Genomic DNA, 57671 nt, shown 5'->3' with positions numbered 1-57671 from the left:
CGCGGCGGGCCACCGTCTCGGCCATCCGCCGGCCGCTGATCGCCGTCATGTTGGCGACGACGACCGGGATCGTGGTGCCCACCCGGTCAGGCGTGGTCAGGTCGACCTCCAGCCGGGAGCCCACGGTGCTGTGGTTGGGCACCATGAAGACGTCGGCGTAGGTGAGGTCGGTGGCCGGGCGGTTGCCGCCGAGGAAGCGCATGGGTCCGAGTGTCCCAGGACCGGCCCCGCCGCGGTGCCGGCCCCGGGCTCGGCGCCGGCGCGGCCGACACCTCCCCCGCGGCTGCCCTGCACGGCACCCGGCCGGACCCCGGCGCCCGGCCGGTGCGGGTCCTCCCGCGCCGCCGGCCGTCGCTGCTGCCGGTCGCCGGAGCCGGTTCCGGTGGCTCTCTACGATCGAGGGGTGATCGACCTGCGCCTGGTGCGCGAGCACCCCGACGTCGTCCGTGCCAGCCAGCGTGCCCGCGGCGCCGACGAGTCCCGGGTCGACGCCCTGCTGGCCGCCGACGAGGCCCGCCGCGCCGCGGTCAAGCGGGCCGACGACCTGCGCGCGGAGCAGAAGGCCGCCTCCCAGGCGGTGAAGAGGGCCACGCCCGAGGAGCGCCCCGCCGTGCTGGAGCGGGCCCGGGCGCTGGCTGCGCAGGTCAAGGAGGCCGAGGAGGCCCAGCGGGCGGCCGACGCGGCGCTGCGCGAGGCGCACCTGGCCATCGCCAACGTCGTCCACGACGGGGTCCCGCCCGGCGGGGAGGACGACGCGGTGACGCTGCGCACGGTGGGGGAGGTGCCCACCTACGACTTCGAGGTGCGCGACCACCTGCAGCTCGGCGAGGCGCTCGGCGCGATCGACACCGAGCGCGGCGCGAAGGTCTCCGGCGCCCGCTTCTACTTCCTCACCGGCCCCGGCGCGCTGCTGGAGTTCGCGCTCGCCCAGCTGGCGATCTCCCGCGCGGTGGCCGCCGGGTTCACCCCCGTCGTGGCCCCGGCCCTGGTCAAGCCCGAGGCCATGGAGGGCACCGGCTTCCTCGGCGAGCACGACGAGGAGGTCTACAAGGTCGAGCGCGACGACCTCTACCTCGTCGGCACCTCCGAGGTCGCGCTGGCCGGGATGCGGATGAACGAGGTCCTCGACCTCTCCGCCGGGCCGCTGCGCTACGCCGGCTGGTCGTCCTGCTTCCGCCGCGAGGCCGGCTCGTACGGCAAGGACACCCGCGGCATCATCCGGGTGCACTGGTTCGACAAGGTCGAGATGTTCAGCTTCTGCCGGCCCGAGGAGGCCGCCGCGGAGCACCTGCGGCTGCTGGCCTGGGAGGAGGAGTTCCTCCAGGCCCTCGAGCTGCCCTACCGGGTGGTCGACATCGCCGCCGGCGACCTGGGCACCAGTGCCGCCCGCAAGTACGACATCGAGGCGTGGTTCCCGTCGCAGGGCACCTACCGCGAGCTGACGTCGACGTCGGACTGCACCACGTTCCAGGCGAGGCGGCTGGCCGTCCGCTACCGCGACGAGGACGGGAAGCCGCAGACCGCGGCCACCCTCAACGGCACGCTGTGCGCGATCGCCCGCACCATCGCCTGCCTGCTCGAGGTGCACCAGCGCGCCGACGGCTCGGTGCACGTCCCGGCGGCGCTGCGGCCCTGGCTGGGCGGCCACGAGGTGCTCACCCCCGGCATGACGCTGGCCGCGCCGGTGCCCGCGTGAGCGAGCTCGCGAGCGGGTCCGCGCCGCGGGCGGTCATCTCCGGGCACGTCCCCTCGCCGGAGTCCGAGCGGGTGGTCGACCTCGGCGACCTCGGCAGCTGGCGGCCGAGGCTGGTGGCCAGCGACCTCGACGGCACCCTGCTCACCTCCGAGGGCGTGGTCAGCCCGCGCACCCGGACGGCGCTGGAGGCCTGCTGGGCCGCCGGCATCCCGGTCGTCGGGGTCACCGGGCGGGGCCCGCGGCTGCTCGACAGCGTCCGCGCCGCGCTGGACGGGCGCGGCATCGCCGTCCTGGCGCAGGGCGGGTTCGTCGTCGACCTCGAGCGCGACCAGGTGCTGCGCACGGTCGGGCTGCCCCGCGAGCAGGCGACGGCGGTCATCGAGCGCATCGAGGAGGTCGCCGGGGAGCTGATCGTGGCGGTCGAGGACGCCGCCGAGCAGGCCGAGGCGTACGCCCCGCTGCGCGTGCAGCACGGCTTCGACTGGCCCTACCCCGAGCCCGCGCACCTGCTGCCGCGCCACCAGGTGCTGCCCCAGGGGGCGGTGCTCAAGGTCTTCCTGCGCTCCCCCGCGCTCGGCCAGGACGAGCTGCTCGCCCGCGCCCGGCGCGTCGTCGACCCCGCCGAGGCCGAGGTGACCCACGCGGGCCTCGGCTTCATCGAGGTGCTGCCGCCCGGCGTCACCAAGGCCACCGGCCTGGCCGTGGCGCTCGAGCGCTACGGCGTCGGGTTCGGCGACGTGCTGGTCTTCGGCGACATGCCCAACGACCTGCCGATGATCGGCGCGGTCACCGAGGCCGGCGGCCGCGCCGTCGCGGTGGCCAACGCCCACCCGACCGTCCGGGCCGCGGCCGGCGGACTCACCGGAGGGCACGACGCCGACGGCGTGGCCCGCTACCTCGAGGCGGTGCTGGCCGGTGTCTGACTGGCGTCCGCGGCTGATCGCCAGCGACATGGACGGCACGCTGCTGCGCTCCGACGACACCGTCAGCGACGAGACGGTGGCCGAGCTGCGGCGCTGGGCGGACGACGGGGTGCCGCTCGTCCTGGCCACCGGCCGGCCCCCGCGCTGGATGCGCCGGATCCGCGAGGTGGTGCGCACCGGCACCGCCGTCTGCTGCAACGGCGCGGTGCTGTTGGACCTGGAGCGCTTCGAGGTGCTCGAGGAGGACGCGCTGCCGCCCGACGTCCTGGCGGCGATCACCGGGGGCCTGCGCGCCGAGCAGCCGGGCACCTGGTTCGCCGTCGAGTACGGGCTGGAGTTCCGCCACGAGCCGGTCTACCGGCCGCGGTGGGACGTGGACGCCCCCGGCGTCGCGGAGGCCCCGCTCGAGGAGATCGTCGCGGCCCCCGCGGCCAAGCTGCTGGCCCGCCACGAGGACCTGGACCGCGACTCCTTCGTCGCGCTGGTGCAGCGGGTGGTCGGCGACCTCGCCACGGTGACGACGTCGTCGTCGGACGCGCTGGCCGAGATCTCCGCGCGCGGCGTGACCAAGGCCACCGGCCTGTCGCGGGTCGCCGCCCGGCACGGGGTGGGCCCGGAGGACGTCGTCGTGTTCGGCGACATGCCCAACGACATCGCGGCCTTCGACTGGGTGCGCGAGGGCGGGGGCCGGGCCGTGGCGATGGCGCACGCCCACCCGGAGCTGCTCGCGGCGGCCACCGACGTCACCACCGGCAACGACGACGACGGCGTCGCCGCCTTCCTGTCCTCCCTCTGAGGGGGACGCCGCGATGATCGGGTCACCTGATCATCGCGGGGCGTCCCCTACAGGTACTGGCCGCCGCCCGGGCGGGGTTCGACCGCGGGACCGGGCAGTGCGCGCCGGCGGATCTCCTCCAGCTGCGCCCGGGCGGCCATCTGCTGGGCGAACAGCGCCGTCTGGATGCCCTGGAAGACGCCCTCCAGCCAGCCGACCAGCTGGGCCTGGGCGATGCGCAGCTCGGCGTCGGAGGGGGTCACGCCCTCGCTGAACGGCGAGGTGATCCGCCGCAGCTCCTCCGACAGCTCGGGCGCCAGACCCTGCTCCAGCTCGCGGATCGAGGAGGCGTGGATGTCGCGCAGCCGCGCGCGGCTGGCGTCGTCGAGGGGCGCGGCGCGCACCTCCTCGAGGAGCTGCTTGATCATCGTGCCGATCCGCATGACCTTCGCAGGCTGCTCGACCATCTCGCCCATGCCGTGCGCGCCGTCGTCGTCGCCACCGGCGGCCGGCACGGGCATCGCGCCGACCGGCCGGCCGTCGGGACCGACGACGACGACCTGCTGCGGACGCTCGCTGCCGTTCTGCGGTGCCGTCATGCCCTCCATCCTGCCCCGCGCTCGCGGGACGGCGAACGCGGGGAGCCGGGTCCGGCGGCAACCGGTCCCGTCTAGGGTCGCCCGCATGGGACCGGGGGAGCCGCGGCTGGACGTCGCGCGCGTCCGCGGCCTGTTCCCCGGCCTCTCCGACGGCTTCGTGCACACCGACGCCCCGGCCGGGACGCTGGTCCCCGAGAGCGTCGCGCACGCCGTCTCCTCGGCCATGCGCGTGCCGGTGGGCAACCGCGGCGGCGTCTTCCCGTCCTCGGCCCGCACCGAGGGCCTGGTGGCCAGCGCCCGCGCCGCCGTCGCCGACCTCGTCGGGGGCGTCTCCACCGGCGTCGTCCTCGGCCCCAACACGACCACGCTGACGTATGCGGTGGCCCGGGCGCTGGCCCGCACCTGGCGCTACGGCGACGAGGTGGTGGTCAGCCGCCTCGACCACGACGCCAACATCCGCCCGTGGGTGCAGCTGGCCGAGCAGGTCGGCGTCGCCGTCCGGTGGGCCGAGGTCGACATCGAGACCGGCGAGCTGCCCGCCTGGCAGTACGACGAGCTCATCACCCCGCGGACCCGTCTGGTGGCGGTGACGGCGGCGAGCAACGCCATCGGCACCCGGCCCGACGTCGCGGCGATCGCCGCCCGGGCGCACGCGGTCGGCGCCCTGGTCTACGTCGACGCCGTCCAGGCCGCGCCGCACGTCCTCCTCGACCGGGCGGCACTCGGCGCGGACTTCCTCGCGGTGTCGGCCTACACCTTCTGCGGCCCGCACGTCGGCGCGGTGGTGGCCGACCCGGCGCTGCTGGCCGAGCTGGTGCCCGACCGGCTGCTGCCCGCACCCGACCGGGTGCCCGACCGCTTCGAGTCCGGCACGCCGCCCTTCGAGCTCTACGCCGGCGTCACCGCCGCCGTCGACCACCTGGCCGGCCTCTGCGAGGACGCCGTGGGCAGCCGCCGCGACCGGCTTCGGGTGTCCATGGCCGCGGTCGCCGCGTACGAGGGCGGGCTGTTCGACTGGCTGGACCAGGCGCTGCGGGCCATGCGGCACGTGCAGGTGGTCGGCTTCCCGGAGCACACCACGCCCACGCTGTCGTTCACCGTCCCGGGCATGCGCCCGCGGCAGGTGGCCGCCGAGCTCTCCCGCCGTGCCATCTGCGCGTGGGACGGCGACTTCTACGCCCGCGAGCTGTTCGACGCGCTCGGCGTCAACGAGCTCGGGGGCGCCGTCCGCCTGGGACTGGCCCACTACAACACCGCCGAGGAGGTCGGCTACGTGATCGACTCGGTGGCGGCGCTGCGCAGCACGCTCTAGTCAGGCGTCCGGGAGCAGCAGCACCTTGCCCACGTGCTCGCTGGCCTCCACGACCCGGTGCGCCTCGGCCGCGCGCGACATCGGCAGCCGGCGGTCGACGATCGGGCGCACCACGCCGCGCTCGACGTCGGGCCACACGTGCGCGCGCACCGCCGCGACGATCTCCGCCTTGCCGCCCGGGCCGGTGACCGGCCGCGACCGCAGCGCGGTGGCGTGCACGGACGCGCGCTTGGCCAGGAGCCTGCCGAGGTCGAGCTCGGCCCTCGTCCCGCCCTGCATGCCGATGACGACCAGCCGCCCGCCGACGGCGAGCACGTCGACGTTGCGGGCCAGGTAGGCGGCGCCCATGTTGTCCAGGACGACGTCGACCCCGGCGCCGTCGGTCTCCTCGCGGACCCGCGCGACGAAGTCCTCGTCGCGGTAGTCGATCGTCACGTCGGCGCCCAGCTCGCGGCAGACGTCGAGCTTGGCCCGGCTGCCCGCGGTGGTGAAGACGCGGGCGCCGGCGCGGGCGGCGAGCTGGATCGCCATCGTGCCGATGCCGCTGGAGCCGCCGTGCACGAGGAAGCGGTCGCCGCGGCGCAGCCCGGCGAGGGAGAAGACGTTCGACCAGACGGTGCAGGTGACCTCGGGCAGCGCGGACGCGGTGGCCAGCTCCACGCCGGCCGGGCGGGGCAGCAGCTGCACCGCGGGGACGGCGACCCGCTCGGCGTAGCCCCCGCCGGCCAGCAGGGCGCACACCTCGTCGCCGACCGACCAGCCGGTCACGCCCTCCCCGACCTCGCTGACGACCCCGCTGCACTCCAGGCCCAGGACCTGGCTGGCGCCCTTCGGCGGCGGGTAGTTCCCGGCCCGCTGCAGCAGGTCGGCCCGGTTGACCGCCGTGGCGACGACGTCGACGACGACCTCGCCGGGTCCGGCCACCGGGTCGGGGACCTCGCCCCAGCCGAGCACCTCGGGTCCGCCGGAGCCGTCCGTGGTGACCGCGCGCATGGCCTCGACCCTAGGAGGGCCCTCCCCGGCGTGCCCGTGCCGGTCCGGGCAGGGCACGCCGGGAGGGCGCCTAGACGCGGGCCTTGAGGTCCTTGCGCAGGATCTTGCCGGCCGCGGACTTGGGCACCTGCTCGATGAACTCGACCGCGCGGATCTTCTTGTGCGGGGCGAGCCGGCTGCCGGCGTAGTCCATGACCTCCTGCTCGGTGAGCTCGGCGCCGGGCGCCTTCACCACGAAGGCCTTGGGCAGCTCCTCGCCGCTCTCCTCGTCCTTGACCCCGATGACCGCGGCGTCGGCGATGGCCGGGTTGCCCAGGAGCACGGCCTCCAGCTCGGCCGGGGCGACCTGGTAGCCCTTGTACTTGATCAGCTCCTTGACGCGGTCGACGACGGTGTAGCAGCCGTTCTCGTCGACGATCGCCACGTCGCCGGTGTGCAGCCAGCCCTCGGCGTCCAGCGTCTCGTCGGTGGCCTCCTGGTTGTTCAGGTAGCCCTTCATCACCTGCGGGCCCCGGACCCACAGCTCGCCGCGCTCGCCGGCCGCGGCGTCCTGCCCGGTCGCGGGGTCCACCAGGCGGCACTCGGTGTTGGGCAGCGCCAGGCCCACCGAGCCCTTGGGCACCGCGGGCACGCCCTCGGGCAGCCGGTCGGCGTCGGGGGTGGTGTGCGAGACCGGCGACAGCTCGGTCATGCCGTAGCCCTGGGCGACGACGACGCCGTCGTCCGCGCCCTTGCGCAGCCGGTCCTGGGCGGCCTGGGCCAGCGCCTCGTCCAGCGGCGCGGCCCCGGAGGTGATGCTGCGCAGCGAGGACAGGTCGAACTGGTCGACCATCGGGTGCTTGGCCAGCGCCAGCACGATGGGCGGCGCGACGAAGGCCCGGGTGATCTTCTGGTCCTGGATGGTCCGCAGGAACTGCTCGAGGTCGAACCGCGGCAGGGTGACCACGGTGCCGCCCCACTGCAGGCCCTGGTTCATCAGCACGGTCAGGCCGTAGATGTGGAAGAACGGCAGGACGGCGATGATCCGCTCGTCGCCCTCGTGCAGCGACACCAGGGGCCGGGACTGGCTGACGTTGGCCACCAGGTTGCGGTGGGTGAGCATGACGCCCTTGGGCAGGCCGGTCGTGCCGCTGGAGTAGGGGAGCGTGACCAGGTCGTTCGCGGGGTCGATGTCGACCTGCGCCGACGGCGCGTCGCTGGTGATCAGGTCGAGCAGCGAGGCGTGGCCCTCGGCGCCGTCCATGACGATCACCTCGTCGACCGGCGTCTGCTCGACGGCCTCGAGCGCCCGGTCGAGGAACGGCGAGACGGTGACGAGCACCTTCGCGCCGGAGTCCTTCAGCTGGAAGGCGACCTCGTGCGCGGTGTAGAGCGAGTTGATCGGGCTCATCACGCAGCCGGCGCGGGCGATGCCGTGGAACACCACCGGGTACCACATGGTGTTCGGGCACAGGACGGCGACGACGTCGCCCTTGCGCAGCCCGCGGGCGGCGAGCGCGGCGGCGACCCGGTCGACGTAGGTGGCCAGCTGGCCGTGGCTGATGGAGTCGCCGGTGAGTCCGTCGACCAGTGCCGGGGAGTCGGGACGCGACGCGCCTCCGGCGAGGACGAACTCGGGGACCGACAGGTCGGGGATCTCGACGTCGGGGTAACGACTGGCCAGTGCCACGGGGTGCTCCTCCTGGGGGACGGGTGACGCCAGTCTCACACCCCGGGTGTGTCGTGGGACACGGGGGTTACTCGCGAGTCACCTCATCGGGGCCACAGCACCGACTGGGTGCAGCGGAACAGCGCGAGCGTCTTCCCGGCGCCCGAGGAGACGACCGCGTCCCACACCTGGGTGCTGCGTCCGGCGTGCGCGTTGGTGGCGACGGTCTGCACGCGGCCCTCGCGGACGGTGCCCAGGAAGTTGCTCTTCAGCTCGATGGTGGTGAAACCGGCCGCCCCCTCGGGCAGCAGCGCGCGGGTGGCCAGCCCGCAGGCGGTGTCGGCGAGGGCGACGACGGTGGCGGCGTGCAGGTAGCCGTTGGGCGCCAGCAGGTCCGGGCGGACGTCGAGGGCGGCCTCGAGCCGGCCGGGTTCGTGCGCGGTGATGGTCAGGCCGATGAGTCCCGGCAGCGTGCCGGGCAGCAGCGCGTTGAGCTCGTCGGCGGTGTGGAACCCGGTGGCGGCCATGCGCGGCAACGTAGCGAGCCGGGCCGCCACGATGATCAGGTCACCTGATCGTGGCGCGTCCCACCCGACGTCCCACGGTGCGGTCGGACGCGCGGCGGTGGGGGAGGACGTCCTCCGGTGCGGGAGGACGCACCGTGATCGGCCCGGCCGTCGCGGGCCCCGTCACGGACCGCTGAACTCCGCGGCGGCCCCGCGGAAGCGCCGGCGGTGCGCCCGCACCCGCCCGCCACCGCTGCGCCGGCGCAGGTGCAGCCGCTCCCGGTGCGCCTCCGCCGAGTGGACGACGGTGACCGGGCACGGCGCGTGCAGCACGCACTGCATCGTCGTCGACCCGAGCAGCATCGTGGAGAACCCGCCGTGGCCCCGGCTGCCGACCACCAGCAGGTCCGCGCCGGCCGACTCCCGGATGAGCGCGTCCGCCGCCGCGCCGAGGACGGCCGTCACGTGCACCACCGGGTGCGGCCCGGGCACCTCGCGGAGCACGTCCGCGAGGACGGCCTCGGTGGCCTCCACCGCGGCCCGCTCGGCGGCCGCGTACTGCACCTCGCCGACCGCGTCGAAGTCCATCCACGCCTCGGGCGGGCGGTGCGCGACGACGGCCTCCACGGGCAGGTCCCGGCGGACGGCGTCCTCGACGGCGAACCGCACCGCGGCCCGCGCGCCCGCCGACCCGTCCACGCCGACGACGACCCGGTGCCCCCGGGCCTGCGACTCCTCGACCCCTGCGGCCTGCTCGGTCATGACGGCCTCCTCGACGCCGCCTCCGTGGGGTCCGGCGCCGCCACGGGCCACCCGATCGTCGTCCCGCCGGCCACCCGGCGACAAGGACCTCGCGCCCGCTCCGGGGTCCCGCCCCGGGGTGTGGTGCCCGGCCTCGCGCTGCAGGGTGAGGGCGGGCACCGCGGGGTGGGGGCGGCGGCCGTCGGGTGCGGGACCCGGTCTCCTCAGGCCAGGCCGCGGACGGTGCGCGCGGGCGGGCGGTCGCCCCGGATCGAGGCGACCATGTCCAGGGTCTGGCGGGTCGCGGCGACGTCGTGCGCGCGGAACACCCGGGCGCCCAGCCACGCGCTGACCGCCGTCGCCGCGAGCGTGCCGGTCAGCCGCTCGTCGAGCACGACGTCGAGGGTCTCGCCGACGAAGTCCTTGTTCGACAGCGCCACCAGCACCGGCCAGCCGGTGGCGACCAGCTCGTCGAGCCGCCGGGTGGCCTCCAGCGAGTGCCGGGTGTTCTTGCCGAAGTCGTGGCCCGGGTCGACCAGCACCCGGTCGCGGTCCACGCCCGCGGCGACCGCCGCCTCGGCCAGCGCCGTCGTCCGGGCGACGACGTCGGCGACCACGTCGTCGTAGCGCACGCGGTGCGGCCGGGTGCGCGGCGGCAGCCCGCCGGCGTGCGTGCACACGATGCCCGCGCCGGCCTCCGCGGCCACGGCGGCCAGCTCCGGGTCGACCCCGCCCCACGCGTCGTTGACGACGTCGGCCCCGGCCGCCAGCGCCTCGCGCGCCACCTCGGCCCGCCACGTGTCGATCGAGATCGGCAGCCGCGGGTGCGCGGCGCGGATGGCGGCGACCAGGTCCACGGTCCGGCGGATCTCCTCGGCGGCGTCGACCTCCTCGCCCGGCGCGGCCTTCACCCCGCCGACGTCGACCACGTCCGCGCCCTCGGCCACCACCCGGTCCACCCGCTCGACGGCGGCGGCCAGCTCGTAGGTGGCGCCGCGGTCGTAGAACGAGTCCGGCGTGCGGTTGACGATCGCCATGACGACCAGCGCGCCGTCGGGGACGTCGAGCCGGCCCAGTCGCAGCACCCGTTCCTCCGTCCTGCAGCCGGTGTGGTGGAGTCAGCCAACCAGACCACCGTGAGGGAGGACGTGCGATGGCGCAGACCACCGTGGACGGCGTCGAGGGCGTGCAGGGGCTCGTCGGGCAGCACCTGGGCCACAGCGACTGGGTGGAGGTCACCCAGCAGCAGGTCGACCGGTTCGCCGAGGCGACCGGTGACCACCAGTGGATCCACGTCGACCCCGAGCGGGCCAAGCGGGAGAGCCCCTTCGGCGGCCCGATCGCCCACGGCTACCTGACGCTGTCGCTCCTCCCGGCGCTGCTGCCGCAGATCATCGACATCACCGGCTTCCGCATGGGCGTCAACTACGGCACGGAGAAGGTGCGCTTCCCGTCCCCGGTGCCGGTCGGCAGCCGCGTGCGCGCCGGCGCGACGCTCGCCTCCGCGACACCCTTCGACGGCGGGATCACGATGAACATGGACGTCACCGTCGAGGTCGAGGGCGGGTCCAAGCCGGCGATGGTCGCCACCGTCGTCTACCGCCGCTACCTGTAGGACGCGCACTTCCGCGGATGTGCCCCGGGCACATCCGCGGAAGTGCACGATCAGGCGACGATGGCCTGGTTGACCAGGGCGCGCAGGTAGGCGCGGATCGGCAGCGTCGACGAGGGCAGCAGCTGCGTGAAGAACGTGACGACGACGTCCTCGACCGGGTCGACGTAGAACGCCGTGGACGCCGCCCCGCCCCAGCTGTAGTCGCCCTCGCTGGCCACGCCGCCGTAGCGCACCGGGTCGATCACCATGGAGAAGCCCAGGCCGAAGCCCACCCCGCGCAGCGGCGTCTCGGCGAACAACGGCCGGCCGAAGGTCTCCAGGTCCGCGCCGCCGGGCAGGTGGTTGCGGGTCATGTGCGCGATCGTGCGGGGGCCGAGCAGCCGGCCGCCGTCGAACGACCCGCCGCGGCGGAGCATCTCGGCGAAGCGCACGTAGTCGCCGGCGGTGCCCACCAGCCCGCCGCCGCCGGAGAGGAACGCCGGCTTCGACAGCGCGGCGGCGCCCATGGTGTCCAGCGGGGCGAACCCGGTGGCCGCCCCGCCGGGCTGCCCGGGGACGGCGGCGTAGAGGCGGGCCAGCGACGCGGGGTCGTCGTCCTCCCGCAGGCCGAAGGAGGTGTCGGTCATACCGAGGGGACCGAAGACCCGCTCCTGGAAGAAGACGTCGAGCGTCTGCCCGGACACCACCTCGACCAGCCGGCCGAGGACGTCGGTGGAGACGCCGTAGTTCCACTCCGAGCCGGGCTGGAAGACCAGGGGCGCCGACGCCCACTGCCGGCAGACCTCGGCGGAGTCCGCGCCGGGCGGGGTGCCCCACTCATGGCCCATCGCGCGGTACACGGCGTCGACCGGGTGGGCGTGGTGGAAGCCGTAGGTCAGGCCCGAGGTGTGGGTGAGCAGGTGCCGGATGCGGATCGGCTCGACCTGCGGCTGGGTGACCGGCTTCAGCGCCGACCCGGCCACGTAGACCCGGGTCTCGGCGAACTCGGGCAGCCACCTCGCGATCGGGTCGCCGAGCTCGAAGGCGCCCTCCTCGTACAGCATCATCGCCGCCACCGAGGTCACCGGCTTGGTCATCGAGAAGATCCGCCAGCGGGTGTTCTCCTCCACCGGCAGGCCGCTCTCGACGTCGCGCATCCCGGCGCGGCCGACGTGCGCCAGCCGCCCCTTGCGGGACACCGTGACGAGGAAGCCGGGCAGCTGCCCGTCGTCCACCCAGCGGGCCAACCGCCGGTCGAGGCGCTGCAGCCGGGCGGGGTCGAGCCCCACCTCGGCCGGGTCGGTGTCCAGGGCCAGTCCGCTGCTCACGCGCTCCTCCGTCCCGCGCCGTCCGCCCGTCGGGCGGCGCCTGCCCGGGCATCCTCACCCACGCGGAGGTGGGCGCGGTCACAGGGGGCAGGCGCCGCCCCGGCGGCGGGAGGTCGCACCGGTGCGTCGCCGGGGACCCCGGCGGGTCACACCGGCACGTTGCTGGCGGCCTTCTTCAGGTTCGAGCCGGCGGTCACCTTGACGGTGTTGGCCGCGGGGATGTCGATCGACTCGCCGGTCTGCGGGTTGCGGCCGGTGCGCGCCGAGCGCTGGGTCCGCTCGACGGTCAGCAGACCGGAGACGGCGACCTTCTCACCGCGGGTGATCGCCTCGACGAGCTCCTCCTGGAGGCCGTTGAGGACGGCGTCCACGGTGGAGCTCGGCACGTCGGCGCGCTTGGCGATGGCGGAGACGAGTTCGGCCTTGTTCACGGGGATCCTCTCGTGGGTGTCGCGACCGCGCGGTCTCGGCGGGCCGCGTCCGGTGTGCCGCCGCGCTGCGCGGCGGCCGCCCCGGGCGGGCGCCCGGGGGACGGACCGGTCCCCTTCGCGGTGGTCCGGCCCGGGGCACCGTGTCACGTCCGCGGGGGATCTGGCCAGTCCAGGGCCTCGTCGCCACCCGGCCGGGCACCCAGCAGACCCGCTCTCCCCACCTGCCCCAGCCGCCGTCCGGGCGGCCCGGCAGCGGTCCCGGGGAGGGCCGCCTAGCGTGGGGGAGTGCCACAGCTGCCCGGGACCGACCTGACCGTCAGCGACCTGTGCCTCGGCGGCAACGTCTTCGGCTGGACCGCCGACGAGGCGACGTCGCACGCCGTCCTCGACCGGTTCGTCGACGCCGTCCCCGGCACCCTGCGCCCGTTCGTCGACACCGCGGAGATGTACGGCGACGGCCGCTCGGAGCAGATCCTCGGCGGCTGGATGGCCGAGCGCGGCCTGCGCGACCGGGTGGTGGTGGCGACCAAGGCCTCGCCCCAGCAGAAGGCGCACCCGCTGGCGGCCGGGGAGATCCGCGAGGCCGCCGAGCGCTCGCTGCGCAACCTGCGGACCGACCGCATCGACCTCTACTACGCGCACTACGACGACGAGACGACGCCGCTGGAGGAGACGCTCACCGCCTTCGACGAGCTGGTGCGCTCGGGCAAGGTGCTGCACGTCGCGGCGTCGAACTACTCGCCGCAGCGGCTGACGGAGGCGCTCGACACCTCCGAGCGGCTGGGCCTGACCCGCTACGTGGCGCTGCAGCCGCACTACAACCTGGTGGAGCGGCCGGTCTACGAGGACGGCCTGCGCGACGTCGTCGCCGACCGCGGGCTGGGCTGCCTGCCCTACTTCGCCCTGGCCAAGGGCTTCCTCACCGGCAAGTACCGGGCCGGCGAGCGGGTCGACTCCCCGCGCGCCCGGGGTGCGGCCGCCTACGTCGGCGAGCGCGGGGACCGGGTGCTGGCGGCGCTCTCGGAGGTGGCCTCCGCGCACGGGGTGACGCCGGCCGCGGTGGCGCTGCGCTGGCTGGCCGACCGGCCGACCGTCACCGCGCCCATCGCCAGCGGCCGCGACGTCGACCAGTTGGCCGACCTGCTGCCGATGCAGGACCTGGTGCTCACCGACGACGAGCACGCCGCCCTGACCGCCGCCAGCGCCTGACGCGGGCGGCGAACGGGTCCTCCTAGTGCGCCGCGGCGGCGCCGGCGAGGTCCTCGACGCGCACCAGCCCGAGCACGGCCCCGGCGGTGTCGGTGCAGACGACCGGGTCGAAGCGCTGGGCGGGAGGCCGGCTCAGCGCCCGGTGCAGGGTCACGGCGACGCCGTCGCCGTGGTGCGCCCGCAGCGACACCGCAGCGGTGTACACCGCGCCGGTGCGCGGGTCGGCCAGCCGCAGCGCCAGCGGCGCGCCCGACGGGTCGACCAGGACCACCGGCGGCACGCCCGGTGTCGGCTCGGCCGCCTCCACCTGGCGCACCGGGCGCAGCAGGCCGGCGACGGTGTCGGCTCCCCGGGTGCGGGCGGTCTGCGCCCGCACCAGCGCGGCCACCTCGGGGTGCAGCGGCGTGAAGCCGGACGTCGGACGGCCGAGCAGCCAGCCCTGCGCCAGCGGGACGCCCAGGCGGCAGACGGTGGCCAGCTCCCCGCGGGTCTCGACGCCCTGGGCGAGCAGCCAGGAGTCGGTCCGGCCGGTCAGCCCGGACAGCACCTCGGCGATGGCCTGGCGCACCGGGTCGGCGTCGACCCCGGCGACCAGCGACCGGTCCAGCGCCACCAGGTTCGGCCGCAGGGCGGCGATCCGGCCCAGTCCCGACCAGCCGCCGCCGGTGTCGTCGAGGGCCACCAGGGCACCGCGGGCCCGCAGCGCGGCCACCTGCACGCGCACCGCGGCGGGGTCGGCCACGACGTCGTGCCCGGTCAGGCCCAGGACGACGCCGCGCAGGTCCGGCCGGCCGGCCAGCACGGCCTGCACCGGCCGGCTGTCGAGCAGGTGCGGCGCGACGTTGACGACCAGGAAGGTGTCCCGGGGCAGGTGCGCGACGGCGGTCAGTGCCCGGTGCAGCGCGAGGGCCTGCAGCTCGCCGGCCACCCCGGCGTCGGCGGCCGCGGCGAACCAGACCTCGGGCCCGGCGGTGCCGGGGAAGCGGGACAGCGCCTCGTAGCCGGCCACGCGGGCCCGGGCGAGGTCGACGATCGGCTGGAAGACGACGCCCAGGTCGGCGGGGTCGGCCAGCAGCGGCCGGCAGTCCGGCAGGCGCGAGGTGAGGGTGCCCGGCATGCCCGGGTGGTCGTCGGCCCCGGCGTCGCGCTTGACCGGCGGCAGGCGGAGGATCACCCCGTCGGGGGACCACGCCAGCGGACTCAGTCGTCCGTATCCCGGGCACCGCGTGGCACCATGACCGGTCGCGGCCGCTCGGGCCGCCCGCGCACGAGGAGGGGTCGTGTCCGTCCCCGTGCCGTTGCAGGGTCCTGACCTGCTGCACGACGCCCACCGCGTCGCCGCGGCCCGCCGCCTGCTGGTCGAGGTGCCCGGCCCGGCGGCCTTCGACCGGCTCTCCGGCCTGGCCGCCCGGCTGCTCGGCGCCGGCCACGCCAAGGTCACCATCTTCACCGACCAGGACACCGTCGTGGGGGGCCACGGGCTGCCGCCCGGCGTCGTCGGCGGTCCGGCGCTGCTCACCGGGCAACTGTCCGCGCGGGTGGTCCGGGACGGGCGGGTCCTCGTCGTGCCGGACGGCCGCTGCGACGAGCGCGTCGCGGACCTCCCGGCCGTCACCTCGGGTGCGGTCGTCGCCTACCTGGGCGCGCCCCTGGTCTCGGCGTCGGGCCGGGTGGTCGGCGCGCTCGCCGTCTACGACACCACCCCCCGGGCGTGGCACGACGACGACGCCGCCCTGCTCGAGCACCTGGCCGCCTCCGTGGTCGCCGAGCTCGAGCTGTCGGCGGCCCGCTCGGCGATCGGCGCCTCGCTGGCCCGCCTCGACGTCGCCCTGGAGGCCAGCTCGGTCGGCATCTGGGAGCACGACCCGCGCACCGGCGTGGTGTCGTGGGACGAGCGCTGTGCGGCGGTGCACGGCCTCGAGGGCGCCCAGGAGTTCACCGACGTCGACCGGATGCTCGCCGAGCGGATCCACCCCGACGACCACGCCGCCGTCCGGGCGGCGATGGCCGAGGCGTTCGCCGGGACGGGCGAGTACGTCGTCGAGTGCCGGGCGCTGCACGCCGACGGCGGGACCCGCTGGACGGTGTCCCGCGGGCGCGTGGTGCGCGACGTCCGCGGCGAGGCGGTGCGGGTGCTCGGCACCGTCGTCGACGTCACCGAGGCCCGGGAGCAGGCCGACCGCCGGATGGCCGCGGTGCAGCGCGCCGCCGCGGTGGCCCAGGTGGCCGCGGAGCTCGCCAACGCCACGGCGCTGTCCCAGCTGGCCGAGATCGCGCTGCGCGGCGCGCGGGTCCTGGGCGCGTCGTCGTCCGCGCTGGCCGCCTTCGACCGCGACGGCACCCTGCGGCTGCACCTCGGGCAGCGGCTGGCCGACACCGTGGCCGCGGCCGCCGCCGAGGCCGACGTCGAGGTGGACCTGGGCGAGCGGGGCGTGGTCGTCGAGCTCGACGACGAGCTGCCCACCCAGTACGCCGCCCACCACGGCGAGCGGTTCCTGTTCGCCGACCTCGAGGAGGCGGTCGCGCGCTTCCCGCGGATGGCCGAGGTCGGCCCGGCGCTGGGCGTGCGGGCGATGGCCGCGCTCCCGCTGCGCGTCGAGGGCCGGCTGCTGGGCAGCTTCGTCGTCGTCTGGGACACCGAGCACGCCTTCGCCGACACCGACGCCGAGCTGCTCGACGCGCTGACCGCGCAGATCGCCACCAGCGTCTCCCGCATGCGCTCCCGCGCCGAGCGGGCCGCCGCCGAGGCGGAGCTGCTGGCGGCCAACCGGCGGCTGCAGCTGCTCGCCGAGGCCGGGCAGGTGCTCTCGGGCAGCCTCGACATCACCGAGCAGCTCGACCGCCTCGCCGGCCTGGTCGTGCCGGCGCTGGCGGACTGGTGCTGGATCGTGGTCACCGAGGAGCAGGGCCGGCTGCAGGAGGTGGCCTGGGCGCACCGCGACCCGGCCCGCCGCGAGGACGTCGCCGCCTACGTGCGCGCGATGGTGCCCGGGATGAGCGACGAGCACGCCGCCCGCGTGGTCACCCGCACCGGCCGGCCGCTGGTCGTGCCCGACCTGGACCCCGAGCGGATCGCCCGCTCGCTGCCCGACCCCGCCGCCCGGGAGACGCTGCTGCGGCTGGAGCCGCGGTCGGCGCTGATCGTGCCGCTGGTCGCCCGCGGGCACGTCATCGGCGCCCTCGGCACGGCCAACGGCGCCGAGCGTGGCCCGCACACCCCCGAGGAGCTGGAGACGGCGGTCGAGGTGGGCCGCCGCGCCGGGCTGGCGCTGCAGTCGGCCCGCCTGTACGCCCAGCAGCGCGACCTGGCCGAGGTGCTGCAGCACAGCATGCTCACCGCGCCGCCCCGGCCCCCGGGCTGCGAGATCGTCGTCCGCTACCGCCCGGCGTCCGAGGGCGCCGAGATCGGCGGCGACTGGTACGACGCCTTCGTCGAGGCCGGCGGGCACACGGTGCTGGCCATCGGCGACGTCGTCGGCCACGACCGGCACGCCGCCGCGGTCATGGGTCAGCTGCGCGGGCTGCTGCGCGGGATCGCCTACGCCGGCGACCCCTCGCCGGCCGAGGCGCTCACCCGGCTGGACCGGGCGGCGGTGGGACTGGACCTGGGCGCCATGGCGACGGCGGTGGTGGCGCGGCTCGAGCGGCAGCCCGGGCAGCCGGCGCTGCTGCGCTGGTCGAGCGCCGGCCACCCGCCCCCGGTCGTCGTCGACCCCGACGGCGGCGTCCGCGCGCTCGACCCCGGGCACGCCGACCTGCTGCTCGGCGTCGACCCCGACCGGCCGCGCACCGACTGCACCGACGTCCTGCCGGTGGGCAGCACGGTGCTGCTGCACACCGACGGGCTGGTCGAGCGGCGCGACCGCGACCTCGACGCGGGCACCGCCGAGCTGGTCGCGGTGCTGCGCGACGCGGCCGGCCTGCCGCTGGAGGAGCTGTGCGACCGGGTGCTCGCGCGGCTGTTCCTGCCCGACGCCGAGGACGACGTCGCGCTGCTCGCCGTCCGGGTGCGCTGACACCGCGGTCGTCCGGACCGCACTGCAGCGCGTCCGACCGCACCGCAGCGCGTCCGACCCGACGTCCCACCGTCAGGTGGGACGCGCGACGATCAGGTCACCTGATCATCGCCCGCCCCGCCCTCAGATCTCGGTGACCTCGTAGGAGTGGCCCGCGGCGCGCAGCCGCTCGACGAGCACGCCGTCCAGCGCGGTCGCCGGGGTGAGCGAGCCGGCGCGGTCGGGCAGCCGGTCCCCGTCGAGCGCCAGGCCCAGCGCGACCTCGCCGAGCATGACCGACGTCGCCTTGTAGCCGGGGTCGCCGGGCCCCGCCGCGGTCGCCCGGTAGCGCCGCCCGCCCTCGGTGGCGGCGTCGACGACCATCCGGAAGAAGCCCTTCTCCCGGGCCGCCTCCGACGGGCCGCTGCCGGGCGCGGGCAGCACCCGGTCGAGCAGCGCGCGGGTCGGCGCGAAGGCGAGCGCGCCCAGCCCCGCGGCCAGGCCGGTGGTGATGCCGGCGGCGGCGAGTGCCCCGGGGAGGCCGCGCCCGGCGCTCATCGCCTCCCCGTAGCGCATGTTCCGCCCGTAGGACCACTCCTGCAGCGCGTTGCTGCGCCGCACGATCCGGGTGTTGAACGGCGCCATGACGAACGGGGCGGTCCACCGGCCGTCGGCGGCCAGGGCCGGCGGGGCGGCGTCCGGGGGCTGCCGGGTGCCGGGCTCGGCGGCGCGGTCGGGGGAGAGCGCGTAGGGGTCGCCGATCAGCCGGCGCACCGCGCGGTCGGTCGCCATCGCCTCGATCTGGCCGCGCATGGAGGCGACCGTGCCGCCGCTGAAGCCGCCGCGCAGGCTCGCGACCAGCCGGACGTCGGTGAGCCCGCCGGCGCCGTCCTCCCGCGCCCGCTCGGCGAGCAGGTACACCGACAGGTCGGAGGGGATGGAGTCGTAGCCGGCGGCGTGCACGATCCGCGCGCCGGACTCCCGGGCGACGGCGTCGAAGCGGTCGATCGCCTCGCGGACGAAGAGCACCTCGCCGGTGAGGTCGGCGTAGTGGGTGCCGGCCCGGGCGCACGCATCGACGACCGGCAGGCCGTACCGGGCGTAGGGACCCACGGTGGTCACCAGCACGCGGGTGCTCCCCGCCAGCTGCGCCAGTGACGCCGGGTCGCCGGTGTCGGCCTCCAGCAGCGGCCAGCGCCGCCCCGCCGCCGGCAGCTCCGCGGCGGCCGTGGTCAGCCGCTCCCGCGACCGGCCGGCCAGCGCGACCCGCAGGTCGGGCGGCGCGGCCTCGGCCAGGTACCCGGCCACCAGCCGGCCGACGAAGCCGGTGGCACCGAGGAGGACGACGTCGTGCTCGCGGTCGGGCTCGCTCACGGGCCCATCCTGGCCGTGCCCGGGTGGCCCGCGCGACCGCGGCCGGCTCGCGGTGGTCCCGGTCACCCGCCACGCTGGCCTCCTCCCACACCCAGCGCCGCAGGAGGAACCGTGGCCGTACGCCCGCCGGACGAGACCGAGGTCGCCGCGCTCGCCTCCTCGTGGGGCATGCGCCCCGACGAGGCGGAGGTGGCCGCCTACACCCCGCTGGTCGCCGCGTTCCTCACCTCCTACGACGCCGTCGAGGAGCTGTACGCCGAGGTCGCCCCGCAGCCGCCCGCCGACCGGTCCGGCACCCGGCCCGACGACGCGGACAACCCGCTCGGGGCCTGGTACGTGCGCACCGAGATCCGGGGTGCGGCCGACGGTCCGCTGGCCGGCCGCACGGTGGCGGTCAAGGACAACGTGGCGGTCGCCGGCGTGCCGATGACGAACGGCAGCCACACCGTCGAGGGCTTCGTGCCGGCCCGGGACGCCACCGTGGTGACCCGCCTGCTCGACGCCGGCGCCACCGTCACCGGCAAGTCCGTCTGCGAGGACCTGTGCTTCTCGGGCGGCAGCCACACCTCCGTCAGCGGCCCGGTGCGCAACCCGTGGGACCCCACCCGCACGACGGGCGGCAGCTCCAGCGGCAGCGCCGCGCTGGTCGCGGCGGGCGAGGCCGACCTGGCGCTGGGCGGCGACCAGGGCGGGTCGATCCGCATGCCGGCGGCCTTCTGCGGCATCGTCGGGCACAAGCCCACCCACGGTCTGGTCCCCTACACCGGTGCCTTCCCGATCGAGACGACCCTCGACCACCTCGGCCCGATGACCCGCACGGTCGCCGACGCGGCGGCGGTGCTCGACGTCCTGGCCGGCCGGGACGGCGAGGACCCCCGGCAGCCGGCCGACCTGGCGCCCGACGCCTACGCCGCCGCCCTCGGCGGGGACGTCGCGGGCCTGCGGGTCGGCGTGGTCGCCCAGGGCTTCGGCTGGGAGGAGCTGTCCGAGGACGGCGTCGACGACACCGTGCGGGCGGCGGCGGGGCGGCTGCGGGAGCTGGGCGTCGAGGTGGTCGACGTCGACCTGCCGTGGCACCGGCACGCGCTGCACGTCTGGAACGTCATCGCCACCGACGGCGCGACCGTGCAGATGATCGAGGGCAACGGGTACGGCCACGGCTGGGAGGGCCGCTACGACCCCGAGCTGGTCGCCCACTACGGACGGCGGCGCCGGGAGACCGCCGACCGCTGGTCGCCCACGGTCACCGCGGTCGCCCTCGCCGGCCGCTGGTCGCTGGAGCGGGAGCAGGGCCGGCACTACGCGATGGCGCAGAACCTGGCCGCGGAGGTCCGCCGTCGCTACGACGAGGCGCTGGTCGACGTCGACCTGCTGGTGATGCCGACCGTGCCGATGGTCGCCCGGCCGATCCCGGCGCCCGACGACCCGCTCGAGGTCCGGGTGGCCCGGGGCCTGGAGATGATCGTCAACTGCGCGCCGTTCGACGTCAGCGGGCACCCCGCCACCAGCGTCCCCGCGGGGCTGTCCGAGGGCCTGCCGGTCGGGATGATGCTGGTCGGCCGCCGGTTCGCCGACGCCACGTGCCTCCGGGTGGCGCACGCCTTCGAGCAGCTCGTCGGCGGCTTCCCGCCCCCGCCCGCCCGCTGACCCGCGGGACCGGCGGCCTCAGCGGTCGCGGCGCCGCAGCCGGCGGCGTCCGTCGGGGCGTCCCGGGCGCGTCCGCGCCAGCCGGCTGCGGGCGCGCCCGGGCAGGTCGACGGCGACCGGGGCCTCCCAGCCGCGCCACACCGACAGCACCCGCAGCGCCGCGACCAGGACGATGACCAGCAGCGCCACCGGGATCGGGTCGAGACCGGCCGGGCCGGCGAGCACGGTCAGCGCGGTGGCGCCCAGCAGCGCGGCCACCGCGTTGTACGGGCCCGGCTGCACGATGTCGGCCCGCTGCGCGAGCAGCACGTCGCGGATCACCGCCCCGCCCACGGCGGTCAGCGTGCCGATGAACACCACCGAGGCGCTGGGCAGGCCGGCGAGCTGGGCCTTCTGCGCGCCGATGACGGTGAACAGGCCGAGGGTGACCGCGTCGAGCACCACCAGCAGACTCGTCAGCCGCGACAGCCAGCCGGAGAAGTAGAAGGTCACCGCCGCGGTGATCGCCACGGCCGGCAGGTAGCTCGGGTTCGTCAGCGCCACCGGCGGCCCGGCGGCCAGCAGCACGTCGCGGACCAGCCCGCCGCCGAGCCCGCCGGTGACGGCCAGGAGCAGCACGCCGGAGACGGCGAACCCCTCGCGCGCGGCCAGCAGGCCGCCGGTGAGGGCGCCGACCACGATCGCGGCCAGGTCGACCGCCGCCGGGACGTGCAGGGTCTCGGCGGCCGCGGCGAGGGTGCTCACGGGTGCCCATCCTCCCGCCCGCCGCCGGGGTGTCCCGGACCGCGCTCACCCGTGCGGGGGAGGCCGGCCCCGCCGGGGTCGGCCGGCGCGGCGCGGTGGCCGATGGGGGGCCATGAGCCGCACCGCGCGCACCAGGGCCGGCGGCGCCAGGCTGTTCGCCGCCTACGCCGCGGCCAGCCTCGTGCCGGTGGTCGTGCTGGGCGCCGTCCTCGCCGCGGCGATCCGCCAGGACGCCGTCGACCGCGCGCTGGAGTACGGCCGCGCCCAGGCCGCCGTCGTCGAGGAGATGGCGATCGGCCCGGCGCTCCGCGGCCAGGACCTGGGCACCGGGCTCACCCAGGCCGAGCGCGAGCGCCTGTCGGCGGCCACCGACCTGGCCGTCTTCCGCGGGTCGATCCTGCGGCTGCGGCTGCGCGACTTCTCCGGCGCGGTGCTCTTCGCCGACGACGGCGCCGTGGGCCCGGTCGGCGTGCTGCCCGACTACCCCGCCGGCGAGGACGTCGTCCCGAGCACCGGACCGGGCTTCACCCTCGCCGCGGGCGGCGGCACCGACGTGGCGTTGCTCGACGGCGACGGCCTCGCGGTGGGCCGGGTGATCCGCGTCCTGCAGCCCATCGTGGCCGACACCTCCGGGCGCTCGATCGGCGTCCTCGAGCTGCTGCTGCCCTACGACGCCGTCGCCGCCGAGGTGGAGGCGGCCACGACGCGTACCTACTGGCGGCTGGGCGCCGGCCTCGGCGTCCTGTACGTGGTGATCGGCGCGATCAGCTGGTCGACCACCCGGCGGCTGCGCCGGCAGGCCGCGCAGGCCGAGCACGACGCGCTGCACGACCCGCTGACGGGGCTCCCCAACCGCGAGCTGTTCGCCCGCCGCGTCGAGGCCGAGCTCGTGCGCGGCACCCCGGGCGCGGTCGTCCTCGTCGACCTCGACCGGTTCAAGGAGGTCAACGACACGCTCGGCCACCACGCCGGCGACCAGCTGCTGCGCGAGGTCGGCGCGCGGCTGTCGGCCACCGTCCGGTCGGGGGACACCGTGGCCCGCCTGGGCGGCGACGAGTTCGGCCTGCTGCTGCCCGGCCTGGACGACCCCGCCGACGCGCGCGAGATCGTCGAGCGGGTCAGCGACGCGCTGGCGGCCGAGACCGTCGTCGACGGGGTCCCGCTCGCGGTGGAGGCCAGCTGCGGCATCGCCATGCACCCGGCCGACGCCGCCGACGTCGAGACGCTGATGACCTGCGCCGACGCGGCCATGTACCAGGGCAAGCGCGGCGCCAGCGGCGTCGTCGTCTTCGACCGGCGGTCCACCGTCCCCTCGGCGCACTCCCCGGCCCTGCAGCTCGAGGCCCGCCGCGCGCTGGAGGACGGCGACCTGCGGCTGCACTACCAGCCGCAGGTGGACCTGGCCACCGGCCGCACCGTCGGCGTCGAGGCGCTGCTGCGCTGGCAGCACCCCCAGCGCGGGCTGCTCGGTCCCGGCGAGTTCCTGCCCGCGCTGGAGCAGTCCGGCGTCATGGGCGCGCTCACCGAGTGGGTGCTGCGCCGGGCGCTGGCCGACTGCGCCGCCTGGACCGCCGCGGGCGAGGACTGGACCGTGTCGGTCAACGTCTCGGTGCGCAACCTCGAGGCCCCGGGCTTCGCGGCCACCGTGGCCCGGCTGGCCGCCGCGGCCGGGGTGCCGCCGGCGCGGCTGCACCTGGAGGTCACCGAGACCGCGCTGCCGGCCGACCTCGCCGCCGCGTCGGCGTGCCTGGCCGAGCTGGCCGCGCACGGCTTCGGCGCCGCGCTCGACGACTTCGGCGTCGGCTTCGCCAGCCTGTCGCACCTGCGCTCCCTGGCGCTCACCGAGGTCAAGGTCGACCGCGCGTTCGTCACCGGCGTCGACACGCACGCCGAGGACGCCGCCGTCGTCCGGTCCCTGGTCGAGCTCGCGCACGGCCTGGGGCTGTCGGTCTGCGCCGAGGGCGTCGAGACGCCCGAGGTCGCCGACTGGCTGCGCTCGGTCGGCTGCGACCGCGCCCAGGGCTGGCACTTCTCCCGGCCGCTGCCGTGGCCGGAGCTCACCCGCGCGGCCGCCCTGGTGCCCGCGCTCCCCGTGGAGGTCCTCCCGTGACCCGCTCCCCCCGTGCCCTCGCGGGCGCCGCCGTCCTCGTCGCCGTGCTCGCCACGGCCGGGTGCGACGGGGCCGACCACGCCGCCGAGGCGACCGGGCCGGCCGTGGCCCTCGACGAGGCGCTGCACGCCGCGCTGCCCGAGGACGTGCGGGAGGCCGGCGTCCTGACCGTGGCCAACGACCCGTCGTACCCGCCGGCGTCGTCCTTCGGCCCCGACGGGCGCACGATCGTCGGCTTCGAGCCCGACCTCGGCGCCGCGCTGGGCGACCTGCTCGGCGTCGAGGTGCGCTTCGAGGCCTCGCCCTTCGACACGCTCCTCGACGACCTCGCCGCCGACCGGTTCGACCTGGTGATGAGCGCGGTCACCGACACCGCCGAGCGGGAGCAGCAGGCCGACTTCGTCAACTACTTCCGCGCCGGGTCCTCGATCGTCGTGGGCCGGGGCAACCCGCTGGGCATCCACGACCTGGCCGGCCTGTGCGGCCGCAGCGTCGCCGTCGAGGCCGGGACCGTGCAGGTGGGGCTGCTGGAGCGGGCCCAGGCCGGGTGCGCGCTGCGCATCGCCGTCCAGGAGGTGCCGACCAACGACGACGCGCTGCTCGAGCTGCGCACCGGACGTGCCGACGCCGTCGTCGCCGACTACCCGCCGGCCGTGTACGTGACCACCGACCCGCGCACGCAGAACAGCTACCAGCTGGTGTCCGACACCCAGTACGAGCCGGGCCTGTACGGCATCGCCGTCGCCCCGGACCGCACCGAGCTGCGCGACGTCCTCACCACCGCCCTGCAGCGGCTGGTCGAGGACGGCGTCTACCAGGAGCTGCTCGACCGCTGGGAGGTCGGCCACGGCGCCGTCGACGCGGTGACCGTCAACGGCGCCCTGCCCACCGGGTGACCTCGGCCGTCACTGGCCCGGCGGGACGGCGACCGTCACCGCGGTGTCCCCGTGCGTGCGGCCGGCGGTGTCCTCCCGGTGCATGGCCTCCTGCCGGCGGGCCTCCTCGTCCAGGATCGCGGCGTTCTTCCACGCGTCCGGGATGCCGAACCCGTCGACCAGCGTCACCGCGTGCGGCCGCAGCTCGCCCAGCAGCGCGTTCACCGTCGAGGTGAGCGCCTTGGAGCGGGCCGGGGTGAGGTGGCCGTGCTCGAGCAGCCAGCCCTTGTCGGCCTCCAGCGTGGCGAGCGCGTAGAGGTCGCACACCGCCTCCAGCAGCGCCCGCGCAGCCGGGTCGGGAGTGCGCTCGATGCCGGCGACGAACGCCTCCAGCACGATCCGGTCGACGTGCGTCTGCGCCGTCCGCAGGACGTGGTCCTGCACGCTGTTGAAGACGTCGAAGGGGTCCATGCCGTCGGTCGCGGCGTTGCGGCGCAGCCGGCGGATCGCGCCCTCGAGGGTGTGCCGCTCGCGGGCCTCGAAGACCTTGAGCTGCCAGCCGCGGTCGCGCAGCGGCACGTCCTCGTCGCGGCCGGGGACGGCGTCGACGAGCCGGGCGATCAGCCCGCGGGCCGCCGTCCGCTCCAGCACGGTCTCGCGGACCAGGTCGGCGACGAAGGCGACCCGGCCCCAGCCGTCGAGGGAGCCGAACGCGTCGCGGTAGCCGGTGAGCAGGCCCTTGGCGACCAGCTGCATCAGGACCGTGTTGTCGCCCTCGAAGGTGGTGAACACGTCGGTGTCGGCCTTGAGCTGGGGCAGCCGGTTCTCCGCCAGGTAGCCGGCGCCGCCGCAGGCCTCCCGGCAGGTCTGGATGGTGCGGGTGGTGTGCCAGGTCTGGGCCGCCTTGAGCCCGGCCGCGCGCGACTCGAGCTCGCGCTGGGCGGCCTCGTCGACCTCCTCGCCCCGCTCGTGCACCGCCGTGTGCAGGTCGTGCATCCGGCCGACGAGCTCCTCCTGCGCGAACGCGTACGCGTAGGAGGTGGCCAGGGCGGGGAGCAGCTTGCGCTGGTGCACCAGGTAGTCGTTGAGCACGACCTCCCGGTCGCGGCCGGGCGCGGTGAACTGCCGCCGCACGTCGCCGTAGCGGACGGCGACGTCGAGGGCGACCCGCGTGGCCGCGCTCGCCGAGCCGCCGACGCTGACCCGCCCGCGCACCAGCGTGCCGAGCATGGTGAAGAAGCGGCGGGTCTCGTTCGCGATGTCCGACGTGTAGGTGCCGTCGGCCGCCACCTGGCCGTAGCGGTCGAGCAGCGCCTCGCGCGGGAGCCGCACGTGGTCGAAGGAGAGCCGGCCGTTGTCGACGCCGAGCAGGCCGGCCTTGGGGCCGTCGTCGCCGATGGTGACGCCGGGGCAGGGTGTGCCGCGCTCGTCGCGGATCGGCACCAGCCAGGCGTGCACGCCGCGGCCCTGCCCGCCGGTGACCAGCTGCGCGAACACGACCGCCATCCGGCCGTCCCGCGCGGCGTTGCCGATGTAGTCCTTGCGGGCGGCCTCGTGCGGGGTGTGCAGGTCGAAGGTCTGCGTGTCGGGGTCGTAGGTGCAGGTGGTGCGCAGCTGCTGGACGTCGGAGCCGTGGCCGGTCTCGGTCATCGCGAAGCAGCCGGGCAGGTCGAAGCTCATGATGTCGCGCAGGTGCGCGTCGTGGTGCCGCTGCGTCCCCAGCAGCTGGACGGCGCCGCCGAACAGCCCCCACTGGACGCCGGCCTTGACCATGAGCGACAGGTCGCCGTGGGCCAGCATCTCGATCGCGGTGACCGAGCCGCCGGCGTCGGCCTGCCCGCCGTACTCGACCGGGAAGCCGAGGGAGACCCGCCCGGTGGTGGCCAGCTCGGCGGCCAGCCGGCTGACCCGCTCGCGGGCCTCCTCCACCGACTCGCCGTAGACCGGCGCGTACTTCGGGTCGCCCAGGTGCTCACGGGCGTCGCGGCGCACGTGCGCCCAGCGCCCGTCGAGCACCTCCTGGAGGCGGGCGGGGTCGACGGTGGTCGGGAGGGTGGCGGTCACGTCGTCTCCTCGGTCGGGGAGGGAGTGCGGGGCAGCAGGCCGGACAGGCCGGTCCAGGCCAGGTCGGTGAGGTGGGCGGCGAGGTCGGCCCGGGGCATCGGGCGGTCGGCGCGCAGCCACCAGTCGGCGGCGGAGCGGACCATCCCGACCACGCCGTGCCCCCACGGGGCGGCCGCGGCCGGGTCGCGGCCGGCCCGCTCGAGGGTCGAGGCGACCAGAGCGGCAGCCTGGTCGCCCACGAGGTCCGACAGCGTGCTGACCGGGTCGGCGTCCACCGGCCGGTCGAGGAAGGGGTGGGCGACGACGAACCGGTACAGCTCCGGGTCGGCCTCGAGGAAGGCCAGGTAGGTCTCGACCGCCGCGGCGAGCATCCCGCGCGGGTGGTCGGTGCCGGTCGTCGCCGCGCGCAGCCGCCCGGTCAGCTGCCCGGCCACCCGGGCGCAGACGGCGACGTAGAGCTCGCTGCGGTCGGCGAAGTGCCGGTAGACGACGGTCTTGCTGGTGCCGGCCTCCGCCGCGATCTCCTCCATGCCGACGCCCGCGCCGCACCGGCCGACGGCGGCGACGGTCGCGTCCACGATCTGCTCGCGGCGGGCGCGGCGGTGCTCGTCCCACCGGGAGCTGCGCCGGTCGCGTCGGGTCGCCCGCTCGGCTTTCACGTTACCCACGGTACCGTGTACCGTCGGTACCGGCCACCATGTCGGCCTCCCGTGCGCGGGAGGCGAACCAGGGACCCCGGAGGTCACCGATGAGCTCGTCCCAGCCCCGCCGGGCCGCCGTCCTCGGCGGCAACCGCATCCCCTTCGCCCGGTCCAACTCCGCCTACGCGCAGGCGTCCAACCAGGACATGCTCACCGCGACCCTCGACGGCCTGGTCGCCCGCTTCGGCCTGCAGGGCGAGCGGGTGGGCGAGGTGGTCGCCGGCGCGGTCCTCAAGCACTCGCGCGACTTCAACCTCACCCGTGAGTCGGTGCTCGGCTCGCGGCTGTCGGCGGCCACCCCCGCCTACGACGTCCAGCAGGCGTGCGGCACCGGGCTCGAGGCCGCCGTCCTGGTCGCGAACAAGATCGCGCTCGGCCAGATCGAGTCCGGCATCGCCGGCGGCGTGGACACGACGTCGGACGCCCCGCTCGCCGTGGGCGACGACCTGCGTCGCGCGCTCCTCGAGCTCGCCGGCGCGAGGTCCGTGGGTGCCCGACTCCGGGCGATCGCCCGGATCCGGCCAGGCTCGCTCGTCCCGGAGGCCCCGCGCAACGCCGAGCCGCGCACCGGCCTGGCCATGGGCGAGCACCAGGCGATCACCACCCGCGAGTGGGGGATCAGCCGGGAGGACCAGGACGAGCTCGCCGTCCGCTCGCACCGCAACCTGGCCGCCGCCTACGACCGCGGCTTCCTCGACGACCTGGTCACCCCCTACCTGGGCCTCACCCGCGACCAGAACCTGCGGCCGGACACCACCGTGGAGAAGCTGGCGACGCTGGAGCCGGTCTTCGGCACCGACGACCCCGCGGCCACCATGACCGCCGGCAACTCCACGCCGCTGACCGACGGCGCGTCGGCGGTGCTGCTGTCCTCCGACGAGTGGGCCGCCGAGCACGGGCTGCCGGTGCTCGCCCACCTCGTCGACGCGCAGACCGCCGCGGTCGACCACGTGCACGGCGGCGAGGGCCTGCTCATGGCCCCGGCGTACGCGGTGCCGGTGCTGCTCGCGCGCAACGGCCTGACCCTGCAGGACCTCGACTTCTACGAGATCCACGAGGCGTTCGCCGCCACGGTCCTCGCGACGCTGAAGGCGTGGGAGAGCCCGGCGTTCTGCGAGGAGAAGCTCGGCCTGGACGCCCCGCTCGGCGCGATCGACCGCGACCGGCTCAACGTCAACGGCTCGTCGCTGGCCGCCGGGCACCCGTTCGCCGCGACCGGCGGCCGGATCGTCGCCTCGCTGGCCAAGCAGCTGCACGAGGCAGGGCCGGGCACGCGCGGCCTGGTCTCCATCTGCGCGGCCGGCGGCCAGGGCGTCGTCGCGCTCCTCGAGTCCTGACCCCTTCCGTGCACTTCCGCGGAACTGCACGGTGCACGTCCGTGGACGTGCACGTCCTCGGAGAGGAACACCCGTGAGCGACTGGTACACGACCTTCGCCAACTCCGGCGTCGGGTCCACCCTCGTCACGCAGCTCGGCCTGCCCCGGCCGGCCGTGCTGCGCCGGTACGAGCCCGGGCAGCCGCTGCTGCCCGGCCCGGCCGTGCTCGGGACGGCGGGGGAGGGCCGGCTGCGCGACACGGTCGACGCCGTCCTGCGCGACGCCGGGGTGACCGTGCTGACCGCTGACGCCGACGAGCGCCCCGCCGCGGTCGTCCTGGACGCCACCGGCGTGACCGGCCCGGCGCAGCTGGCCGCGGCCCACGACCTGCTCGCCCCCGCCGTGAAGCGGCTGCGGCCGACCGGCCGGGTGGTCGTGCTCGGCGACCCGCCGGCCGAGGCGGGCACACCGGCCCAGGCGGCGGCCCGCCAGGCGCTCGAGGGCCTGGTGCGCTCGCTGGCCAAGGAGCTGCGCGGCGGGTCGACGGCGAACCTCCTCCTCGTGCCCGAGGGCGCCGAGGCGTCGGTCGCGGGCCCGCTGCGGTTCTTCCTCTCCGGGCGGTCGGCCTACGTCGACGGCCAGGTGCTTCCCGTCTCGCCCGCCGACGTCCCGGCCGGGGCGGACGACGAGCGACCGCTGGCCGGCCGGGTCGCCGTCGTCACCGGTGCGGCGCGCGGCATCGGCGCGGCCATCGCCCGGGTGCTGTCCCGCGACGGCGCGCACGTGGTCGCCGTCGACGTCCCCGCCGCCGGCGAGGCGCTCGCCGAGGTCGCCAACGAGGTCGGCGGGACGGCGCTGCAGCTCGACATCACCGCGCCCGACGCCCCGCGTCGGCTGGTCGGGCACCTGCGCGAGCGGCACGGCGGGGTCGACGTCGTCGTGCACAACGCCGGCATCACGCGGGACAAGCTGCTGGTCAACATGGACGCCGCCCGCTGGAACGCGGTCATGGCGGTGAACCTGCAGGCGCAGCTGGACCTCACCCGGGCGCTGCTGGACGCCGACGGCGTGCTGCGGCCGGGCGCGCGGGTGGTCAGCGTGAGCTCGCAGTCGGGCATCGCGGGCAACCGCGGGCAGACGAACTACGCGGCGTCCAAGGCCGGCGTCATCGGCATGGTGCGCGCGTGGGCGCCGGAGTTCGCCGCGCGCGGGGCGACGGTCAACGCCGTGGCGCCGGGCTTCATCGTCACCGAGATGACGGCGCGGATGCCGCTGAGCACCCGCGAGGTCGGGGCGCGGCTCAACTCGCTGCAGCAGGGCGGCCTACCGGTGGACGTCGCCGAGGCCATCGCCTGGCTCGCCCAGCCGGGCGCGGCCGGGGTCAACGGCCAGGTGCTGCGGGTCTGCGGCCAGTCGCTGCTGGGGGCCTGATGCCGACCACCGTGCTCGACGCCGCACCGAACCTCGCGGCGCTGTACGCGAGGGCCGCCGTCACCGCGCGGGGTCGGGGCGGCGAGCTGCCGGACACGCACCTGGCCCGGCACGGGGTCGGCGTCGACCGGGCGCACCTGGCCGGGTACGCGCGGGTGTGCGGGCTGCCGCTGGACGACGTGCTGCCCGCCACCTACCCGCACGTGCTCTCCTTCTCGCTGCAGATGGCGCTGATGAGCGACCGCTCGTTCCCCCTCGCGCTGCCCGGCATCGTGCACGTACGCAACCGGGTCGAGCTGCTGGCGCCGGTCGGGGCCGCCGCGCCGCTGGACGTCGAGGTCTGGGCCGATCGCCTGGCCCCGCACCGCGCCGGCGCCACGGTGGACCTGCTGGCCTCGGTGCGCGCCGGCGGCCGGGAGGTCTGGCGCTCGCGCTCGACCTACCTCTCCCGCGGCGGGCGGGCGCCCGAGGGTGCCGACCCCGCCGACCTGGACGTCGAGGTGGACGAGCCGGCCCGCACCACGGCCACCTGGCGGGTGCCCGACGACACCGGGCGCCGCTACGCACGGGCCTCCGGCGACGTGAACCCCATCCACCTGTCGGGGCTGACGGCCAAGGCGTTCGGCTTCAAGCACGCGATCGCCCACGGCATGTGGACCAAGGCCCGCGTGCTCGGCGCGCTGGCCGGCCGGCTGCCCGAGGCGTTCGCCTACGACGTGCAGTTCCGCAAGCCGCTGTACCTGCCCTCGACGGTGCAGCTGGCCACGGCGCCGTCCGGCGGGGGCTGGGACGTCGCCGTCCGCAACGCCCGGTCGGGCGCGGAGCACCTGGTGGGGACGGTCCGCCCGCTCTGAGGGGGCGCGCCGGGATCAGGTGACCTGATCGTGGCGCGTCCCACCGGACGGTGGGCGGTCGAGGAGGACGCGCTGCGGTGCGGGAGGACGTCGCCGCCGGCCCACGACGTGCTCGCCGCCGGCACCGGTGTCCCCGTGCGACGTCGGGGCGCTCCGGCGGGCCGCTGTCGGCGAGGCGGAAGCGGGCGGTCACGGCTGCGCAACGATCACCGCCCCGACCTGCGGAACGGCTCCGGCCGGGCCAGGGTCGGCACCGACGACGCCGACGAGCTCCGGAGGTACCCGTGCGCACGAACCGGCTCCTGCCCCTCGCCGCGGCCGCGGCCCTGGTCCTGCCCGCCTGCGGGGGCGGGGAGAGCGTCGACACCGGCGGCGGGGGAGGCGGCGGCGGGGACAACACGCTGATCGCGGCGGTCAGCGCGGAGCCCGACCAGTTCGACCCGCACGTCACCAACGCCTACGCCAGCTTCCAGGTGCTGGAGAACGTCTACGACACCCTCGTCGTCCCCAGCGCCGAGGACCTCACCATGCAGCCGAGCCTGGCCGAGTCGTGGACGACCAGCCCCGACCAGCTGACCTGGACGTTCACCCTCCGCGACGGCGTCACCTTCCACGACGGCAGCGAGTTCGACTCCGCCGACGTCGTCTACAGCTACCGCCGGATCATCGACGAGGACCTGTCCAACGCCTACCGGTTCGCCACGGTGGCCGACGTCCAGGCGCCCGACCCGCGGACCGTCGTCATCACGGTCACCCGGCCGACGCCCAACCTGCTCGAGCTCATCGGGTCCTTCAAGGGCATGGCGATCGTCTCGGAGAACGCCGCCGAGGAGTTCGACCTGCAGAGCGAGGCCAACGGCACCGGCCCGTTCCAGCTGGAGAGCTCCGACGCCAACGGCACCGTGCTCACCGCCTACGAGGACTACTGGGGCGGCGCGCCGACCATCGACGGCGTCGAGTTCCGCTACATCACCGAGGCGAGCTCGGCCCTGACCGCGCTGCGCAACGGCGAGGTGCAGTGGACCGACAACGTGCCGCCGCAGAACGTCGCCGACCTCGAGGGCGACGAGGAGGTCGAGCTCGGCTCGGTCACCAGCGTCGAGTACTTCTACATGTCCATGAACTACCAGGTCCCGCCGTTCGACAACCGGGACGTGCGCCGGGCGATCGCCACCGCGATCGACCGCGACGAGGTCACCCAGGCCGCCCGCTTCGGCGCGGCGCAGACCAACCAGACGGCGATCCCCGAGGGCAGCCCCTACTACCTCGACTACGCGCCGTTCACCCCCGACCAGGACGCCGCCCGCCGGCTCATCGAGCAGGCCGGCGTGCAGACGCCGCTGACGATGGGCCTGATGGTCACCGACGAGTACCCCGAGACCGTGGCCGCCGCCCAGGTCATCGCCAGCCAGCTCGAGCCGATCGGCATCGACGTGGAGATCCAGGAGGAGGACTTCGCCACCTGGCTGGACCGGCAGTCCCAGGGCGACTTCGACGCCTTCATGCTCAGCTGGATCGGCAACATCGACCCGGCCGACTTCTACGAGAACCAGCACCTGTCCACCGGCGGCAGCAACTACCAGAAGTACAGCAACCCGCAGGTCGACGACCTGCTGACCCGCGCCGCCACCGAGGTCGACCCGACGGCCCGCAAGGACCTCTACGACCAGGCCGCGCGGATCATCGTCGACGACGTCTCCTACCTGTACCTCTACAACCCCGACGAGGTGCAGGCCTGGGTGCCGGGGCTCACCGGGTACCAGGTGCGGGCCGACGCCGCGATCAACTTCGAGACCGTGGAGCTGCCCTGACCGGGTACCTGCTCCGGCGGGCCGGCCAGGCCGTCGTCGTCCTGGCCGGCGTGAGCGTCCTGGTCTTCTCCCTCATCCACCTGGTGCGGGGCGACCCGATCCGCCTGGCCCTCGGCACGCGGTTCTCCCAGGAGACCTACGACGCCCTGCGGGAGCGCAGCGGGCTGGACCTGCCGCTGGTCCAGCAGTACCTCACCTGGGCCGGGCGGGCGGTCACCGGTGACCTGGGGGTCAGCTTCCGCAGCGGGGACACGGTCACCTCGCTGATCGCCGAGCGGCTGCCGGCCACGCTGACGCTGGCCCTCGCCTCGCTGCTGGTCGCCCTGGTCATCGCGCTGCCGCTCGGGATGCTCTCGGCGCTGCACCCGCGGTCGCTCGTCGACCGGCTGGCCACCGTCGTCAGCCAGTTCGGCATCTCGGTGCCGGACTTCTGGCTGTCGATCATGCTGATCCTGGTCTTCGCGGGGACGCTGGGCTGGCTGCCCTCGGGCGGCTACGTGCCGCTGACCGAGGACCCGCTCGGCTGGCTGCAGCGGCTGGTGCTGCCGGCTGTGGCCACCGGGGTGGTGTCCGGGTCGGTGATCACCCGGTTCGTCCGCTCCAGCATGCTCGAGGCGCTGGGCTCCGACCACGTGCGGACGGCGCAGGCCAAGGGCGTCCCGACCCGCCAGGTGCTCACCTGGCACGTGCTGCGCAACGCCCTGCTGCCGCTGGTCACGGTGACCGGCGTGCAGCTGGCCTACCTGCTCTCGGGCGTCGTCGTCGTGGAGATCGTCTTCTCCTGGCCGGGCCTCGGGCAGCTGGCCTACCAGGCGGTGCGCGACCGCGACTTCCCGGTGCTGCAGGGCGCCGTCCTGCTCTTCGCGCTGGTCTTCCTCGTCATCAACCTGCTGGTGGACCTGCTCTACAGCCGCATCGACCCGAGGATCGCCCGCCGATGACGCAGCTGCCGACGCCGGGCGCCACCCCGGCCGCACCGCCGCCGTCCGAGCCGCTGCCGACGGCGGCCCCGCCGCGCCCGCGCTGGCGGGAGACGCTCGGGCTGCTCGCGCGCAACCCGACCGCGGCCGTCTCCGCCGTCGTCCTGGTGCTGATCGTGCTGATGGCGGTGTTCGACGAGACGCTCGCGCCCGACGGCCCGAACGACCAGGACCCCTCCCTGCAGCTGCAGCCGCCGAGCTGGGACCACCCGTTCGGCACCGACGAGTTCGGCCGCGACATCCTCAGCCGCGTCGTCCTCGGCGCCGCGACGTCGCTGCGCGTGGGCTTCCTCTCCGTCGCGTTCGCCCTGGTCGTGGGCACGCTCATCGGCCTGCTGGCCGGCTTCTACGGCCGGTGGGTCGACGACACCCTCATGCGGCTGATGGACGTGCTGTTCGCCTTCCCCGCGGTGCTGCTCGCCATCGCGATCGTCGCCATCCGGGGCGCCGGGCCGGCCAACGCGATCCTCGCCATCGGCATCGTCTACGTGCCGATCTTCGCCCGGGTCACCCGCGCCAGCGTGCTCGGCGTCCGGGAGGAGGTGTACGTGCGCGCCTCACGGTCGGTGGGCGCCTCCGACTGGCGGCTGATCACCCGGCACGTGCTGCCCAACGCGGCGCCGCCGATCATCGTGCAGACCTCGATCAGCCTGGCGTTCGCGGTGCTGGCCGAGGCGGCGCTGTCCTTCCTCGGCCTGGGCCCGCGCCGGCCCAACCCGTCGTGGGGGCTGATGCTCGCCGACGGCCGCGGCTTCATCGACCAGGCGTGGTGGTACACCGTCTTCCCGGGCCTGGCGATCGTCGTCACGGTGCTCTGCTTCAACCTGCTCGGCGACGGCCTGCGCGACGTCCTCGACCCGCGGCAGCGCACCCTGATGGCCGGGGGCGGGCGGTGACGGCGCCCGTGCTGGAGGTCGAGGACCTGCGGGTGGACCTGCGCACCCCGCGCGGGACGGCGCACGTGGTCAACGGGCTGAGCTACACCGTCGGCGCCGGGGAGACCGTGGCCGTGGTCGGGGAGTCCGGCAGCGGCAAGAGCGTCTCGGTGCTGGCCCTGCTCGGCCTGCTGCCGGCACGGACGGCGACGGTCACCGGGCGGGCGCTGCTCGACGGCGAGGACCTGCTCACCATGTCGCCCGAGCGGCTGCGGCAGGTCCGCGGGCCCGGCGTCGGCATGGTCTTCCAGGACCCGATGACCTCGCTGAACCCGGTGCTCACCGTCGGCCGGCAGCTCACCGAGGGGCTGCGCGCGCACGGGACGCCGTCCAAGGCGGCGGCCCGGGCCCGGGCGGTCGAGCTGCTCGGCGAGGTCGGCCTGCCCGACCCGGGCCGCGCGGTGGACCGCTACCCGCACGAGCTGTCCGGCGGCATGCGGCAGCGGGTGGTCATCGCGATCGCGCTGTCGAACTCCCCGTCGCTGCTCATCGCCGACGAGGCCACCACCGCTCTCGACGTCACCGTGCAGGCGCAGATCCTCGACCTGGTGGAGCGGCTGCGGACCGAGCACGGCACCGGCGTCGTCTGGATCACCCACGACCTCGGCGTCGTCGCGGGCATCGCCGACCGGGTGCTGGTCATGTACGGCGGGCGCTGCGTCGAGGACGGCACGGTCGACGACGTCCTCGAGCGGCCGGTCCACCCCTACACGCGCGGCCTGCTCGGCGCGCTGCCCGACCTGGCGACGGACGACGACGCGGACCTCGCCACCATCCCCGGCACCCCGCCCCCGCCCACCGACCTGCCGCCGGGGTGCGTCTTCTGGCCGCGCTGCCCGGTGCGCGGCGACACCCGCTGCGAGACCGAGCAGCCGCCGCTGGCCGTGGTGGGTGCCGGCGGCCGCGCGCTGCCGCACCGTGCGGCGACGTGGTGCGCGGAGAGGGAGGCGTCGTGACGTCGCCGTCGACGGGCGCGCCGGACGTGCTCGTCTCCGCCCGCGGCCTGGAGGTGCACTTCCCGGTCCGCTCCGGCGGGGCGCTGCGCCGGACGACGGGGCTGCTGCGTGCGGTGGACGGCGTCGACCTCGACGTGCACCGCGGCGAGACGCTGGGCCTGGTCGGGGAGTCCGGCTGCGGGAAGTCGACGCTGGGCAACGCGCTGCTGCGGCTGGTCCCGCCCACCGGCGGCACGGTGACCTTCGACGGCGCCGACGTCACGCGGATGGGCCGCCGCGAGCTGCGGGAGCTGCGCCGGCGGGCGGGGATGGTGTTCCAGGACCCGTTCGCCTCCCTCGACCCGCGGCGCACGGTCGCCCAGACGGTGGCCGAGCCGCTGGAGGTGCACGGCCTGCACCCGGGCCGGCAGGCGCGGGCCGCCCGGGTGCGCGAGCTGCTGCAGCTGGTCGGGCTGGACCCGGGCGTGGCCGCCCGCTACCCGCACGAGTTCTCCGGCGGTCAGCGGCAGCGGGTGGGCATCGCCCGGGCGCTGGCCGGCGAGCCGGACTTCCTGGTCTGCGACGAGGCCATCGCCTCGCTCGACGTCAGCGTGCAGGCCCAGGTGCTCAACCTGCTGCGCCGGCTGCAGCGGCAGCTCGGGCTGACCCTGCTGTTCATCTCGCACGACCTGTCGGCGGTGCGGCACGTGTCCGACCGGATCGCGGTCATGTACCTGGGCCGGGTGGTGGAGGTCGGGCCCGCGTCCGCCGTCGCCGCCGAGCCGCAGATGCCCTACACCCGGGCGCTGCTGTCGGCCGTCCCGCTGCCGCACCCGCAGCTGGAGCGCTCGCGGCAGCGGATCGTGCTGCGCGGCGACGTCCCCTCGCCGTCCCGGGTGCCCAGCGGCTGCCGGTTCCGGACCCGCTGCCCCGACGTCTTCGCGCCCTGCCCCGACGTCGACCCGGCGCTGCAGCCGGTCGGCTCCGCGCCGGGCCACGTGGCGGCGTGCCACCTGCACGGCGTGGTGGGCACGCCGGTCGAGCGCGAGCGGCCCGACGCGCCCGTGGACGCCGGGGACCCCGCGGCCTGAGGCGGGGTCAGCCCCGGCCGCTGCGGGTGGGGCGCCGGCCCTGCCGGGACCCCGAGCGCGGTCCGCGCCGGCCACCGCGTGCGGCCTCCCGCCCGGTGTCCCGGCCGGGACCGCGGCCACGGGGCGCGCTGCACGGGCGGCAGGTGGAGAACCAGGGGGCGATGGCGGTCCCGCACTCGGCGCAGGCCGCCGACCGGCTGACCGCGATGGCGTCGGGCAGCAGCTCGCTGATCGCCTCGGCGCACTCCTCCTCGACCCACGCGGCGTCGTCGTCGTCCAGGCCGGCCACGCCGGGGAACTGCCGGAGCAGCGTCTGCGCGTCGCGGGCGGCGGCCGCGGCCTGCTCGTACTCCTCGACCGAGCCGCCGACCGGCACGTCGGGCAGCACGAGCTCCGGGGCGACGGGCAGCCCGGCCGCGTGCCGCAGCGCGGCCCGTGCCAGCACCAGCCAGCGGGTGCGGCGGGGCGGGTCGTAGTCGATCGGGAGACTGACCAGCCGCCAGACGGTGTGCAGGTCGCCGGCGGCGCCGAGCGGGCCGCGCAGCAGCGGCAGCAGCGCCTGCACCCGCAGCACCAGGCTCGTGACGTCGTCCGGCGTCATCGCCTCGTCGCGGGTGGCCGCGCGCGCCCACGCCTGCCAGCGGACCAGCGCCTCGGGCAGGTCGACCGCCTCCAGCGCGCCGAGGTCGGCGAGCTCGGGCCGCAGCCGCGGCGCCCGCCGGGGCAGGTCGCTGGCGCGGTCGCCGCGGGCGACCTCGGCCCCGAGGGACACCAGCGCCGTCGACGGCTTCAGCCCCCGCACACCGGTGAGGACGCCGACCGTGCCGTGCCCGGTCAGGCCGTAGCGGCCGGCCCGCCCGGCGATCTGGGCGGCCTCCCAGCTGCGCAGCGGCCGCAGCTCCGTGCCGTCGAACTTCGTCGTCTCGGCGAAGAGCACGGTGGTGGCCGGCACGTTGATGCCGTGGCCGATGACGTCGGTGGTGACCAGGACGTCGAGCTCCCCGGCGGTGAACCGCTCGATGACCTCGCGCCGGGTGGCCGGGGGCAGCGCACCGTAGAGGACGCCGACCCGGCCCGGGCGGTGCCGGTCGAGCTCGGCGGCGACGGCGTAGACGGTCTTGCGGGAGAAGGCGACCACGAGGGTCTGGGGCCGGACGCCGGTGGTGCGGACCGGCGCGCGCAGCACGTCGAGGCGGGACAGCCGCTGGTGGGTGACGACGTCGACGGACCCGGCGTCGTCGACCAGCGGCGCGAGCAGCGGGTGGGCCTCGGCCGCCGAGATCAGGTGCATCTCGCGGTACTCGCCGGTGAGCAGCAGCCGGGCCCAGTGGTGGCCGCGGTCGGGGTCGGCGACCCAGTGCGACTCGTCGAGCACCAGCAGCTCGCCGCGCAGCGGCGCCTTCTCCACCGTGCAGCAGACGACCGGCGCGTGCGGGTCGACCTCCTCCTCGCCGGTGGACAGGCCGACCGTGCCCGCGGGCAGCAGGGCGGAGAGCTTGGCGTAGGCCTCGTGCGCGAGCTGGCGCAGCGGCGCGGCGTAGACCCCGGAGCCGGTGGCGGCCAGCGCCTGCAGCGACTCGTACGTCTTGCCGGAGTTGGTGGGGCCGAGGTGGAAGACGACGCGCTCGGGCGGGGTGCTGCGGACGGGCAGCTCCGGGGCGGCGCCCTCGACCCACGACTGCTGGGCGCGGCGCTCCTCGCGGGCGGCCTCGCGGTCGGCGGCGTGCGCGGCGCTGGTCGCGGGACGCTCGTCAGCGGGCAGCCGCCGGCGGCGGCGGGCGGTGGACGGCGGGAGGACGGTCTCGGGCAGGGGGAGTCCTTCGGTCGACGTGCGGGCAGGAGGTCGACACGAGGAACCCGCGGACCCTTCCCCGTTCCGAACACCGGCCGGGCCCGGTTCATGCCCGACCCCGGGACGCGGTCGGGCCGGGCAGCCGCAGCTGCCCGGCCCGACCGGGGTGGCGTCGCTCAGCGCCGGGGGTCGACCCCGTCGGTGTCGACGTCGATCTGCTCCTTGCGGACGTCGCCGCTCACGGTCTCCTGACCGGTCACGGTCTCGGTGTCCAGGCGCACGCGCTCGACCGGGGTGGCCTCGGTGGAGACGACGGGACGCTCGGCGTGCAGCGTGACCTCGTGCTCCTCCTCGGAGATGGTCGGGCCGTCGAGGGCGTTGCCGACGTTGGCGTCGGTGATCGGCTCGCGCTCGACCCGCACCTCCTCGTGCGACACCGGCACGGTCGCCGTCTCGCGCTCGGTCGTGACGTACTTGCGGAGCCGGGCGCGGCCGGCCTCGACGCGCTGGGTGCCCACCTCGAGGTGCTCCTCGGAGCGGGTCATCGCGCTGTCGGTGGTCGGGCCGGAGGTGTCCCGGCCGACGGCGCGGTCCTGCACGTCGTCGTAGACGCCGTCGCCGTCACGGTCGGTGCGGGTGCCCGCGGTGCCGGTGCCCACGGTGCCGGCCGCCGCGTGGGTGGTGGTCTGGGTGGTCTGCGTGCCGGTGCCGCTGCCCAGGCCGTAGTACCGGTACAGCTCCTGCTCCTCCTGCGGGGACAGGTGGCCGTCGGTGTCGATCTTCGGCGCGTCCTTGACCTTGGCCTTCTCGTACGGGAAGCGGATCGTCTCCCCGGAGACCTCGGCCTGCGCCAGCGGGACGAAGGTCTCCTTGGTGCCGAACAGGCCGGTGTGCACCGTCGCCCACTCGGGGCGGCCGGTCTCGTCGTCGAGGTAGACCTCGCCGATCTTGCCCAGCTTGTCGCCGTCGCGGTCGACGGCGGTGCCGCCGATGACCTGCTGGATCTGCTGCTCGGAGATCATGCGTGCTCCTCGGGGTCGGGCGCGAGAGTGCGCGCACGGTGCTCTCGTGCGCGTCGACCTGCCCCCGTCGGGGGCGGCACTCCCTGGGTGCCCGCCTGTTTACGGGGTAAACACAGCATCGTCCCGGCCGCCGTCGTGGGCAGCTGCACCGCGGGGCCACCCGTCACTACCCCGCGGGGGCGGGGAGGATGCGGGGAGTGCGGTCCCACGTGCTGAGGGGAAGGAGGTCCGCGTGGTCGACGACGCGCAGGACCCGGACACACCGGAGGCCCGCGGCGGTGCGGCGGCTCCCATCGCGACCGTGCCCCCTGACGGCAGCCGACGTCCGCTCGACCGGCGGCGGGTGCTCGGCGCGGCGGTCTCCTTCATCGACGAGCACGGCATCGAGGCGCTCACCATGCGCCGGCTGGGCAGCCACCTCGGCGTCGAGGGGATGGCGCTGTACCGCCACGTGACCAGCCGCGAGGGGCTGCTCGACGGCGTCGTGGAGACCGTGGTCGACGAGCTCTACGGCGACCCCGACGTGTTCCTCGAGCCGCGGCACGGCTGGCAGGACTACCTGCAGCGGCTCGCGCACGGGGTCCGGCGGATCGCGCTGGCCCACCCGGCCGTGTTCCCGCTGGTGGCCACCCGCCCGCCGGCGGCGCCGTGGGTGCGGCCGCCGCTGCGCAGCCTGCGCTGGCTGGAGTCCTTCCTCGACGCGCTGACCGGCAGCGGCTTCTCCGACGCGGCCGCGGTGGCGGCCTACCGGGCCTACACCGGCTTCCTGCTCGGCCACCTGCTGCTCGAGGTCTCGGCGCGGGGCGTGCCGATCAGCTCGCACGACGAGGAGGCCGACGCGGCGTCCCCGCCACCCGGGGCGCTCGACGGCTACCCGCACGTCCGGCGGCTGGAGCCGCTGCTGTCGGAGGACGAGTCGGCGGCGGAGTTCGAGGAGGCGCTCGAGGAGCTGCTCGAGCGGCTGGAGCGCATCCTCCGCGAGTCCCGCCGCGGCTGAGCACCGCCGACGGCGACCGGCGCGCGCCCGACGGGTTAGCCTCGACCGGCCAGGAGGGCTCGCCTAGCGGCCGATGGCGGCGGTCTTGAAAACCGCTATGGGGTCACACCCATCGTGGGTTCGAATCCCACGCCCTCCGCTCCGGCGGCTACGCGTAAGCCGCTGCCTTGGATACGCGAAACTCTCGATCCGCTCTCGCCCTGCTGGGAGGGATCGAGGGGGGTGTCGAGAACCCGGAGGTCGCGAGGAGCCGCCGGGCGCTGGAAGAGCGTCAGCACCATGCGTCGCTATGACGCCAGCAGCCGCTGGGCGGGCCCGGCATCAGCCCGGTTGGGGCTGTGATTGCCTCACGGGAGTGATAGGAAGCAGGGACCGAGCGGCGGGCCCGGAGGTGCTTTCCTCATCTCCGAACCCGCCGCCCAGGTGTCAGGTCCCCCTAGGGGGACCTGCCGTCACTTCTCCCGGCGGACGCCCTTGAACGGCGTCGCCGACGAGGTCTTCTGGTCCATGAAGCGCCCGTTCGAGCCGCGCTTCACCCAGTTGCCGTTGGGAGCCTTGGTCTGGCTGCGCCCGGTCACGCTCCCGTGGCGATAGCCCTTTCCAGTGTTGGTGGCCATCTCATCACCTCCCATCTCTCTCGATGTCTGCTCAGCGGCGGGCAGTTGCTCGCCGTGAGACCTCCTTGACGACGCGGATCCGCTTGCGGCGGACCGTCTCGCCAAACTCAGGGGGGGAACCCCGCGATGACCGCTGCGTCGGCCCAGGTGCAGCCGGGACCGGGGTGGGCCAGGCAGACCTTGCCCTCGTCCGGGGTCATCAAGGCCAAGACCCGATTGAGCCGGTCGTCGTGAAATCCGTAGTCCGCAGGCTCGGGAACTGGCACCTCGTCCCGGACCTGGTCGAGGGCGGTGCCGACGGTTCCGTCGGCACGGGCGATCGGCCGATCCAGGAGCCCTACTGCTCGTCCGTTGATCTGGGTCTCGTAAACCGGCCGGTGGCGTCGAGCCCCGCTAACCGTCTCCCTCCTCAGGTCTGCGAGCAGGCCCGGGACTGCCCACACGTCCACCTCATCGGGCTTCCATCCCGGGTCCAGCAGAGCATCGGCAGCGGCCTGGAGGTGGGCGTCTTCGGGGTGGCGCAAGTCGAGCCACTCCCGAAGGAACGCGCGCACAAGGTCCCAGCGGCCGTGCAGTACCGCGTCCCGAGCCGCACGGGCGGCCCGCAGCGCCCGACGCGCCCAGGCGGCCGACGCCTTTCCCACGTCGGCCAAGTCACGCCAGATCCGCAGGCTCGTCGACAGCCAGTCATGCACGTTCGTCCAGTGGGGCAGCATGTCGCTGACAAGACGAGGCACGAAGTCGAAGGCGGCGCGAGGAATCTCGATCTTGGGGATCAGGTTGCGCAGGAAGGTCGCCTGCATCTCCGCTACCTGAGAGACGGTGAACTTCGGCAGCGCGGGGGCCAGGTTCCGGACCAGGTTGGCGTGCATTTCCGCTACCTGAGGGACGGTGAACTTCGGGAGCGCGGGGGCCAGGTTCCGGACCAGGTTGGCGTGCATTTCCGCTACCTGAGGGACGGTGAACTTCGGGAGCGCGGGGGCCAGGTTCCGGACCAGGTTGGCGTGCATTTCCGCTACCTGAGGGACGGTGAACTTCGGGAGCGCGGGGGCCAGGTTCCGGACCAGGTTGGCGTGCATCTCCGCTACCTGAGGGACGGTGAACTTCGGGAGCGCGGGCACCAGTGACGGCATTACGTCGAAGACCGCGGGCGGCTTCGGGAGGGCGTTGAGCGCGCGGTTCGCCGCCTTGATTTGGGACGACGTGACGATGTGGCTCACGCCCCGCAGGTGAGCGGGTGGCTTCTCTTCAGACATGGGGTCGCTCCGGTGTAGTAGGGCCGCTACCTACTAGCCGCGAGATCGAGCCGGAGCGACAAACAATCTTCGAGCCGTCCTACGAATCCCGCGTCACCGCCTGATTGTTCCTCAGCGGTACGACAGTCCCGGATCCCCGACGGTCGCTGCGATTGCCTAGCGCAGTCGCCCGCCAGGCTGCTTAGGTCACGGAGCCTGAGGTGAGGGGCGGCGCGGGGAGCAACGAGACGGCCTTGCACACGCGAACTGGACGGGTCAAGATCGGCACATGGCCGAACGTTTGTTCGAGGATTACTGAGATGACGCGGTCCCTCCGCTTGCGTGTCCCCAGCGACCCGAGGGCTCGGGCGTACTGGTATCTGGGTTGGGACAAGCGCAACGGGCACCTGCCGTGCGGGGCGCCGAACTGTGCGGAGTGTGTCGCCGCCTTGGCTGCGACCGACGCGGACTTCCAGCGTTTCCCACTGCGCTCCAACTCCGACCCGATCGAGGTGAAGGCCCGCACCCTGGTGCGGGACTTCTACGTCGACCCTGTCGGCTCTGGGTTCGATGAGACGCACGTCCCCTGACGCCAACTCGCCAGGCTCGGTAGCAGGAGGGCGACTCTGTTGGCCTTCACAGTGGGCTCGGGCACCGGTTCGCCTCACCGGATGACTACCGGGCCTGATGTGCAGCGCCGACGTTGTAGTTGTAGGCCGCGAGCGTGAACCCAAGGAGGGTGCGCCGCTTCGACAGCCCGAAGACGAGCGTGTGCTTCTTGTCGAGTTGGGTCATGCTGCTCTTGAGCGCGCTGTTCGCGTTCTCCACCTGCTGGCGCCGCGCGTGATACGCCTTCCAGTGGGCCGTGGTTCCGGCTGGGATCTTCTGCCAGCGGCCCAGTTCTTCAGCGGCGAGCCTGATCTGGCCGTTGCAGCACCGGCTCAGGTGGGCAACGTGACCGCTGACGGGCACGGCCCTTGGGCCGGGCGTCCTGCCGCTGTGGACCGTGAGACTGGTGGCCGACAGCGCTCCTTCGCAGAAGGGACACGTGAACCATGCGGTCCCGTCCGAGTCCGTCCTGTTGAGGCGCAGGCGCCATAGGGCGCGCTGGTTGAAGGGCTGTTCGTACTGCCGCCGGGTTGCCTCGTCGCTGCCAGGCGGTGCGTAGGGAAGCGGTGCGGATCCGGCACTCCTTGCGGAGCGGGAGGCGAGGAGGTTCCTCGGCGTCGCGGGATGCAAGAGCGTGTCATCGCAAAGAACGGCTCCGTCGACGGTGGGACGGATGCCCCGCTGATGAGTCATGGGCTTGTGCAGCACGCTGATCCCGGCCAGCCGTAGGGGCAGGTGGTACGTCTCCATGGAGCACAGGCTGTACCCGGGATCGGCGATGACTTCCTTCAGTTCCTGGCCTGCTGCCTTGCTGCCGAGCAGGGCCGGAATGATGGCATTCGCGCGGTGACTTCCCGCAGGAGTCATCGTCGCGTTGACGATGAATCCGGGAACAGCCGGTCCCAACGTCACCTGGTCCACGTAGTTCGTCCACCGGAGTGCGGGCACCTGCACGGCGAGATGCACCTCGTAGCCGGTGTACCTGCCGCCGCTGCGCCCGTTCGTCACGGTGCGGTAGCCACTGCGGCTGTCGAAATCGAGGGTGTAGACCTTTCGATCGTCCGGTCCGATGCCGAGCGGGCGAGCCCCCCGCGTCCGCATTGCTCCAGTCGTCTCCGGGTCGTATTCAATCTCCCCGTCGAGGTCTACATCCCTGTTCGGGCCATGAAGCCGCGCAGACGTTTCGAACTCTGTCCCATCGACTGCTACGGCGCCGGAGATGGGCAGCGTGGGATCGATGCCCGAGACGGTGGTCGCGTGTAGGTGCCAGTCCGAGTGCACGAGGACGAGCGGTTCCGTGCAAGCACCCGAGCCGTCGAGGTACCCCTCCGGAACGCCCCAGTTGGCAGACCCGTCGGACTTGCGGCGATAGGTCTCCGGCAGCAAGGTGCCGAACCCGAAGGAGAGGGAGTGGGGGATGACCACACCCTCATCGAGGACGGCGGTGAGGCGGTCGAGGTAGCGGCGTACCACGTCATACAGCCCGTTGCTCCGGACAGGCCGCATGAAGCCCAGGCGTTCGCGCTGCGCGTTGGTGAGTCCAGGAAGAACCTTCGTTACGTTGCTGATGAGGTTCCGCTGGTTCGGCGCCAATCCATTGATCTGCGCCGCCACGTGGAAGGCGCGGTAGTTCAGGTCACCTGGGCGCCCGGTCCTGGACGCCATTGCCACTGACATCACTGCCACGGCCGCGCAACGGTCCGCCATTCGCATGGCGATGTCGAATGATTCCGGCGTGGGTGCTGCCATGATCACCTTCTGGTTGATTTCGTACCGGCCGCGGTTCGCCCTCCGGCCTGCGGGCGCAACCCCGAGGCCAACCACCCGACGGGCTTCGCGAAGAGACAGCACGCCGTGCACTGGAAGCACCGGCACATGCCGCCGGGACGGCTGGCGGCGACCAGGGTGATCGGCAACCGTGACCGCAGCCGGGCGGCGCGGCCGAGTGCTACTTGGGGAGGCGGGGGCCTGCGCCGGTGCGCCGGTTGTCGATGCAGGGGCGAAAGAGATTCCCTGCGGTCCTGGGCGCCGCGGCGGCCGACTAACGCCGGGCATGAGCCCTCGCAACACGGCCGATGTTCGCCAATGCGTCATCGCTTACGGGGACGTGCTGAAGAAGTCCCTCCAGGCTGTTCAAACCCTGGAGTCCGGCCGCCGCAAGCAACTCTGGAAGCCGCGTTCCGGCCGTCAAGTGGTGCACCAGCCAGGTGTTGCGCAGACGGGTGGGGTTCAGCCTGGGGTGTGCCGCGCGCGGATCGGTCGCGTGCGCGCCCGGCTGCTTGATGCGCCCGACCAGATGGCTGACGGTGTTCTTGTTGGTGCGAACGGGGCCGCCCAGGAGGGATTCGTCGGACGGCACGCGCGACTTCACATCGAGCAGGCGAGGCGCGAACTTCTGGAGAACGGGGACGTACCGATCCGGCTCGGGCACCCAGACGCAGACCTCGCCGCTTGGCAGGCTGAAGATGTCATCGGGGCGAACGTCAGGGAGCCACCGTCCGTCCAGTCCGGCGCCGAGCCCCAGGGTCAAGATGACCTCCGCGCGGTGGCGCGCCTGCTCGGTAGGCTGGTTACGACAGTCAGCCTCCAACCGCGCAACTTGTTCGGCGGTGTAGGGCGGCTGCGGCTTGCGACGCGCCACCCGACCCTGCTGGTGTGACCAGGGGCAGTCCGGCCACAGAAGCGGAGCCAGCCGCCGAATCCGGGACCGGTACGCGGCAAGACTTCCGGCTTCCTGGGCCGTCCGCGCAGCGACGACCCAACGATTGATCGTGTCCGGGTTCAGAAGATCCCGGATGTCAGCCACAGCGCCCGTTTCCTTCAAGACCCACGCGCCAATGCGCGCGAGTGCATCCAGGTGGACCGGCATCTGACGGACCACGGCGCTGTCCCTGACGCAGAGCGAGGCCAAGGCTGGGCGGATGACCGGTGCCAGCGCTTGCCAATCCCGGAGGCTCACGTCATGCCGGTCCGCGGGTGCGTAGGACTCCACATAGGCCCGGGCGCGCTCGGGAGAGCAAATACGGCTGAGGCGGCGCGTGCCCCGCACGGTCACATCGCTTTCGTCCCAGGTTTCCTCGGTGTCAGAGTCGGCAATCGGCTCGCCCGTGATTCCAGCAACCACTGGCGGCACGGGAATGGCCTGAGGACGCGGAGTCGGTGGCGCGGTCAACGGCTCGTATTTGTTGAACGCCTAGTTCTTTCTGGGTGCTGGCCTCAGACGTTTTCTCTCGTCGGCCAGGTGCGGTTTCGGACCCGATAAAGGTCTGAAATCGCCCAGACAGGTGTGACGCGCATGCTGACTGTGCTGACGCCCGGATTAACCCGAACGGTGGATCCCTTCGCCGCTTCTAACGGCCACACGGCTTCCTGACCTGTAGGTTTGGAACTAGAGCCGACGGCTGGGGTGTGTATGGCCATGCTGACGGCCAGGTGACCGATCGTCCCCAGGAGATTCTTGTGTCTGATGTGCAGGCTGGCTCAATGCGCTGCGAACAGTGCTCGCGAGGCCGCGTTGTCCCCCCGCGTCGCTTCTGCGATCCATGCAGGGTTTCCCGGCGTCGCGCTGGGAATGCAGAGCACCAGCGCCGCCGTCGGGCGAGACTTCGCGAGGCGGTCCTGGCGGATCGGCTTGGAGTTGCGCCGTCCGTGCGCTTCACGCAAGACGACATCAATGCACTGAAGGCTGGTCTGTATGACCTCGACGCTCATCTTCGCCAGGCTCAGAGGCACCTGCACGAGAATGCGTCGCCGCGTCAGGTTGCTGACCGCTTGGCCGTCAACATCCGGCGGTATTGCGACCGCACTAGCGCCTTCCTCGCACAGAAGACAGCGAGCGGACTGCCTCCAGGCAGGACTGGGAGGTGAGGACGCGCGACCCGCGCCAACGCTGCTCGGCGGGTCTAGCAGCCTGAGGGTGCTGGACGGATCGATCTTTCGAAGAGGTTTGGCGATCCGAGATTCCGCGATTACGGAACGGCTAGCCACGGCCCGCTTTCAGATGTCGGTCATGGTGCCAGGAGTCTCACGTTCCATGCGCCAACCTTCCCCTGCACGGACCAGGACCGTGATGCTCTGAGCCACGGCTCGGAGTCGCCCACTCACCAGGTCACCGGTCAGAGTGACCACGTGTACCTCCGCAGTGGCCGCGATAGGAGCGAATGCGTTGTCGTTGCTGGCCACGATGAACCGCTCGACCCCGCGCTTGCGCAGCCGCCGGGCTTGCCGGAGGAGCACCCTATCGGCTCCCTGGGGGGTGCGGCTCCGCACAGCACCCTGATCCCGTTCGCCCGCAGTGTGTCCCCGGCCAACCGGAATGCCCGCCAGTGCACCGATGCGAGCCGTGGCGCATCGGGCTCGACGAGGCCACAGAGCGCTCGTGCGAGGGAGCCGAGGTCCGCGACAGGAGTGGACACGTTGTCGAGGTCCCAGAGAAGGGCCATCCTCGCCCGCTCCATCTCTGGCCTCGTCGACATGGGTGGACGGTGCACTGGGCCACCGACACTATTTGAGAAGTGCCTGCCCAGGCGCCCAGGCGCACGTTGGCGCCAGATGGGCCGGGGGCCTAGACCTCGGGGCATGTGTCGGACCGCCTGGTAGGCGGAGCGCCAGTCTCTCGCCCGCGGGCACCGTGCTTATCGAGAATGTTGCGGACGGCCGAAAACGAGCGGTCGGTCAACTCGGCGATCTCGCGAAGCGAGCGCCGTTCGACCTTAATGACGCCGCTGTCCACGATGTTTCGGAACTTGTGGACCTAGACTGCTGCAACTTCATGTGTCCCCCGTGCCTGTCCTGTGCCTCTTGAACGCCCTGCGGCGTTGCGCTGTGATCGAGCCGACACGCTGGTGGCGGGGACGGACAGCCCGCCCTGACGCAAGACCCCAGGCACTCGCGGCATGCACCCCCAGTCGGCAGCCAGCCCTTGAGTCAGCGAAGAGGTTGAGCCCAGGGCGAGATGCGGGGCGGCATCGAGCCGCCAGGGAGCCAAGGCGTCGAACACCGTTCGCGACCACCGACACGCCAAGCCGTGCGAGAGTCCTGCTCCCGCCCGGACGGCTCGCCAGCGGTGACTAATGAACCGAGTGGCCGACGTGACGATCGTCTCGACGCCCCTCTGACGCTCCGACACCCCGGGGTCCTGGCCCAGAACGGACGATCCATCCTCTGCCTGTGGTGTCGCGACCCGGCTCCGTCGGATCCTGCCGATAGCGTTCGGTGCTGCTACGCCCCGGTCCGCCGGGGTGCCGCCCTGAACCATCCGCTCGTACAGCGCCGCTTGCGGCCTGCCACATGCATCGACCGACCGACAACCGAGGGCTATCGCACTGATGACAGACCTGCCGCTCATCACCTTGGAACTCTTCCATGCCGCTGCGGTCGAGTTCGCGGAGGCACTAGCGGTCAGCCCTCTACCCGACCTCTATGGCGCAACGGACGGCAAGGCCGTAGGTACCAAGGTCGAGTCGATGTTCAAGGAACACCTGGCCGAACGGTACGACTTGACCGTCGGTAACGCCGCCCGAGGCATCGACTTCCCGGACTTGAACGTGGACCTGAAGGTCACGTCATTGAAACAACCCCAGTCCTCATCGCCATTTGATAGCGCTACGCAGAAGATTTACGGACTCGGCTACCACCTGCTCTGCGTCGTCTACGTGAAACGGGACGTGCCCGAGGAGCGCGCAGCCTACCTCGACATTCGTCACGTAGTCTTCATCCACTCCGCTCGTACAGGTGATCACACAATCACCCGCTTGATTAGGGATGTTGTTCTAACCCCGGACCCCACTGGGGCGGAATCCCGTGAAACCAAGATCGAAGACGTGGACGCCATTCTCCAAGACAAGAATGTCCCCCTGGACGAGGTGAGTCGCCGGTCACTCGCCGAGCGGATCGTGGACGATGTGCCAGAGCAGGGTGTACTGACAATCTCGAACGCACTCCAGTGGAGACTTCAGTACGGGCGAGCGATCGCTGCCGCCACGAATAAGACTTTCGATCGGGAAGTGGTGGACCTCCGTGCCTAACAACGAGTTCGGTGATTTTCAGACGCCGCTTGAACTTGCGCGACAGTGTCTAGAACTCCTTTCCGTTGATGACCATTGCCGGGTCTTGGAACCGACCTGTGGTCTCGGGTCGTTCTTGCAGGCTGCATCCGAACTCGCACCCGGTAGCGAGCGCATTGGCGTTGAGATTCAGCCCGAGCATGCGGCAGCGGCGGCTGCGCATGGCAAGGTTCTGAACTCCAACATCTTCCACATGGATCTGGCCCGGGACATCCCCTGGGATTCGAGTGCACGGCTCGTAGTTGTTGGCAACCCCCCCTGGGTCACCTCGGCCGAGTTGAACCGTATGGACAGCAATAACCTGCCGAAGAAGGAAAACTTCAAGGGAGCACGCGGTCTGGACGCGCTTCTGGGGGCGTCCAACTTCGACGTGTGCGAATACATCATCCTCAAGTTGCTGACTGAGCATCGGTCGTCCCGGCTCACTCTCGGGATGCTTTGCAAGACACACGTGGCTCGCAACGTCATTGAGTACGCCCACTCGGCGCGACTCCCGATCGTCGACTCCGCTATCTACCGGATTGACGCAATGAAGTGGTTCAACGCTGGCGTCGACGCATGCTGGTTCACTGTGGTCGTGGACCCGGCAGGCGAACCGGACTACACAACGGCGGTCTACGAGTCGCTGAACGCCCCGAGAAGCAACGCGCCAAGGTTCGGGTTTGTTGATGGACGAATGGTGTCGGACGTTGCCCGCTATCAGCACGTTCGCTCCGCGGATGGCACAAGCCCTTACGTATGGAGATCAGGACTCAAGCATGACGCATCATCGGTCTTTGAACTTGTCGCCAACCCCGAGCCCACGACTCGCGCAGGCGAGGTGCTCAACCTTGAACCTGCCTATGTTTTCCCCTTCCTGAAGAGCACTGACCTCTTTCGCGGACGGCACGACACCCTCTCGAAATGGGTGATCGTACCGCAGACAACTTTTGGCGCAGAGACCGCATCGCTGGCGCACATCGCACCAAACCTGTGGCAATACCTTAACGCGAACGCTGACTTGCTGGACGGTCGCAAGTCGTCGATCTATCGCAACCGTCCACGCTTCTCGGTGTTCGGCCACGGCCCCTACACCTACGCGCCCTACAAGGTCGCGATCTCGGGGCTGCACAAGAAGCCCGTCTTTCGTCTAGTCGCTCCCCTCAACGGACAGCCCGTTGTCCTCGATGACACCTGCTACTTCCTGCCCTTCGAGGACGCTACGGAAGCCCTGATTACCTGGGCTGTGCTGTCGAGTCCGGCTTGCGAGGATTTGGTCGAGTCCTTGGTCTTTTGGGACGCCAAGCGGCCGATCACCAAGAAACTTCTCTCGCGCATCGACGTAAACTTGCTTCCCTTCGGCGCCGACGCCGCAAGATCAATGGCCTCACGTGAGGCGACAAGGCTGGGCATCGAACTGAACGCAGAGCGTGTTGAAAGCCTGCTTCGCCGGTTCGGAGCGGTGGAAGCGGACGCCCTGTTCTGACACGCGAGGGTGAAGCGCGGGGTCTGGGAGCGCTGGGACGGCACCGCAGACGCAGTACCTGACTCGTGGCTCGGCGCGGTAGGTGACGGCATGAAGCCGTCAGCAGATCAGATGGCGGCGCTCGTGGCCGCGCACGGCCGGATCACCCGCTGTCGGGGTGCTGGTTGCGCTGGTCGACCGGACAACCGGCACGCCTCGTTGAGCACTCCGGGTGCGAAGGAATCGCGCCGTCCGGCGACGACAGTGGTCCTTACTGCTACTGGGTCGACGGTCAGCCAGGGCTGCACTCGTCCGGCGACGAACGCTGGGGAGACGCCGTCGCCTAGGTTCTCAGTGCCTGTTCAGACACGGTGGCGTCGAGAGCGGCCACTGGGAACGGCATGGTGTAGTACCGGCGCTCGACGGGGAGGGGAGCGGGGATTGCTATCGACTACTCGCCGCCCCTGTCGATCGAGATGGCGCTGATGGCGACGCTGCCTGGATTCGGGTTCACCGGCTACCGCAGTTTCCGCGGCGACATGCAAGTGCTGGGGCCGCTCCGCAAGGTGAACTTGGTCGCGGGTCAGAACAACGCGGGAAAGTCCAACATCCTCCGGTTCGTACAGCGCTACCTCGGGGCCGGAGCGCCGGTCCCCGAGGGTCTCGACGCTCCGCGTCAGCCCGATGCCTCGCCGTTCCGCTTCGCCATCGCCCGAGAGATTGACGAGCCAGATCTGGCGCTGCGCGTGCCGTCGCCGGACCAGCACAGCGGCCAGGATCTGATGCGGCGGCTACGTGAGGTGTTCGCGCACGACCTATTTCGGCTATCTGGAGACGACCTGGTCTGGTTCCAGTTCGTCCCCAATCCGCCGCCGCCTAGCGGTGCGCCGCTCGTCCATCACTACCAACTGGACCCCGACTGGCTCCGGACGGTCGCCGAAGCGATGGCCGACCACCTACACATCCTCAGCCTTGCTCTCACAAGCCACGGTGGCGGCATCGTGGACGACGCCCAACGCGTGCTCCAACGGTTCTCGCCGCTAGATCGGCTGCCCGCGGTCCACTCGGTGGAGGCGTTCCGGCAGATCGTCCCGGGCGACGACGACAGCAGCGACGCCGCCTTCTACACCGGACGGGGACTGGTTGCCGGGCTACGACGCCTTCAGGCGCCTCCGCTGGACCGGCAGGAGGACAAGCAGCGGTTTGAGGCCGTCAACGATTTCGTGCGCACCGTCCTGGAGGATCCCAGCGCCCGGCTGGATGTCCCCTACGACGCGCAGGCGCTGCACGTCATCCGAGGCGACCTCGTGCTCCCGCTGGAGAACCTGGGCACAGGGGTCCACCAGGTGATCATTCTGGCCGCCGCCGCGACCTTGCTGGAGAACAGCCTGGTCTGCATGGAGGAGCCGGAGGTGCACCTGCACCCGATCCTTCAACGGAAACTGGTCCGCTATCTCACCGAGAAGATCAGCAACCAGTACCTCATCGCCACGCACAGCGCCCACATGCTCGACCACACCCGCGCCACGGTCTTTCACGTCCAGCAGACCCCGAACGGCACGGAGGTCCAGCGCGCCGGAACACCGGCGAAGGTCGCCGACATCTGCGCCGACCTCGGCTACCGCCCCAGCAACCTGCTGCAAGCCAACGCAGTCATCTGGGTCGAGGGACCCTCCGACCGGATCTACCTCGCACACTGGATCAGCCTGATCGACGACACCCTCATCGAGGGCATCCACTACTCGATCATGTTCTACGGCGGTCGCCTGCTCAATCACCTGACGGCCAACGACCCCGAGATCAACGAGTTCATCTCGCTCCGGGCGCTCAACCGGCACATCGCCATCCTCATCGACAGCGACAAGCAATCCGCCCGAGAACGCATCGGAGCAACCAAGACGCGCGTTCGGGATGAGTTCGACGCCCCGGCGTATCCCGGCTTCGCCTGGATCACCGACGGTCGCACGATCGAGAACTACGTTCCCCTCGACATCCTCACCCAGGCGCTCGCCGAAACCCATCCCCACGTCAGGCTGACCTACGACGACAGCAAATGGGACGACCCACTCGCGGTCGACCCCGACAAGCGGGGCCAGCATCCACGTGTGGACAAGATCCGCGTCGCGCAGGCCGCCCGCACGCTCTGGCCCCGCGACCGACTCGACCATCGAGACCTCCGTCGGCAAGTGCAGCGGGCTGTCGAGTTCATCCGGGTCGCGAACGGCAGTCCGATTGACTGACCGTGCATGCCCAGTGCGCTCCCTCAGGACTGCGGGAGCGTGTCATAACGTCAGGAGGGGGGTGCTTCTGTGAGCAACGCCGTTGAGCGCGTGGGGGTTGATGGGCCGGGTTGGGTCCAGAGCGACACGAGGACTATCCGCGGCCTGTTCCCTTTGTCCGTCGAGCGGTACCTCAATCGCGTGGTGGCCCGCCTGGCTCCTGGAGTCACCACGGTTACCACTGGCGCGCGGTACTACGCGCTCCACGGATTGATCGCCGACGAGGCCGACGCCGCGGGTCTCAGCATGCCGGAGGCCCAGAACCTGCTCCGTCGGTCCGAGGTCGTCCTGGCCGTCGCATCCCAAGTCCATGAACAGCGAAGTGCTGGCATCCATCAACCGCTCGCGACCGCACACGCGGCGGACACCGTTCGTGTCCGCCTTCGGGATGGGTCGCTGGACATGCGCGAGGTAGCCAAGACCGGGGTCGGGTCCTACGCGCGTGGCAACTGGGGGTTCATGGGGCAGTACCGCGGCTCCGAGATGACTCTCCGCATCGTGGGTACCGGTAGCCGCCTGGCTCCAGGGCCGAACTTCGACGCGGGCATGGTCCGTGAAGCACTGTCCCCAGTCCTGACCTTGGCCAGGCAGGACACCCTCTCGGAAGAAGACTTGGAGCAGTACCCGGACTTGTGTCTGTGCCGTACGGCGTACTGCACAGATGGCGCATGGCTGGCGCGGCTGTTCGCCGCCACGGACCCCACCGGGGAGACCAGCAGCATCCGCCGCCAAACCATGCAAATGCTGACGACCGCGGTGGAGGAATCCCCGATACGGACCGTGGACGGGGACCTCACGGCTTTCGTCGCCTACAGCCCGGCTCTGTTGTCACACGATCGCCTGGCTGATTCAGCCATCTGCCGACAGTGGCGCGGCGTCGTCTTTCGGTACGAGTCGGTCAACGCCTGGCGGTCACTCTGGGAGGCTCTCGTCGACCGCATCGGACAGCACGCCACGGTCACCCGGCAAGAACTCCGGGACTGGCTGGCAGACCATGTCCCAGCCGGGACCGTGGCCGATTTCCAGCGCAACCTCCCCGACACCCTGGACAACCTGGGCCAGCCCGCTCCTGCGGAGCGGACCGAGGAGGTGCTGTCGGCGCCGCAGCCCCTCCGTTGCATCAGCATCTTGGCCCTCGGAGCGCGCCGTCACGGGGAACTCACCGGCCAGGAACTGCTCGGGTTCCAGGGGCCCGCCCAGAACGATGTGTTCGAAGAACTAGCACCGATGTGGATGGCCCATCGGCTTCACTCGTGGGCAGACCGCCCAATGAGGGACTTCGCCGCGGACCTGGTCGACGTGCTGATCAACAGGTCGCAGCGGATCGCTCTGCTCAAGACCCGCTTCGACCGTCGGACGGGCCGGGTGACCATCCCAACCCGCGTTCAAGTCCGTGATGACCTCGTGTACCGGCTGCACACCGAGACGGCGCTGACGGCATCCCTGCGGTGGTGGCAGTTGCTCCGGATGGGGGAGCAGACCGGTCTCTTCCGGCGAGATCCGTCACTAGGTACAGGCGCGGGTGAGGCTGCGACATGGCGGCTTGGGCCACGCGGAGACCTCCTTGTCTGAGCCCTCGACCTTCTCTGAGCCCTCGACGCCAGGAGTCGCCATCCAGCACGTGTCTTCCCTGCTGGAATACCTCTACGCGGAGGAGCGGCGCGGCCAGGGAGGCGCCCGGGAAGCGCTGTTCTTCACATTCAACGTCGATCTCGGCTTCTTCGAGACGCGCCTGCTCGGCCTCACCCGCGCGGCCGGAGCGCTGGTGACCGTGATCGCCGACGCACGGATGTTCGACCCGGATGTTCGCGCGATCCGCTCAGCCGGAACCGCCTACATCCCCGGCCTCGCGGCCACACCCGGCGGTGCGTTCCACCCCAAGGTCAACATTCTCGTGGGTGAAGACCGGACCATCATCTCCATCGGTTCTGGGAATCTCACCCTCAATGGGTGGCATCTCAACGACGAACTCTGCACCGTCATCACCGGAGATCGGGAACAAGGGTGTCCGGACCTCGTCGTTGAAGTCGCCGACTGGCTGCGCGGTCTGGACCAGCAGGTACGGCTGAGCCCGGCGGCTCGGCCGCGTATTCACCGCACCATCGACGCCTTGGACGATCTTGTCCGGTCCGCCCCGGTGCTGCCCACGGCACACCGACTGGTGCACAGCGGAACGACTCCCATCCTGGAGCAACTTCCCAACGGCCCCGCCGAACGGCTGCGCCTGTATGCCCCGTTCCACGACCCGGCAGGCATCGCTCTCGGAGCACTGATCAATCGCTACAAGCCGAGGACCGTCACCATCGCCGTCCAGCCCGGCCAGACGGTCCTGACACCCCCGGCGCTCGTCGCAGCCGCCAATGGTTCGGGCGTATCCCTGACCTTCGAGAGGGCCGCGGGCGAGCGCTACCGACACGGCAAACTCATCGAGGCCACCCGTCCGGACGGCAGCCAGTGGGCTCTCACCGGCAGCCCGAACCTTTCATCCGCAGCGCTGGTGCGCACACTGAGCGGCGGGGGCAACTGCGAAGTCGGCGTGCTTACCGAGCCCACGACCTTTTCGCTGTACCCCGGCGACGGGACCCCGGTGCCCGCCGCAGACGTACCCACTCACACCGTGCGGGACGGGCCACCAAACCCGGAGGTCGCCGGTGGCGTACTTCTGCTGGGAGCCGTCCGTAGCGAAGGCAACCTCACGGTCACGCTGCACAAGCCCGCGCCCGCGCCCATCACCGTAGAGGTGTCGCACTTCCACGACCTGCCCGAGTCGTACACCTCCCTCGGAGTGATACCTGCCGGTCAAGCAGACGCCGTCTTTGACGGGGACTTCCCCGGCGGGAGCCGAATCCGGCTCACGTGGCTCGTTGCCGCCTCGGTGCCCGGCGAACCGCTCCAGCGGCGATACGGCCCGGCAGTCCCGCTGACCGATCCGGCACGAGCGGCCCAACGACGGGGAGGGCAGACCGGGAACCGCTCAGCCCCAAACGATCCCCTGGACCTGTTCGGCGACCCCAGGCTGGCGGAGCAATGGCTCGCTGCGGTTGGCAAGTTGGCGACCAACCGGACACGCGTTCCCCCGCCGCGATCAACATCCTCAGGAAGCCGCACCGAGCCAGCAGATCGCGCCCGTCTCGCGGATGCAGCCGGATGGCGCCAAGACAACGATCCTGATTCCTGGGCTCGCTACACCGACGAAGCGGTCGAGCGACTCGGACAGTCGATCTTCGTCCTCGCAACCGGCGGCCTGCCCCGTCTTGGCTCGCTGCTCGGGGACACCCACGAGCCCACCGCCCCCGTCTGGGCCGACCGAGTGGCCGAGGAAGACAACGGAGCGGTCGAAGGCGACACGATCGAAGAGCAGGACTCCCGGACGGACAATGAGCCCGAGCCCGAGCCGGGAGCGGAAAAGCCGGACCGTGAGGCGCATCGGCGGGCCAGGACCGCTGCGGAACAGAGGCGATACCGCGCGTGGCTGACCGATCTGGTCGGGAAGATGCGCGGACGACCGGCCATCGATCGCGCTGCGATGCACGCGCTGATGCTGATCGGTACCGCGGGCAAGTTCTGGGCAGGACCGAGCGGCGGCCAAGGCTGGTTGCACCTGCTGGCGGACGCGACCGTCGCACTGGATGGCGATGACATACCGGCCGCCCTCGAACCCCAGTTCGGCAGCCTGGCTGCGGTTGCTCTCTACCTCATGCGGGATGCGATTCCCTATGGAGCACGAGGGCACGATCGAGACACCTACCTCGCCGCGTTAGCCGCCTCCGAGCACCTGCTGGTCGAAGCCGACCTCGACCTGGTCAGGGCCTACAGCGAACCGCTGCGCAACGACGCCGGGTTCCCGATCGACCCGGCGGCCGTCATGGAACACGCGACGGCGGCCGTCCAAGACGACCCAACCGCGGATCTCGTTGCCACCGTCCAGGGCGCCTACCCCGACTGGGAGGTGCACGCCCATGGCCCTAACCTGCTCCACGTCCACGGCACCTTCGGCAAGCCATTCCTGGCGGCTGGAAAGGCGCTCGACCTGACGGACGCGCTCCCGACCGTTGGTGTGTGGGCCACCAACCACAACGGCGACTGGGCGCTGGCCATCGTCAACGAAGGCACCCTCAGCCGGGTCGAACCCGGTCGGGACCGGATCGTTCGCCACTACGACTACGCCCTGTCCACGCTGCTCGGACCCGGCCGAATAGCCGCTGGCGGCGAGGCCGAGCGGAACGCCGACCTGCGCCACCGGCCCCAGAACAGGCCGTCCGACCTCACGCGCACTGCCATGTCGGCAGTAGCAGTCGATTCGGCCGTTGGTCCTCCGTCCGGATGCCCTGCCGCGGGTGGCGCTGCGGCTGCTCCGTCATCCCTTCACGACGGGGACCGACCCTAGGAGGCGCCGAGGGCAAACCTCCCTTCGAGGAGCACGTTCACCGGCACATACGACGTGGCGGCGGCATCATCGCGGTCATTACGCTGCGGCCGAAATGCAGCCCCGAGACGTGCTTCTCCACGCTTGGGCGTCCCCGGCGAGTCGCGGCTTAGTGTCGTAACAGTTCCGTACGCTGCTCCGTGGGCCGCGTTCGTGAACTCATGGGTTCCTCCTGGCGCGGCTCGTCCGGGGGTCGCCCCCGCGTACGAAGGGTCCTAGCCCCCGGGAGTCGCTACCCCGTCGAGTACGCGGACCAGGGCGGCCCTTGTGGCGTCTGCCTAGGAGGCTGCCCGTCCCGACGGTCGCCCATGGCGGCCTGTCCTGCGGATCAAGTTGCGCCGCGACTGTTGCCGATGTCCCTGAGCGGCCCTTTTGAGCGCATCGTCATACGGTCGTCGACGTGAACACTGGTCGAGGGCCTATGCGGGGCGTGCAGTGATCGACAGGTACGAACGAGTCCGCTGGGCTGTCTGAAGTGACCCCCGTCGGCTGAACACCTCCAGACTTGGCGCAAGCCGAGGAGGGAGGGCCCGGGTGGGCCGACGGAGCAAGTACCCCGAGGAGTT

45 protein-coding genes and 1 tRNA gene (1 of these 46 running past the window's edge) are annotated in these 57671 nt (G+C 72.9%); 25 read left to right on the top strand and 21 right to left on the bottom strand.

Annotated elements, in window-relative coordinates; all coding sequences use genetic code 11:
- On the bottom strand, positions 1 to 202 hold the 5' portion of the coding sequence (locus tag LY71_RS18470) for a GuaB1 family IMP dehydrogenase-related protein (RefSeq protein ID WP_106280391.1). It extends 1232 nt beyond the left edge of the window; only the first 202 of its 1434 coding nucleotides appear in the window; it begins with the start codon at positions 200 to 202; the stop codon falls past the left edge of the window.
- A gap of 201 nt (positions 203 to 403) precedes the next feature.
- Between LY71_RS18470 and serS the strand changes: the two genes are divergently transcribed.
- Genes serS through LY71_RS18455 form a run of 3 tightly spaced genes read left to right on the top strand, consistent with a single transcriptional unit; the run spans position 404 to position 3415 of the window.
- A complete protein-coding gene (gene serS, locus LY71_RS18465) occupies positions 404 to 1696 on the top strand; it encodes a serine--tRNA ligase (protein WP_106280389.1) in 1293 nt (430 codons plus the stop codon).
- Positions 1693 to 2619, top strand: coding sequence for an HAD family hydrolase (locus LY71_RS18460; protein ID WP_245888067.1), 927 nt, complete (start codon positions 1693 to 1695; stop codon positions 2617 to 2619). The genes serS and LY71_RS18460 overlap by 4 nt, the downstream gene beginning before the upstream one ends.
- The gene (locus LY71_RS18455; protein ID WP_106280387.1) at positions 2612 to 3415 is read left to right on the top strand and encodes an HAD family hydrolase; all 804 of its coding nucleotides are present in this window, start codon (positions 2612 to 2614) and stop codon (positions 3413 to 3415) included. The genes LY71_RS18460 and LY71_RS18455 overlap by 8 nt, the downstream gene beginning before the upstream one ends.
- Positions 3416 to 3462: 47 nt before the next feature.
- Here the strand turns inward: LY71_RS18455 and LY71_RS18450 are convergent, their stop codons facing one another.
- Positions 3463 to 3993, bottom strand: a complete 531-nt coding sequence (locus tag LY71_RS18450) for a bacterial proteasome activator family protein (RefSeq protein WP_106280385.1) — start codon at positions 3991 to 3993, stop codon at positions 3463 to 3465.
- 85 nt (positions 3994 to 4078) lie between these two features.
- Between LY71_RS18450 and LY71_RS18445 the strand changes: the two genes are divergently transcribed.
- The gene (locus LY71_RS18445; RefSeq protein ID WP_106280383.1) at positions 4079 to 5305 is read left to right on the top strand and encodes a cysteine desulfurase-like protein; all 1227 of its coding nucleotides are present in this window, start codon (positions 4079 to 4081) and stop codon (positions 5303 to 5305) included.
- Here the strand turns inward: LY71_RS18445 and LY71_RS18440 are convergent, their stop codons facing one another.
- The 5 genes from LY71_RS18440 to folP form a co-directional block, all read right to left on the bottom strand.
- Positions 5306 to 6298 (bottom strand): NAD(P)H-quinone oxidoreductase, encoded by a 993-nt coding sequence (locus LY71_RS18440; protein ID WP_106280381.1) that lies wholly within the window; start codon positions 6296 to 6298, stop codon positions 5306 to 5308.
- A 70-nt stretch (positions 6299 to 6368) separates the two neighbouring features.
- Positions 6369 to 7967, bottom strand: coding sequence for an AMP-binding protein (locus tag LY71_RS18435; protein WP_106280379.1), 1599 nt, complete (start codon positions 7965 to 7967; stop codon positions 6369 to 6371).
- A gap of 83 nt (positions 7968 to 8050) precedes the next feature.
- Positions 8051 to 8473: a PaaI family thioesterase gene (locus tag LY71_RS18430; protein ID WP_106280377.1), complete on the bottom strand. Its 423-nt coding sequence runs from the start codon at positions 8471 to 8473 to the stop codon at positions 8051 to 8053.
- Between the two features lie 162 nt (positions 8474 to 8635).
- A complete protein-coding gene (locus LY71_RS18425; RefSeq protein ID WP_106280533.1) occupies positions 8636 to 9214 on the bottom strand; it encodes a universal stress protein in 579 nt (192 codons plus the stop codon).
- A 203-nt stretch (positions 9215 to 9417) separates the two neighbouring features.
- Positions 9418 to 10278, bottom strand: a complete 861-nt coding sequence (gene folP / locus LY71_RS18420; RefSeq protein WP_106280375.1) for a dihydropteroate synthase — start codon at positions 10276 to 10278, stop codon at positions 9418 to 9420.
- A 68-nt stretch (positions 10279 to 10346) separates the two neighbouring features.
- On the opposite strand from folP, the gene LY71_RS18415 reads away from it, so the two are divergent.
- A complete protein-coding gene (locus tag LY71_RS18415; protein WP_106280373.1) occupies positions 10347 to 10808 on the top strand; it encodes a MaoC family dehydratase in 462 nt (153 codons plus the stop codon).
- Positions 10809 to 10858: 50 nt separating this feature from the next.
- On the opposite strand, the gene LY71_RS18410 is transcribed toward LY71_RS18415, so the two are convergent.
- Positions 10859 to 12115 carry a serine hydrolase domain-containing protein gene (locus LY71_RS18410; protein WP_106280371.1) on the bottom strand — a complete coding sequence of 419 codons (1257 nt, stop codon included), beginning with the start codon at positions 12113 to 12115 and terminating at the stop codon, positions 10859 to 10861.
- Positions 12116 to 12261: 146 nt separating this feature from the next.
- Positions 12262 to 12546 (bottom strand): HU family DNA-binding protein, encoded by a 285-nt coding sequence (locus LY71_RS18405; protein WP_211297417.1) that lies wholly within the window; start codon positions 12544 to 12546, stop codon positions 12262 to 12264.
- A 285-nt stretch (positions 12547 to 12831) separates the two neighbouring features.
- Between LY71_RS18405 and LY71_RS18400 the strand changes: the two genes are divergently transcribed.
- Positions 12832 to 13755 (top strand): aldo/keto reductase, encoded by a 924-nt coding sequence (locus LY71_RS18400; protein ID WP_106280369.1) that lies wholly within the window; start codon positions 12832 to 12834, stop codon positions 13753 to 13755.
- Between the two features lie 22 nt (positions 13756 to 13777).
- On the opposite strand, the gene LY71_RS18395 is transcribed toward LY71_RS18400, so the two are convergent.
- Entirely contained in the window at positions 13778 to 14929 is a 1152-nt protein-coding gene (locus tag LY71_RS18395; protein WP_245888065.1) for an EAL domain-containing protein, read from the bottom strand.
- A gap of 106 nt (positions 14930 to 15035) precedes the next feature.
- Between LY71_RS18395 and LY71_RS18390 the strand changes: the two genes are divergently transcribed.
- A complete protein-coding gene (locus LY71_RS18390; RefSeq protein ID WP_245888062.1) occupies positions 15036 to 17771 on the top strand; it encodes a SpoIIE family protein phosphatase in 2736 nt (911 codons plus the stop codon).
- 123 nt (positions 17772 to 17894) lie between these two features.
- Here LY71_RS18390 and LY71_RS18385 read toward each other — a convergent pair whose 3' ends face one another.
- Positions 17895 to 19124 carry a saccharopine dehydrogenase family protein gene (locus tag LY71_RS18385; protein WP_106280367.1) on the bottom strand — a complete coding sequence of 410 codons (1230 nt, stop codon included), beginning with the start codon at positions 19122 to 19124 and terminating at the stop codon, positions 17895 to 17897.
- Between the two features lie 111 nt (positions 19125 to 19235).
- Here LY71_RS18385 and LY71_RS18380 point away from each other — a divergent pair, with 111 nt between their 5' ends.
- A complete protein-coding gene (locus tag LY71_RS18380) occupies positions 19236 to 20771 on the top strand; it encodes an amidase (RefSeq protein WP_106280365.1) in 1536 nt (511 codons plus the stop codon).
- 18 nt (positions 20772 to 20789) lie between these two features.
- Here LY71_RS18380 and LY71_RS18375 read toward each other — a convergent pair whose 3' ends face one another.
- Entirely contained in the window at positions 20790 to 21515 is a 726-nt protein-coding gene (locus LY71_RS18375) for a trimeric intracellular cation channel family protein (protein ID WP_106280362.1), read from the bottom strand.
- Positions 21516 to 21627: 112 nt separating this feature from the next.
- Here LY71_RS18375 and LY71_RS18370 point away from each other — a divergent pair, with 112 nt between their 5' ends.
- Positions 21628 to 23625, top strand: coding sequence for a putative bifunctional diguanylate cyclase/phosphodiesterase (locus tag LY71_RS18370; protein WP_106280360.1), 1998 nt, complete (start codon positions 21628 to 21630; stop codon positions 23623 to 23625).
- On the top strand, positions 23622 to 24521 hold the full coding sequence (locus tag LY71_RS18365) for an ABC transporter substrate-binding protein (RefSeq protein WP_106280358.1): 900 nt from the start codon (positions 23622 to 23624) through the stop codon (positions 24519 to 24521). Before LY71_RS18370 ends, LY71_RS18365 begins: the two co-directional genes overlap by 4 nt.
- 9 nt (positions 24522 to 24530) lie before the next feature.
- Here LY71_RS18365 and LY71_RS18360 read toward each other — a convergent pair whose 3' ends face one another.
- Together LY71_RS18360 and LY71_RS18355 are read right to left on the bottom strand one after the other, a co-directional pair.
- Positions 24531 to 26564, bottom strand: coding sequence for an acyl-CoA dehydrogenase family protein (locus LY71_RS18360; protein ID WP_106280356.1), 2034 nt, complete (start codon positions 26562 to 26564; stop codon positions 24531 to 24533).
- Positions 26561 to 27232: a TetR family transcriptional regulator gene (locus LY71_RS18355; RefSeq protein WP_245888061.1), complete on the bottom strand. Its 672-nt coding sequence runs from the start codon at positions 27230 to 27232 to the stop codon at positions 26561 to 26563. The genes LY71_RS18360 and LY71_RS18355 overlap by 4 nt, the downstream gene beginning before the upstream one ends.
- 80 nt (positions 27233 to 27312) lie before the next feature.
- On the opposite strand from LY71_RS18355, the gene LY71_RS18350 reads away from it, so the two are divergent.
- The 8 genes from LY71_RS18350 to LY71_RS18315 all read left to right on the top strand — a co-directional run bounded on the left by LY71_RS18350 (position 27313) and on the right by LY71_RS18315 (position 36619).
- Positions 27313 to 28602, top strand: coding sequence for an acetyl-CoA C-acetyltransferase (locus tag LY71_RS18350; RefSeq protein WP_106280352.1), 1290 nt, complete (start codon positions 27313 to 27315; stop codon positions 28600 to 28602).
- Positions 28603 to 28675: 73 nt separating this feature from the next.
- Positions 28676 to 30013 (top strand): 3-oxoacyl-ACP reductase, encoded by a 1338-nt coding sequence (locus LY71_RS18345; protein ID WP_106280350.1) that lies wholly within the window; start codon positions 28676 to 28678, stop codon positions 30011 to 30013.
- Positions 30013 to 30867 (top strand): MaoC family dehydratase, encoded by an 855-nt coding sequence (locus LY71_RS18340; RefSeq protein WP_106280348.1) that lies wholly within the window; start codon positions 30013 to 30015, stop codon positions 30865 to 30867. Before LY71_RS18345 ends, LY71_RS18340 begins: the two co-directional genes overlap by 1 nt.
- Before the next feature lie 284 nt (positions 30868 to 31151).
- A complete protein-coding gene (locus LY71_RS18335; protein WP_106280346.1) occupies positions 31152 to 32678 on the top strand; it encodes an ABC transporter substrate-binding protein in 1527 nt (508 codons plus the stop codon).
- Positions 32675 to 33619 (top strand): ABC transporter permease, encoded by a 945-nt coding sequence (locus LY71_RS18330; protein WP_106280525.1) that lies wholly within the window; start codon positions 32675 to 32677, stop codon positions 33617 to 33619. The genes LY71_RS18335 and LY71_RS18330 overlap by 4 nt, the downstream gene beginning before the upstream one ends.
- A complete protein-coding gene (locus LY71_RS18325) occupies positions 33616 to 34554 on the top strand; it encodes an ABC transporter permease (RefSeq protein WP_106280344.1) in 939 nt (312 codons plus the stop codon). The genes LY71_RS18330 and LY71_RS18325 overlap by 4 nt, the downstream gene beginning before the upstream one ends.
- Positions 34551 to 35549, top strand: coding sequence for an ABC transporter ATP-binding protein (locus tag LY71_RS18320; protein ID WP_106280341.1), 999 nt, complete (start codon positions 34551 to 34553; stop codon positions 35547 to 35549). Before LY71_RS18325 ends, LY71_RS18320 begins: the two co-directional genes overlap by 4 nt.
- A complete protein-coding gene (locus LY71_RS18315; RefSeq protein ID WP_245888057.1) occupies positions 35546 to 36619 on the top strand; it encodes an ABC transporter ATP-binding protein in 1074 nt (357 codons plus the stop codon). The genes LY71_RS18320 and LY71_RS18315 overlap by 4 nt, the downstream gene beginning before the upstream one ends.
- A 7-nt stretch (positions 36620 to 36626) precedes the next feature.
- Here LY71_RS18315 and LY71_RS18310 read toward each other — a convergent pair whose 3' ends face one another.
- Together LY71_RS18310 and LY71_RS18305 are read right to left on the bottom strand one after the other, a co-directional pair.
- Positions 36627 to 38270, bottom strand: coding sequence for a helicase-related protein (locus tag LY71_RS18310; protein WP_425433033.1), 1644 nt, complete (start codon positions 38268 to 38270; stop codon positions 36627 to 36629).
- A 317-nt stretch (positions 38271 to 38587) separates the two neighbouring features.
- Positions 38588 to 39433: a PRC and DUF2382 domain-containing protein gene (locus LY71_RS18305; protein WP_106280337.1), complete on the bottom strand. Its 846-nt coding sequence runs from the start codon at positions 39431 to 39433 to the stop codon at positions 38588 to 38590.
- A 232-nt stretch (positions 39434 to 39665) separates the two neighbouring features.
- Here LY71_RS18305 and LY71_RS18300 point away from each other — a divergent pair, with 232 nt between their 5' ends.
- Both LY71_RS18300 and LY71_RS18295 read left to right on the top strand, forming a co-directional pair.
- Entirely contained in the window at positions 39666 to 40430 is a 765-nt protein-coding gene (locus LY71_RS18300; protein WP_245888053.1) for a TetR/AcrR family transcriptional regulator, read from the top strand.
- A gap of 52 nt (positions 40431 to 40482) precedes the next feature.
- Positions 40483 to 40569 (top strand) — tRNA-Ser (locus tag LY71_RS18295).
- 313 nt (positions 40570 to 40882) lie between these two features.
- Here the strand turns inward: LY71_RS18295 and LY71_RS23200 are convergent.
- From LY71_RS23200 to LY71_RS23195, 5 genes are all read right to left on the bottom strand, one after another.
- Positions 40883 to 41062 (bottom strand): hypothetical protein, encoded by a 180-nt coding sequence (locus tag LY71_RS23200; RefSeq protein WP_146146184.1) that lies wholly within the window; start codon positions 41060 to 41062, stop codon positions 40883 to 40885.
- Positions 41063 to 41154: 92 nt separating this feature from the next.
- A complete protein-coding gene (locus LY71_RS18290) occupies positions 41155 to 42267 on the bottom strand; it encodes a hypothetical protein (protein WP_146146183.1) in 1113 nt (370 codons plus the stop codon).
- Between the two features lie 690 nt (positions 42268 to 42957).
- Positions 42958 to 44751, bottom strand: coding sequence for a hypothetical protein (locus tag LY71_RS18280; RefSeq protein WP_106280328.1), 1794 nt, complete (start codon positions 44749 to 44751; stop codon positions 42958 to 42960).
- Between the two features lie 181 nt (positions 44752 to 44932).
- Entirely contained in the window at positions 44933 to 46024 is a 1092-nt protein-coding gene (locus LY71_RS18275) for a hypothetical protein (protein ID WP_146146182.1), read from the bottom strand.
- Positions 46025 to 46371: 347 nt separating this feature from the next.
- Positions 46372 to 46602, bottom strand: a complete 231-nt coding sequence (locus LY71_RS23195; protein WP_146146181.1) for a hypothetical protein — start codon at positions 46600 to 46602, stop codon at positions 46372 to 46374.
- Positions 46603 to 48218: 1616 nt separating this feature from the next.
- Between LY71_RS23195 and LY71_RS18265 the strand changes: the two genes are divergently transcribed.
- The 5 genes from LY71_RS18265 (at position 48219) to LY71_RS18245 (ending at position 57066) form a co-directional block, all read left to right on the top strand.
- Positions 48219 to 48917: a restriction endonuclease gene (locus tag LY71_RS18265; protein WP_106280322.1), complete on the top strand. Its 699-nt coding sequence runs from the start codon at positions 48219 to 48221 to the stop codon at positions 48915 to 48917.
- A complete protein-coding gene (locus LY71_RS18260; protein ID WP_146146180.1) occupies positions 48910 to 50421 on the top strand; it encodes a DNA methyltransferase family protein in 1512 nt (503 codons plus the stop codon). The genes LY71_RS18265 and LY71_RS18260 overlap by 8 nt, the downstream gene beginning before the upstream one ends.
- A 455-nt stretch (positions 50422 to 50876) precedes the next feature.
- Complete coding sequence (locus tag LY71_RS18255; protein ID WP_106280317.1) at positions 50877 to 52640, top strand: AAA family ATPase; 1764 nt, start codon at positions 50877 to 50879, stop codon at positions 52638 to 52640.
- A 69-nt stretch (positions 52641 to 52709) separates the two neighbouring features.
- Positions 52710 to 54251, top strand: coding sequence for a hypothetical protein (locus LY71_RS18250; protein WP_106280315.1), 1542 nt, complete (start codon positions 52710 to 52712; stop codon positions 54249 to 54251).
- A 49-nt stretch (positions 54252 to 54300) separates the two neighbouring features.
- Positions 54301 to 57066, top strand: coding sequence for a hypothetical protein (locus tag LY71_RS18245; protein WP_106280313.1), 2766 nt, complete (start codon positions 54301 to 54303; stop codon positions 57064 to 57066).
- The last annotated feature ends 605 nt before the right edge of the window (positions 57067 to 57671 follow it).

The sequence above is a fragment of the Geodermatophilus tzadiensis genome, from assembly GCF_003002915.1.
Classification (GTDB): Bacteria; Actinomycetota; Actinomycetes; order Mycobacteriales; family Geodermatophilaceae; genus Geodermatophilus; species Geodermatophilus tzadiensis.
This window is presented reverse-complemented; position numbering and strand designations above follow the sequence as displayed.

What these genes read in the sequence shown, in the direction of transcription:
- LY71_RS18325 (WP_106280344.1), top strand. Translation starts at nt 33,616, where the DNA reads ATGACGCAGCTGCCGACGCCGGGCGCCACCCCGGCCGCACCGCCGCCG.
- LY71_RS18445 (WP_106280383.1), top strand. Translation starts at nt 4,079, where the DNA reads ATGGGACCGGGGGAGCCGCGGCTGGACGTCGCGCGCGTCCGCGGCCTG.
- LY71_RS18415 (WP_106280373.1), top strand. Translation starts at nt 10,347, where the DNA reads ATGGCGCAGACCACCGTGGACGGCGTCGAGGGCGTGCAGGGGCTCGTC.
- LY71_RS18370 (WP_106280360.1), top strand. Translation starts at nt 21,628, where the DNA reads ATGAGCCGCACCGCGCGCACCAGGGCCGGCGGCGCCAGGCTGTTCGCC.
- LY71_RS18430 (WP_106280377.1), bottom strand. Translation starts at nt 8,473, where the DNA reads ATGGCCGCCACCGGGTTCCACACCGCCGACGAGCTCAACGCGCTGCTG.
- LY71_RS18450 (WP_106280385.1), bottom strand. Translation starts at nt 3,993, where the DNA reads ATGACGGCACCGCAGAACGGCAGCGAGCGTCCGCAGCAGGTCGTCGTC.
- LY71_RS18305 (WP_106280337.1), bottom strand. Translation starts at nt 39,433, where the DNA reads ATGATCTCCGAGCAGCAGATCCAGCAGGTCATCGGCGGCACCGCCGTC.
- LY71_RS18265 (WP_106280322.1), top strand. Translation starts at nt 48,219, where the DNA reads ATGACAGACCTGCCGCTCATCACCTTGGAACTCTTCCATGCCGCTGCG.
- LY71_RS23195 (WP_146146181.1), bottom strand. Translation starts at nt 46,602, where the DNA reads ATGAGCGTCGAGGTCATACAGACCAGCCTTCAGTGCATTGATGTCGTC.
- LY71_RS18440 (WP_106280381.1), bottom strand. Translation starts at nt 6,298, where the DNA reads ATGCGCGCGGTCACCACGGACGGCTCCGGCGGACCCGAGGTGCTCGGC.
- LY71_RS18425 (WP_106280533.1), bottom strand. Translation starts at nt 9,214, where the DNA reads ATGACCGAGCAGGCCGCAGGGGTCGAGGAGTCGCAGGCCCGGGGGCAC.
- LY71_RS18340 (WP_106280348.1), top strand. Translation starts at nt 30,013, where the DNA reads ATGCCGACCACCGTGCTCGACGCCGCACCGAACCTCGCGGCGCTGTAC.
- LY71_RS18255 (WP_106280317.1), top strand. Translation starts at nt 50,877, where the DNA reads ATGGCGCTGATGGCGACGCTGCCTGGATTCGGGTTCACCGGCTACCGC.
- LY71_RS23200 (WP_146146184.1), bottom strand. Translation starts at nt 41,062, where the DNA reads ATGGGAGGTGATGAGATGGCCACCAACACTGGAAAGGGCTATCGCCAC.
- LY71_RS18350 (WP_106280352.1), top strand. Translation starts at nt 27,313, where the DNA reads ATGAGCTCGTCCCAGCCCCGCCGGGCCGCCGTCCTCGGCGGCAACCGC.